The 57,671-nt window shown below is 72.0% G+C and carries 50 protein-coding genes and 1 riboswitch (2 of these 51 cut by a window edge); of the genes, 39 read left to right on the forward strand and 11 right to left on the reverse strand.

Annotated features, from left to right (window positions below):
* Positions 1–276, forward strand: partial view of a ribulose-phosphate 3-epimerase gene (rpe, locus tag DP939_RS10975; RefSeq protein ID WP_113980509.1) — the 3' portion only. Its footprint begins 387 nt before the window's first position; only the last 276 of its 663 coding nucleotides appear in the window; the start codon falls outside the window, past its left edge; it ends in the stop codon at positions 274–276.
* Here rpe and DP939_RS10980 read toward each other — a convergent pair.
* From DP939_RS10980 to DP939_RS11000, 5 genes are all read right to left on the reverse strand, one after another.
* Positions 273–1,253, reverse strand: a complete 981-nt coding sequence (locus DP939_RS10980) for an ABC transporter ATP-binding protein (protein ID WP_113980735.1) — start codon at positions 1,251–1,253, stop codon at positions 273–275. The genes rpe and DP939_RS10980 overlap by 4 nt on opposite strands.
* 47 nt (positions 1,254–1,300) lie before the next feature.
* Positions 1,301–2,323, reverse strand: coding sequence for an ABC transporter ATP-binding protein (locus tag DP939_RS10985; protein WP_113980510.1), 1,023 nt, complete (start codon positions 2,321–2,323; stop codon positions 1,301–1,303).
* A 10-nt stretch (positions 2,324–2,333) separates the two neighbouring features.
* The gene (locus DP939_RS10990) at positions 2,334–3,311 is read right to left on the reverse strand and encodes an ABC transporter permease (protein ID WP_113980511.1); all 978 of its coding nucleotides are present in this window, start codon (positions 3,309–3,311) and stop codon (positions 2,334–2,336) included.
* 165 nt (positions 3,312–3,476) lie between these two features.
* On the reverse strand, positions 3,477–5,255 hold the full coding sequence (locus DP939_RS10995; protein ID WP_113980512.1) for an ABC transporter substrate-binding protein: 1,779 nt from the start codon (positions 5,253–5,255) through the stop codon (positions 3,477–3,479).
* A 54-nt stretch (positions 5,256–5,309) separates the two neighbouring features.
* Entirely contained in the window at positions 5,310–6,317 is a 1,008-nt protein-coding gene (locus DP939_RS11000) for an ABC transporter permease (protein WP_318656276.1), read from the reverse strand.
* Positions 6,318–6,717: 400 nt separating this feature from the next.
* Positions 6,718–6,848: riboswitch (FMN riboswitch) on the forward strand.
* Positions 6,849–6,961: 113 nt separating this feature from the next.
* Here DP939_RS11000 and ribD point away from each other — a divergent pair.
* From ribD to DP939_RS11045, 9 genes are all read left to right on the forward strand, one after another.
* A complete protein-coding gene (gene ribD, locus DP939_RS11005; protein WP_225878162.1) occupies positions 6,962–8,050 on the forward strand; it encodes a bifunctional diaminohydroxyphosphoribosylaminopyrimidine deaminase/5-amino-6-(5-phosphoribosylamino)uracil reductase RibD in 1,089 nt (362 codons plus the stop codon).
* A 4-nt stretch (positions 8,051–8,054) separates the two neighbouring features.
* Entirely contained in the window at positions 8,055–8,663 is a 609-nt protein-coding gene (locus DP939_RS11010) for a riboflavin synthase (RefSeq protein WP_113980514.1), read from the forward strand.
* Positions 8,660–9,322 carry a nicotinamide mononucleotide transporter family protein gene (locus DP939_RS11015; RefSeq protein WP_113980515.1) on the forward strand — a complete coding sequence of 221 codons (663 nt, stop codon included), beginning with the start codon at positions 8,660–8,662 and terminating at the stop codon, positions 9,320–9,322. The genes DP939_RS11010 and DP939_RS11015 overlap by 4 nt, the downstream gene beginning before the upstream one ends.
* Positions 9,319–10,539, forward strand: coding sequence for a bifunctional 3,4-dihydroxy-2-butanone-4-phosphate synthase/GTP cyclohydrolase II (locus tag DP939_RS11020; RefSeq protein ID WP_113980516.1), 1,221 nt, complete (start codon positions 9,319–9,321; stop codon positions 10,537–10,539). The genes DP939_RS11015 and DP939_RS11020 overlap by 4 nt, the downstream gene beginning before the upstream one ends.
* Positions 10,536–11,006 (forward strand): 6,7-dimethyl-8-ribityllumazine synthase, encoded by a 471-nt coding sequence (gene ribH, locus DP939_RS11025; protein ID WP_113980517.1) that lies wholly within the window; start codon positions 10,536–10,538, stop codon positions 11,004–11,006. Before DP939_RS11020 ends, ribH begins: the two co-directional genes overlap by 4 nt.
* Before the next feature lie 109 nt (positions 11,007–11,115).
* Positions 11,116–11,586, forward strand: coding sequence for a PH domain-containing protein (locus DP939_RS11030; protein WP_113980518.1), 471 nt, complete (start codon positions 11,116–11,118; stop codon positions 11,584–11,586).
* Between the two features lie 553 nt (positions 11,587–12,139).
* On the forward strand, positions 12,140–13,030 hold the full coding sequence (locus DP939_RS11035; RefSeq protein WP_113980519.1) for an AAA family ATPase: 891 nt from the start codon (positions 12,140–12,142) through the stop codon (positions 13,028–13,030).
* A gap of 552 nt (positions 13,031–13,582) precedes the next feature.
* Positions 13,583–14,686, forward strand: a complete 1,104-nt coding sequence (locus DP939_RS11040) for a vWA domain-containing protein (protein ID WP_113980737.1) — start codon at positions 13,583–13,585, stop codon at positions 14,684–14,686.
* Positions 14,679–15,776: an XdhC family protein gene (locus tag DP939_RS11045; RefSeq protein ID WP_113980520.1), complete on the forward strand. Its 1,098-nt coding sequence runs from the start codon at positions 14,679–14,681 to the stop codon at positions 15,774–15,776. The genes DP939_RS11040 and DP939_RS11045 overlap by 8 nt, the downstream gene beginning before the upstream one ends.
* A 654-nt stretch (positions 15,777–16,430) precedes the next feature.
* On the opposite strand, the gene DP939_RS11050 is transcribed toward DP939_RS11045, so the two are convergent.
* Complete coding sequence (locus DP939_RS11050; protein ID WP_113980521.1) at positions 16,431–17,063, reverse strand: nucleotidyltransferase family protein; 633 nt, start codon at positions 17,061–17,063, stop codon at positions 16,431–16,433.
* Between the two features lie 65 nt (positions 17,064–17,128).
* Positions 17,129–18,049 (reverse strand): endonuclease/exonuclease/phosphatase family protein, encoded by a 921-nt coding sequence (locus DP939_RS11055; protein WP_225878163.1) that lies wholly within the window; start codon positions 18,047–18,049, stop codon positions 17,129–17,131.
* A gap of 136 nt (positions 18,050–18,185) precedes the next feature.
* Between DP939_RS11055 and DP939_RS11060 the strand changes: the two genes are divergently transcribed.
* From DP939_RS11060 to DP939_RS11090, 7 genes are all read left to right on the forward strand, one after another.
* Positions 18,186–19,226, forward strand: coding sequence for an LLM class F420-dependent oxidoreductase (locus tag DP939_RS11060; RefSeq protein ID WP_113980523.1), 1,041 nt, complete (start codon positions 18,186–18,188; stop codon positions 19,224–19,226).
* Between the two features lie 294 nt (positions 19,227–19,520).
* Positions 19,521–20,591, forward strand: a complete 1,071-nt coding sequence (locus DP939_RS11065) for a M24 family metallopeptidase (RefSeq protein ID WP_113980524.1) — start codon at positions 19,521–19,523, stop codon at positions 20,589–20,591.
* 35 nt (positions 20,592–20,626) lie between these two features.
* On the forward strand, positions 20,627–21,187 hold the full coding sequence (efp, locus tag DP939_RS11070; RefSeq protein ID WP_113980525.1) for an elongation factor P: 561 nt from the start codon (positions 20,627–20,629) through the stop codon (positions 21,185–21,187).
* A complete protein-coding gene (nusB, locus tag DP939_RS11075) occupies positions 21,187–21,597 on the forward strand; it encodes a transcription antitermination factor NusB (RefSeq protein WP_111170010.1) in 411 nt (136 codons plus the stop codon). Before efp ends, nusB begins: the two co-directional genes overlap by 1 nt.
* Before the next feature lie 77 nt (positions 21,598–21,674).
* Positions 21,675–22,436: a class I SAM-dependent methyltransferase gene (locus DP939_RS11080; protein WP_113980526.1), complete on the forward strand. Its 762-nt coding sequence runs from the start codon at positions 21,675–21,677 to the stop codon at positions 22,434–22,436.
* Between the two features lie 38 nt (positions 22,437–22,474).
* Positions 22,475–23,713, forward strand: coding sequence for a DNA polymerase IV (gene dinB, locus DP939_RS11085; protein WP_113980527.1), 1,239 nt, complete (start codon positions 22,475–22,477; stop codon positions 23,711–23,713).
* Positions 23,714–23,860: 147 nt separating this feature from the next.
* Complete coding sequence (locus DP939_RS11090) at positions 23,861–24,280, forward strand: DUF3040 domain-containing protein (protein ID WP_113980528.1); 420 nt, start codon at positions 23,861–23,863, stop codon at positions 24,278–24,280.
* A 156-nt stretch (positions 24,281–24,436) separates the two neighbouring features.
* Here the strand turns inward: DP939_RS11090 and DP939_RS11095 are convergent, their stop codons facing one another.
* From DP939_RS11095 to DP939_RS11105, 3 genes are all read right to left on the reverse strand, one after another.
* Entirely contained in the window at positions 24,437–26,860 is a 2,424-nt protein-coding gene (locus DP939_RS11095) for a transglutaminase TgpA family protein (protein WP_113980529.1), read from the reverse strand.
* 73 nt (positions 26,861–26,933) lie between these two features.
* The gene (locus DP939_RS11100) at positions 26,934–28,205 is read right to left on the reverse strand and encodes a DUF58 domain-containing protein (RefSeq protein ID WP_113980530.1); all 1,272 of its coding nucleotides are present in this window, start codon (positions 28,203–28,205) and stop codon (positions 26,934–26,936) included.
* Positions 28,202–29,206: an AAA family ATPase gene (locus DP939_RS11105; protein ID WP_113980531.1), complete on the reverse strand. Its 1,005-nt coding sequence runs from the start codon at positions 29,204–29,206 to the stop codon at positions 28,202–28,204. Before DP939_RS11105 ends, DP939_RS11100 begins: the two co-directional genes overlap by 4 nt.
* A gap of 440 nt (positions 29,207–29,646) precedes the next feature.
* Here DP939_RS11105 and mraZ point away from each other — a divergent pair, with 440 nt between their 5' ends.
* From mraZ to DP939_RS11200, 18 genes are all read left to right on the forward strand, one after another.
* Positions 29,647–30,078 carry a division/cell wall cluster transcriptional repressor MraZ gene (gene mraZ, locus DP939_RS11110; RefSeq protein WP_111170440.1) on the forward strand — a complete coding sequence of 144 codons (432 nt, stop codon included), beginning with the start codon at positions 29,647–29,649 and terminating at the stop codon, positions 30,076–30,078.
* A gap of 232 nt (positions 30,079–30,310) precedes the next feature.
* Positions 30,311–31,303, forward strand: coding sequence for a 16S rRNA (cytosine(1402)-N(4))-methyltransferase RsmH (gene rsmH, locus DP939_RS11115; protein ID WP_113980532.1), 993 nt, complete (start codon positions 30,311–30,313; stop codon positions 31,301–31,303).
* Positions 31,275–32,351 carry a hypothetical protein gene (locus tag DP939_RS45395; protein ID WP_147267952.1) on the forward strand — a complete coding sequence of 359 codons (1,077 nt, stop codon included), beginning with the start codon at positions 31,275–31,277 and terminating at the stop codon, positions 32,349–32,351. The genes rsmH and DP939_RS45395 overlap by 29 nt, the downstream gene beginning before the upstream one ends.
* Positions 32,352–32,884: 533 nt before the next feature.
* The gene (locus DP939_RS11125) at positions 32,885–34,615 is read left to right on the forward strand and encodes a peptidoglycan D,D-transpeptidase FtsI family protein (protein WP_113980534.1); all 1,731 of its coding nucleotides are present in this window, start codon (positions 32,885–32,887) and stop codon (positions 34,613–34,615) included.
* 37 nt (positions 34,616–34,652) lie between these two features.
* Complete coding sequence (locus DP939_RS11130) at positions 34,653–36,167, forward strand: UDP-N-acetylmuramoyl-L-alanyl-D-glutamate--2,6-diaminopimelate ligase (RefSeq protein WP_113980535.1); 1,515 nt, start codon at positions 34,653–34,655, stop codon at positions 36,165–36,167.
* A gap of 9 nt (positions 36,168–36,176) precedes the next feature.
* A complete protein-coding gene (locus tag DP939_RS11135) occupies positions 36,177–37,556 on the forward strand; it encodes a UDP-N-acetylmuramoyl-tripeptide--D-alanyl-D-alanine ligase (protein WP_113980536.1) in 1,380 nt (459 codons plus the stop codon).
* Positions 37,553–38,611, forward strand: a complete 1,059-nt coding sequence (mraY, locus tag DP939_RS11140) for a phospho-N-acetylmuramoyl-pentapeptide-transferase (RefSeq protein WP_113980537.1) — start codon at positions 37,553–37,555, stop codon at positions 38,609–38,611. The genes DP939_RS11135 and mraY overlap by 4 nt, the downstream gene beginning before the upstream one ends.
* Positions 38,593–39,987 carry a UDP-N-acetylmuramoyl-L-alanine--D-glutamate ligase gene (murD, locus tag DP939_RS11145; RefSeq protein ID WP_113980538.1) on the forward strand — a complete coding sequence of 465 codons (1,395 nt, stop codon included), beginning with the start codon at positions 38,593–38,595 and terminating at the stop codon, positions 39,985–39,987. Before mraY ends, murD begins: the two co-directional genes overlap by 19 nt.
* A 461-nt stretch (positions 39,988–40,448) precedes the next feature.
* Complete coding sequence (gene ftsW, locus DP939_RS11150) at positions 40,449–41,687, forward strand: putative lipid II flippase FtsW (RefSeq protein WP_225878184.1); 1,239 nt, start codon at positions 40,449–40,451, stop codon at positions 41,685–41,687.
* A gap of 15 nt (positions 41,688–41,702) precedes the next feature.
* Positions 41,703–42,797, forward strand: coding sequence for an undecaprenyldiphospho-muramoylpentapeptide beta-N-acetylglucosaminyltransferase (gene murG / locus DP939_RS11155; protein ID WP_113980539.1), 1,095 nt, complete (start codon positions 41,703–41,705; stop codon positions 42,795–42,797).
* 7 nt (positions 42,798–42,804) lie between these two features.
* Positions 42,805–44,214, forward strand: coding sequence for a UDP-N-acetylmuramate--L-alanine ligase (gene murC / locus DP939_RS11160; RefSeq protein ID WP_113980540.1), 1,410 nt, complete (start codon positions 42,805–42,807; stop codon positions 44,212–44,214).
* A 49-nt stretch (positions 44,215–44,263) separates the two neighbouring features.
* Positions 44,264–45,241, forward strand: coding sequence for a cell division protein FtsQ/DivIB (locus tag DP939_RS11165; RefSeq protein WP_225878164.1), 978 nt, complete (start codon positions 44,264–44,266; stop codon positions 45,239–45,241).
* A 264-nt stretch (positions 45,242–45,505) separates the two neighbouring features.
* Positions 45,506–46,969 carry a cell division protein FtsZ gene (gene ftsZ, locus DP939_RS11170; RefSeq protein ID WP_113980541.1) on the forward strand — a complete coding sequence of 488 codons (1,464 nt, stop codon included), beginning with the start codon at positions 45,506–45,508 and terminating at the stop codon, positions 46,967–46,969.
* A 99-nt stretch (positions 46,970–47,068) separates the two neighbouring features.
* The gene (locus DP939_RS11175; RefSeq protein WP_113980542.1) at positions 47,069–47,773 is read left to right on the forward strand and encodes a YggS family pyridoxal phosphate-dependent enzyme; all 705 of its coding nucleotides are present in this window, start codon (positions 47,069–47,071) and stop codon (positions 47,771–47,773) included.
* Between the two features lie 119 nt (positions 47,774–47,892).
* On the forward strand, positions 47,893–48,396 hold the full coding sequence (locus tag DP939_RS11180; RefSeq protein ID WP_113980543.1) for a cell division protein SepF: 504 nt from the start codon (positions 47,893–47,895) through the stop codon (positions 48,394–48,396).
* 94 nt (positions 48,397–48,490) lie between these two features.
* Positions 48,491–48,778: a YggT family protein gene (locus tag DP939_RS11185; RefSeq protein ID WP_113980544.1), complete on the forward strand. Its 288-nt coding sequence runs from the start codon at positions 48,491–48,493 to the stop codon at positions 48,776–48,778.
* A 49-nt stretch (positions 48,779–48,827) separates the two neighbouring features.
* On the forward strand, positions 48,828–49,700 hold the full coding sequence (locus DP939_RS11190; protein WP_113980545.1) for a DivIVA domain-containing protein: 873 nt from the start codon (positions 48,828–48,830) through the stop codon (positions 49,698–49,700).
* 1,648 nt (positions 49,701–51,348) lie between these two features.
* Positions 51,349–51,798 (forward strand): hypothetical protein, encoded by a 450-nt coding sequence (locus tag DP939_RS11200; RefSeq protein ID WP_113980547.1) that lies wholly within the window; start codon positions 51,349–51,351, stop codon positions 51,796–51,798.
* 56 nt (positions 51,799–51,854) lie between these two features.
* Here DP939_RS11200 and ileS read toward each other — a convergent pair whose 3' ends face one another.
* Entirely contained in the window at positions 51,855–55,025 is a 3,171-nt protein-coding gene (gene ileS, locus DP939_RS11205; RefSeq protein WP_113980548.1) for an isoleucine--tRNA ligase, read from the reverse strand.
* Between the two features lie 537 nt (positions 55,026–55,562).
* On the opposite strand from ileS, the gene DP939_RS11210 reads away from it, so the two are divergent.
* The 4 genes from DP939_RS11210 to DP939_RS46115 all read left to right on the forward strand — a co-directional run.
* On the forward strand, positions 55,563–55,970 hold the full coding sequence (locus tag DP939_RS11210; protein WP_113980549.1) for a TraR/DksA family transcriptional regulator: 408 nt from the start codon (positions 55,563–55,565) through the stop codon (positions 55,968–55,970).
* Positions 55,934–56,605 carry a signal peptidase II gene (lspA, locus tag DP939_RS11215; protein WP_225878165.1) on the forward strand — a complete coding sequence of 224 codons (672 nt, stop codon included), beginning with the start codon at positions 55,934–55,936 and terminating at the stop codon, positions 56,603–56,605. Before DP939_RS11210 ends, lspA begins: the two co-directional genes overlap by 37 nt.
* Complete coding sequence (locus DP939_RS11220; RefSeq protein ID WP_113980550.1) at positions 56,602–57,531, forward strand: RluA family pseudouridine synthase; 930 nt, start codon at positions 56,602–56,604, stop codon at positions 57,529–57,531. The genes lspA and DP939_RS11220 overlap by 4 nt, the downstream gene beginning before the upstream one ends.
* Before the next feature lie 67 nt (positions 57,532–57,598).
* Positions 57,599–57,671, forward strand: partial view of a hypothetical protein gene (locus tag DP939_RS46115; RefSeq protein ID WP_158578536.1) — the 5' portion only. It continues 77 nt past the right edge of the window; 73 of the gene's 150 nt are visible here — the first part of the coding sequence; the start codon lies at positions 57,599–57,601; its stop codon lies beyond the right edge, outside the window.

Raw genomic sequence — 57,671 nt, forward strand, 5'->3', positions numbered from 1 at the left:
GACATGCTGCTGCTGATGACGGTCGAGCCGGGTTTCGGCGGGCAGCGGTTCCTGGACGTCGTGCTGCCGAAGGTGCGCAGGGCGCGCGAGCTGATCACCGCGCATGGCGGCCAGGTGTGGCTGCAGGTGGACGGCGGCGTGGCCGCCGAGACCATCGAGCGCTGCGCGGAGGCGGGCGCCGACGTCTTCGTCGCGGGCAGCGCGGTGTACGGCGCGGACGACCCGGCCAGGGCCGTGGACGCGCTGCGGGCGCTGGCCGAGGGCGCCGCCGGCTAGCTCAGCGCGGGGTCGAGCACCACGTCGCCGCCCCGGACGCCGGGCGTCTCGGGGAAGTGGCAGGCGGTGAGGTGGTCCTCGCCGTTGCCGTCGAGGCGGACCAGCGGCGGCTCCTCGGCCGCGCACTTGTCCTGCGCCTTCCAGCAGCGGGTCCGGAAACGGCACCCGGACGGCGGGTCGATGGGCGAGGGCACGTCGCCCGCCAGGCGGATCCGCTCGCGGGCGGGCGCGGAAAGGCCCGCCTCGGGCACCGCCGACAGCAGCGCGTGGGTGTAGGGGTGGCGGGGCCGCTCGTACAGCGACTCGCGGTCCGCGATCTCGACGATTTTGCCGAGGTACATCACCGCGACCCGCTGGGAGAAGTGCCGCACCACCGCCAGGTCGTGCGCGATGAACAGGAACGCGATGCCGAGTTCCCGTTGCAGCCGCTGCAGCAGGTTGACCACCTGCGCCTGGATGGAGACGTCCAGCGCGGAGACCGGCTCGTCGGCGATGATCAGCTTGGGCTGCAGCGCGAGCGCGCGGGCCACCCCGATCCGCTGCCGCTGCCCGCCGGAGAACTCGTGCGGGAACCGGTTGTAGTGCTCGGGGTTGAGCCCGACGATCTCCAGCAGCTCGCGCACCCGCGCGTCCCGCCCGCCGGGCGGGTCGATCCCGTTGACCTCCATCGGCCCGCGGATGATGCCGCCCACGGTGTGGCGGGGGTTGAGCGACGAGTACGGGTCCTGGAAGATCATCTGGATCTCCGGCCGGATCGGCCGAAGCTCGCTCCTGGACGCGTGGCTGATGTCCCTGCCCTGGTAGCGGATGGTCCCCGAGGTGGGCTCCAGCAGCCGGGCGGCGAGCCGTCCGGTGGTGGACTTGCCGCACCCGGACTCCCCGACCAGGCCCAGGCTCTCCCCGGCGCGCACGGTCAGGTCCACGCCGTCCACCGCGTGGACGCTCGCGATCCGCCGCTTCACGATGAGCCCGCCCATGACCGGGAAGTGCTTGGTCAGGCCGGAGATCTCCAGCAGTGTGTCCGTCACAGGTGTTCCTTGACCTTTTCCAGGAAGATGTCACGCTTTTGCGCCGGGGTGAGGTAGCAGGCGTCGCCGTGCCCCCGGTGCGGGGACAGTTCGGGGCGCTCCTGCGCGCACAGCCCCGGACCCGCCAGCGCCGTGTAGTCGCAGCGAGGGTGGAACGGGCAGCCGGGCGGCACGTTGATCAGGCTGGGCGGGGTGCCGCGCACCGGCACGAGCGGGACGTCCACCGGCGCGGACAGCCGCGGCAGCGACGACAGCAGCCCCCAGGTGTAGGGGTGCCGCGGCGAGCCGAGCACTTCGCGTACCGTGCCCCGCTCCACGGCCCTGCCCGCGTACATCACCAGCACCTCGTGCGCGGCGGAGGTGACCACGCCGAGGTCGTGGGTGATCAGGATGATCGCGGTGCCCATCTGTTCTTGCAGGTCGTGCAGCAGGTCCAGGATCTGGGCCTGCACGGTGACGTCCAGCGCGGTGGTGGGCTCGTCGGCGATGAGCAGGTCGGGGTCGCAGACCAGGGCCATCGCGATCATGACCCGCTGCCGCATGCCGCCGGAGAACTGGTGCGGGTAGTCGTCCACCCGGCTCTGCGGCTGCGGGATGCCGACCCGTCCCAGCATCTCGATCGCCCGCTCCCGCGCCTTCGCCCGGCTCGCCCCGGTGTGCTTGCGGTAGGTCTCGCCGATCTGGCGGCCCACCGTGTGGTACGGCGAGAGCGAGGTCAGCGGGTCCTGGAAGATCATCGCGACCTTGTTGCCGCGCAGCCGTTCCAGCTCCCGGCGGCTCGCGCCGATCAGCTCCTGGCCGTCGAGCACGATCTCACCGCTGATGCCGGTGAACTCCGGGTCGTGCAGTCCGAGGATGGCCAGGTTGGTGACCGACTTGCCGGAGCCCGACTCGCCCACGATGCCGAGCGTGGTGCCCTTCTCGATGTCGAAGGACAGGCCGTTCACCGCGTGGACGACGCCGTCCTCGGTGGAGAAGTCGACGGTCAGGTCGCGGACCGACAGGAAAGGGGCAGTCAACGAGGGGCTCCTAGCTCAGCCGTACGCGGGGGTCGATGAACGCGTACGCGGCGTCCACGACGATGTTGAACAGCACGATGGCGGTCGCCGCCACCAGGATCACGCCGAGCAGCATCGGCAGGTCCTGGTTGATCACGGCCTTGATGGACAGCTCGCCGACGCCGTGCAGGCTGAACGTCTGCTCGGTGATGATCGCGCCGCCGAGCAGTACGCCGAGGTCCACGCCGAAGATCGTGACGACCGGGCCCATCGCGCCGCGCCAGGCGAAGCGCAGGAACACCGTCCGCGCCGACATGCCCTTGGCCCGCGCGGTGCGGACGTAGTCCTCGCCGAGCTGTTCCACCATCGACGACCGGGTCATCCTGGTGTAGTTGGCGGTGAAGATGATCGACAGCACCAGCCAGGGGAGCAGCAGCCCGTAGAACCACTGCAACGGGTTCTCGGTCAGCGGCGTGTAGGAGGGCCGCTCGATGATCTGGAGCTGGTCGACCAGTACCCAGGTGGCGAGCACGCCGACGAAGTAGATCTGCATGGACGCGCCGATCAGCGACGCCGAGCTGGCGATCTTGTCGGCCGGCCGGCCCTGCCGGGCCGCCGCGATCATGCCCATGCCGATGCCGAACAGCAGGAAGACCACGGCCGCGCCGATGGTGAGCGACAGCGTGGTCGGGAAGCGGTCCACCAGCGCCTGGAAGATCGGCTCCTGGTTGACGAAGGAGTATCCCAGGCAGGGCGCGTCACAGTGGCCGTAGGTGAAGTCCCGGCCGGTGAAGATGCCGACCAGCCAGTGCCAGTACTGCAGGAAGACCGGTTCGTCGATGCCCAGGTTGCGCCGCACGATCTCCAGCGTCTCTGGCGTGCAGAGCTTGCCGCAGGCGAAGGCGGCCGGGTCTCTGGGAATGGCGAAGAACAGGAAGAACGTGAGTGCGCTGATGATCAGCAGGATCACCGCGGCGCCGAGTATCCGGCGGACCAGGAAGCGGTACATGGATTCTCCGGTGGGCCCACGGCGGGCGGTGGTGGCCCGCCCGCCGGGGATGCGGGTTCACACGGCGGACCGGCCGGCCCGCCGCCCCGGGCGGTGGGCCCGGGCGCGGCCGGGACCGGCCGCCTCTGGGTCGCGCGGCGGGCTCGGCGCCCGCCGCGCGAGTGGTCACTGCTTGACGAAGACGTCGTTCGGGTGCTGCTCACCGGTGACCGGGTTGAACTTCACCCCGCCGAGGCCCGAGCCGTACAGGCCGAAGTAGGACTGGTAGAACTCGGGGATGATGGGCGCCTTCTCCATGATCATCTTGTCCAGGGCGGCCCACGCCTTGCCCGCTTCGGCCGGGTCGACGATCGCGTCGGCCTTGTCGATCGCCGCGTTGACCTCGGGGTCGTTGAAGTGGGAGTAGTTCGGCTGCTGATTGGCGATCTTGCGGCCGTCGTAGGTCAGCGTGATCGCCGTCGAGCCGGTCGGCCAGTCGGTCGCCCAGCCGGACCAGTACACGTCGTAGGGGTTGTCCAGCTTGCCGATCGCGTCGTAGTACGTGGCGGCGTTCAGCGGCTTGGTGACCACCTTGAACCCGGCCTTCTCCAGGCCCGTCTTGATCGCGACGGTGATCTTCTCCTGGGTGGGGGTCTGGTTGTAGGCGTACACGATCGTCGGGTTGGGCTGGCCCGCCTCGGCGAGCAGCTTCTTGGCCTTCTCCGGGTCGCCCTGCGGCTTGATCTGCTGGCCGTACAGGTCGAAGGGCTCGTGGCCGAGGACCGTCGGGCTGATGATCGTGCTGGCGAACTTGCCGATGCCCAGCTCGCCGCCCTGCAACTGGCGCACCTGCTGCATCGGGAACGCGCTGATCAGCGCCTGGCGGACCTTCACGTCCTTCACCCGGCTGTTGTTGATGTTGTAGAAGGTGGTGAACGGCGTCAGGCCCTGGACGGTCCGCTTCATCAGCTCGGAATCGCCGACGACCTGCTGGATCCGCTCGGTGGCGACCGGGTTGTGGAAGGTCAGCGTCTGCTTGTCCGCGCCGTTGTCGGCGATGAACCGGTCGGTGGACTGCAGCGACTGCACCCCGAACTCCATGTGCCACTTGTCCGGGTAGGCGTTCCGGATCGGGTCGGTGGCCGGGTCCCAGTGCTCGTTGCGCTCCAGGTCCATGGACTTGTCGGTGACGTGGCTGACGATCTTGTACGGCCCCGAGGAGAAGGGCATCTTGTCGTACTTCTGCTTGGTGTCGTGCTTCTTGGGCACGGCGCCGTAGCCGGTCATCGCCACGGTGAAGTTGAAGTCGGGGTGCGGGGAGTTCAGGTGGAAGACGATCGTCTTGTCGTCCGCCGCCTCGATGCTGTCCAGGTGCTCGCCGTCGTAGGGGCCCTTGTACTTCTTGCCCTCGGGCAGCAGCCACTCCTCCGCGTACGGCGGTCCCTCAGGGGTGAAGTCGGCGTAGATGCGCTCGAAGGAGTGCTTGATGTCCTCCGTGGTGATCGGCGAGCCGTCCTGCCACTTGATGTTGTCCTTGAGGGTGAACTTCCACGTCTTGCCGCCGTCCTCGGTGGTGCCGGCGTCGGTGGCCAGGTCGCCCACGAGCGTGAGGCTGCCGTCCGAGGCCAGCTTGTACTCGGTGAGCTGCCTGGTGAACAGCTTGGACGCGGTCATGTTGTAGTTCAGCCAGATGCGGGCCGGGTCGAGGTGGGAGAAGTCGTCACGGTCGATCATGTTGACCGTCCCGCCCTTGGCCGCGCCGGGCTCGGCCGCCGCGGGGCCCTTGGAGTCCTCCGCGGTGCCCACCTTGATCTTGCTGGCCGCCTGGGCGTCCTGCGTCCTGGTCGGCGCGGCGTTGCTGGTCTTCGGCCCGCCCCCGCCCCCCTGCGCGCACGCGGACAGGGCCAGCGCGCCCGCCACCAACGTCGCGACGGCGGTGACCGCCCGCTTGCGTGGATATCTCATCTCGTCCTTCCTTACCGGGAGGTCCTGTCGTTCAGGTCTGGTGGCGCCGGGGGGTCACCGGCGGGTCTTGGGGTCGAGCGCGTCCCGTACGGAGTCGCCGAGCAGGTTGAACGCCAGCACGAAGACCACCAGGGACACGCCGGGGAAGAGCAGGAAGGTGATGTCGTCGCGGTAGACCTCCGCGCCGCGCTGGATCAGCCGCCCCCAGTCCGGGGTGGGCTCGATGATGCCGACGCCGAGGAAGGACAGCCCCGCCTCCGCCGTCACGAACGCCGGGAGCAGCAGCGTGGACTGGATGATGATCGGCGTCCAGAGGTTGGGCAGCAGTTCCTTGAAGATGATCCGCGCGGGTGAGGCCCCGGTGACCCGCGCCGCCTCGACGAACTCCCGCTCGCGCAGGGACAGCACCTGGCCGCGCAGCAGGCGGGCGATCGTCGCCCAGCCGAAGAGGGTGAGCACGGTGATCAGCGAGACCGTGCGCAGCCAGACCGGCGTCTCCTCGCGCGGCGACACGAACAGCGACTCCACCACCGGCATGAAGGCGATGAAGAACAGCGTGGAGGGGAACGACAGCAGGATGTCGATGCCCCGGCCGATCAGGTAGTCGGTCTTGCCGCCCGCGTATCCGGCGACGAGGCCGACGACCACCCCGATCAGCGTGGTCAGCAGCGTGGCGGCGGCGGCGATCAGCAGAGAGGTCCTGATCCCGTAGACCAGCAGCATGAAGACGTCACGGCCGAGGCCCGGTTCCAGGCCGAACCAGAATTCGCCGCTCATTCCGCCGTTGGGCAGCAGCGGATAGCCGAATTCGTTGAGCAGGCCCTCGCGCTCCTGGCCGTACTGCGTGTACGGGTCGTTTCCGTATGCCATGGAGATGAGCGGGGCCGCCAGTGCCACCACGAAGAAGAACAGCACCACGAAAGCGGATATCACCCCGGTGCGGTCTCTGCGGAAACGCATCCAGGTGAGCCGGCCCGGTGAGCGTCCGGCGGTTCCGGCGTCCGGCGGGCGGCCGCCAGGGTCGGCGGATGCTTCCGGTAGGGCCGGGGCAGGCATGGTCATCGCTGTGAGGACTCCCCGAGTCACGTGCCGGGGACGGACCTCTCCGGCTATGAGGAACCCTTGCAAAACACTTTGCCGCAATCAATGGATTGTCACAGGATCAAGATATAAAGCGGGCTTTGTTGCGCAAAGTAAATAGGCTTGTTGTCGTTGGTACATTGACCTGGGGAGTGGTGCTGCGGCACAATATTGTAAGGTCGTAGAGCTTATTTCACGATTTTGTTACACGGTCATGACGCGGCACTGACAATGCGGTGCCACGCTGTCCCGCGCACGCGAGCGGCCGGGGGCGCGGTACCTCTGGAGGAAGATCACTTTGGGGCGCGCCCCGGGCCCTGTGCCGGTGGCACCCCATCCCAGGCGCGCGTTTTATCCCGGCATGGCACACTGAGAGGTGAGCAAGCGTGCTCCGGGGTCGGTGTAATTCCGAACCGGCGGTTACAGTCCGCGACCCGGCCGAAGCCATCGGCCGGTGGAGCCGGTGAAATTCCGGTACCGACGGTGAAAGTCCGGATGGGAGGCGGCACGCGGGTGGCGGCGCGCGACGAGCGCGTCCGCTACCGGACGGATGTGCTCGACGCATCCCGTCACACCCCCGGGGCCCGCCACGGCTCGGCAGCCGATGGCGAACAGGAGGGCCAGGGGTGGGCGACCTCACACACATGCGCCGCGCGATCGCGCTCGCCGCGGGCGGGCGCGGGACGACCAGTCCCAACCCGGTCGTGGGCTGCGTGATCCTCGACGCCGGCGGCCAGGTGGCGGGGGAGGGCTTCCACGCCCGCGCGGGCGGCCCGCACGCCGAGGTGGTCGCGCTGCGCCAGGCGGGCGAGCGCGCCCGGGGCGGCACCGCCTACGTCACCCTCGAACCCTGCGACCACACCGGCCGCACCGGTCCCTGTTCCCTCGCGCTGCTCGCCGCCGGAGTGCGGCGGGTCGTGGTGGCCGTGGCCGACCCCAACCCGGTCGCCGCGGGCGGGGCCGCCCGGCTGCGCGCGGCGGGCGTACCGGTGGAGACCGGCCTGCTGGCCGATGAGGCCGGGCGCGGCAACGCCGAATGGCTCACCTTCATGCGCCGCGGCCGTCCCCACGTGACCTGGAAGTTCGCCGCCACACTGGACGGCAGGTCGGCCGCGGCCGACGGCACCAGCCAGTGGATCACCTCCGCCGAGGCCCGCGCCGACGTGCACCTGCTGCGCGCGCGCAGCGACGCGATCGTCGCCGGCGTCGGCACCGTCCTGGCCGATGACCCCCGCCTCACCGCCCGCCCGCCGCTGGAGCGGGCCTCAGGGCCGCCGCTGCGGGTCGTGGTGGACACCCGCGGGCGCGTGCCTGCCGGCGCCAGGGTGCTGTCGGAGGAGGCCCCCACGCTGCTGGCCGTGGCCGAGGGCGTCACGCCGGGGCCGGTGGGGGCCGCCGAGGTCGTACGGCTGCCGCGCGCCCCCGAAACGGGGCTCGACCTGCGCGCCCTCCTGAGCGAACTCCACAAGAGAGACATTGTCGGCATCTTCCTGGAAGGCGGGCCGACCCTCGCGGGTTCCTTCATGAGGGAAGGACTGATCGACCGCGTGGTCGGCTACCTCGCGCCCGCGCTGCTGGGCGACGGGGCCGCCGCGCTCGGCCCCGCCGGGGTGCGGACGATCGGGCAGACCCACCGGCTGGAGTTCGAGGAAGTCGTCAGCGTCGGGCCGGACCTTCGGGTCACCGCCCGGCCGGCACCCAGTGAGGAGAACTGAGCGGATGTTCACCGGAATCGTGGAAGAGCTGGGCGAGGTGGTCGCCGTCGAACCGCGCGAGGGCGCGGCGCGGCTGTCGATCCGCGGCGCCACCGTGTCCGCCGACGCCGCCCATGGCGCGTCGATCTCGGTCAACGGCGTGTGCCTGACCGTCGCCGGGCTCGACGGCGACGTGTTCACCGCCGACGTGATGCCGGAGACGCTGCGGCGCAGCACGCTCGGCGGGCTCGGCGCGGGCGACCGGGTCAACCTGGAACGCGCGCTGCGCGCCGACGGCAGGCTCGGCGGCCACATCGTGCAGGGCCACGTGGACGGCACCGGGGTGGTGCTCTCCCGCGACCCCGGGACCGACTGGCACGACGTGCGCTTCTCCCTCGGCGACGACCTCGAACGCTATGTGGTCGAGAAGGGCTCCATCGCGATCGACGGCGTCAGCCTCACCGTCACCGCGGTCGCCCCCGGCGAGTTCGCCGTCGCGCTGATCCCCACGACCCTGCGGGAGACAACGCTCGGCCTGCGCGCGCCCGGCGAGCCGGTGAACCTGGAGGTCGACGTGATCGCCAAGTACGTCGAGCGGCTGACCGTCGCCCACCGCCCGAAGGCGCGGGCATGAGCGGCGGCACCACATGGGCGACCGCCGGCTTCGAACTGTTCGGCCAGCACGTCGTCTGGATCGACCTGGTGGGCAACATCGGCGCCCTGGCGACCGTCATGCTGGCCATCCGGCGCACCATCTGGACCTGGCCGGTCCAGCTCTTCGCCTCCTCGCTGCTGTTCGCGGCCTCGATCAGCGCCCACGTGACCGGCAACGCGCTCAAGCAGGCGCTGTTCGCGGCGCTGGCGGTGTACGGCTGGTGGAAGTGGTCGCGCGGCATCCGCGCCGAGCGCACGCTGCCGGTACGCCCCGGCACGATCGCCGAACGGGTGACCCTGATCGGCATCATGATCGCCGGTACCGGGGTGGTCGCGCTGGCCTTCCACCTAGTGAACCAGAATCTCTTCGAGATCTCCTGGAACCCGCTGCCGGACGCGTACATCTTCGTCGGCAGCGCGGTGGCCACGTTCGCCCAGGGACGGGCACTGATCGACTTCTGGTGGATATGGGTGCTCGTCGACCTGGTCGGCGTGCCGTTGGCCTTCGGCGCCGGACTGGTGGTCTCCGGTGTCGTGTACGGCGTGTTCCTCGTGCTCGTCGCCGTGGGCTTCGTGACCTGGACGCGTGAATACCGGTCCCGTACGGCGGCGCCGGTGGAGAAGGTGGTCAGCGCATGAGCGACATCAAGATGGATCCGGTGGAGCGGGCCGTGGCCGACATCCGCGACGGCAGGCCCGTCGTGGTCGTGGACGACGAGAACCGCGAGAACGAGGGCGACCTCATCTTCGCCGCCGCCAAGGCCACCCCCGAACTGGTCGCCTTCACCATCAGGCACGGCAGCGGCGTGATCTGCGTCCCGATGCGGGGCGTCGAGCTCGACCGCCTCGGGCTGCCGCTGATGGTCGGCGAGAACCGCGAGCGCATGCGCACGGCGTACACCGTCAGTGTGGACGCCCGCGACGGCGTGTCCACCGGCATCTCCGCCGCCGACCGGGCACGGACCATCCGCACGCTGTGCGACTCGGCGACCGAGCCGTACGAGCTGGTACGGCCCGGCCACATCTTCCCGCTGCGCTACGCCGAAGGCGGCGTACTGGCCCGGCGCGGCCACACCGAGGCCGCCGTGGACCTCGCGGTCCTGGCCGGGCTGCCGCCCGCGGGCGCGATCTGCGAGATCGTCAACGACGACGGCACCATGAAGCGGCTGCCCGCGCTGCGCGCGTTCGCCGACGAGCACGACCTGGCCCTCATCTCGATCGAGCAGCTGGCCGACCACCGCCGGCGTACCGAGCGGATGGTGACCCGCGTGGCCGAGACCGCGCTGCCCAACCGGCACGGCCAGTGGCGCGCGTACGGCTACGCCAGCACCCTCGACGGCGGCGAACACCTCGCGCTCGTCTACGGCGACCTCGCGGGCGGAGAGAACGTCCTGGTCCGCGCCCACTCCGAATGCCTCACCGGCGACGTCCTCGGCTCGCTGCGCTGCGACTGCGGCGTGCAGCTCGACGCGGCCATGGAGGCGATCGCCGCCGAGGGCCGCGGGGTCATCGTCTACCTGCGCGGGCACGAGGGCCGGGGGATCGGGCTGCTGGCCAAGCTCCGCGCCTACAGCCTCCAGGACGCGGGCAGCGACACCGTCTCGGCGAACCTGGAGCTCGGCCTGCCGGTGGACGCCAGGGAGTTCTCCAACGCCGCGCAGATGCTGGCCGACCTGGGCGTCAAGTCGGTCCGGCTGCTCACCAACAACCCGGCCAAGACCCGCGGGATGGACGGCTACGGCATCAAGGTCCTCGGCCGGGAGCCGATGGCGGCCGCCGTCACGCCGTTCAACCGCAAGTACCTGATGGCCAAGCGCGACCGTCTCGGCCACGACATCCCGCAGGAGATCTCATGAGTTCAGGCGGACGCCCGGACGCCCACACCGTACCGGCGGCGGGGCTGACGGTCGGGATCGTGGCCGCCCGCTGGCACGAGAAGATCACCGACCGGCTGGTGGAACGCGCCGTACAGGCCGCGGACGACTGCGGCGCGACCCCGACGGTGGTGCGGGTGGCGGGCACCCTGGAGATCCCCGTGGTCGTCCAGTCCCTCGCCCGCTCCCACGACGCCGTGGTCGCCCTCGGCGCGGTGATCCGCGGCGAGACCGCCCACTTCGAGTACGTCTGCGACTCCGTCACGGCAGGGCTGACCCGGATCTCCCTGGACGAGGAGACCCCGGTCGGCAACGGCGTCCTCACCTGCGACGACCTCGACCAGGCCACGGCCCGCTCCGGCCCGGAGGGCAAGGAGGACAAGGGGTACGAGGCGACGGTTGCGGCCCTGGAGACCGCGCTGACCCTTCGCGGGCTGCGAAGGGCCTGATCCACAGGACCGGGGGCGGGTGCGGTAGGTTGCGTTCCGTCTTCGCCGCCGTGCGGGCCCCTGCCCGCGTGGCGGCATCCGAGGGAACGACCCGATGAGAGCGCCGCCGATGCCAGAGATCGTCACTCCGCCCAGCCTGCCCGTCACCTGGCGGCCACGCCGAGGCAGGCTGGTGGCGTACGGCTTCGCGGCGGCGGCGGTGATCGGGGCGCTGATCCTGGCGATCGCGCTTCCCGAGCCGTTCGGCCTCGCCGACAAGCTCGCCATGGTCGGCCTCGGCTGCGTCTTCGCCGGCGTGCTGCACCTCCTCGGCCGCTGCCGGGTCGAGGCCGACGGCACGGGCATCACCCTGATCAACGCCCTGCGCACCCACCGCTACACCTGGCCCCAGGTCATCGACGTCACCCTGATCGACGGCGAGCCCTGGGCGAAGATCGACTTCGCCGACGGCTCCACGGTGGGCGCGATGGGCATCCAGGGTTCAGAAAAGGAACGCGCCCGCCGCCAGGTCGCCGAACTCACCGCCCTCATCCACCAGCACAGCGAAGCCGGCGAACCCCCACCCCCCACCACCCCCTGACGTACGTCCGAGCCTGGGGCCGCGCAGGCCCGTCACCCGGGCTTGCCCTCGGGCATAGCGGATGCCCCGGGACCTCCTTCGAGTCGGCCCGCACTTCCGCTTGGCCGGTTCTCCCGTGGTACCGCGCGTGAGCGGGAGCGCCGCCGTCCCCGGGATGGATGCCCCGGTACTGAATCACGGCCCCCCACTTCCGTGCCTGGGGCATCGCGCGCACATGCCCTCGGGCATCGCGGATGTCTCGGGACCTCCTTCGAGTCGGCTCGCGCCTCTGCCTGGCCGGTTCTCTCGTGGCACCGCGCGTGAGCGGGAGCGCCGCCGTCCCGGGGCGGCGGCGATCCCCGCGAGAGGGATGCCCCGGTACGGAATCACGGCCCCCCACTTCCGCCCATCAAAGGCTCTCCAGACGGGGAGGACGGCATCCGCCGCTTGGTACCGGGCCTTCTGGGGCGGGAGGTGGCGTTGTCCACAGGCGACCAGCCGTTCTGCGGCGGGGATGTCCACAGGTGCCGGCGCTTTGGGCGGTGCCTGTGGTGGGCGCGCGTAGCCTGATGTTGTGTTGCGCGCGACGACCACCGCCACCGGGGTCGAGTCCCCCGCCGGGCTCGCCCGGTTGCTCGACGCCCATGCCTATCTCGCCGACGACGGCCTGGCCACCGCCTGCTTCCTCGCCCTGCGGATGCGCCGGCCGCTGTTCCTGGAGGGCGAGGCCGGCGTCGGCAAGACCGAGCTGGCCAAGTGCCTGGCGGCGGTGCTCGGCGCGCCGCTGATCAGGCTCCAGTGCTACGAGGGCCTGGACGCCGCGCACGCCCTCTACGACTGGGACTTCGCGCGCCAGCTCCTCCACCTGAAGGCCGCGGAGGCCGCCGGGGCGGCCGACGCCGCCCGGCTGGAGGGCGAGCTCTACGACCGCCGCTTCCTGATCGCCAGGCCGCTGCTCGCCGCGCTGGAGACCCAGCCCAGCGTGCTGCTGGTCGACGAGATCGACCGCGGCGACGACGAGTTCGAGGCGTTCCTGCTGGAGACCCTGTCCGACTACGCCATTTCCGTGCCCGAGCTCGGCACGATCCGCGCGCAGACGCCCCCGGTCGTCGTGGTGACCTCCAACCGCACCCGCGAGGTCCACGACGCGCTGAAACGCCGCTGCATCTACCACTGGCTGGAGCACCCCTCCTTCGACCGCGAGGTCGCCATCCTGCTACGCCGCCTGCCCCACTGCGGCCAGAACCTGGCCGCCCAGGTCGCCACCGTGGCGGGGCGGTTGCGTTCGGCCGATCTGGTCAAACCCCCCGGCATCGCCGAAACCCTCGACTGGACAGAGGCCCTGCTCACCCTGGGCGCCCGCGACCTCGACCCCGACCTGGCCGCCGCCTCTCTCGGCGCACTGCTCAAACACCGTGAGGACCAGGCGTCCGTGCTGCGCGATGGGCTGCTGCGCCATGGATGAGATCCCTGGCCGCGTCGCTCAAGCCCCGAAGGGGTCGGGCGTCTGGGTGGTGGGAGGGGTGTTGGGCTCTGTCTGCGCTCTCCGGCTAGGTCGCTCAAGCACCGAGTGGACCATGGGTCCGATCTTCGGCTGCGTCGCTCAGTCCCCGAAGGGGCCGGGCATTCCTGTCGTGGGAGGGGTGTTGGGCCATGTGTGAGATCCCCGGCCATGTTGCTCAAGTGCCGAGTGGAGCAGGTGTCTGTGCTGCGCGATGGGCTGTTGCGCGATGGGTGGGATTTCCGACCGCGTTGCCCAGGCACCCGAAGGAGCGGGCATCGGTGTCGCGGTGTTGGGCTGCGTGTGAGATCCCCGGTCGTGTCACTCAAGTGCCGAGTGGAGCAGGTGTCTGTGCTGCGCGATGGGTTGTTGCGCCATGGGTGAGGTCTCCGGCTGCGTCGCTTGGGCACCGAAGGGACCTGGCGTCCGGCTGTCGGGCTATGGGTGCGGTTCCCGGTTGGGTCGCTCATGTACCGGGGGGACCGGGGGTACGTCTCGCAGGAGGGGGGCTGGGCCATGAGTGAGATCCCCAGCCGCGTCGTGGCCACGTTGACCGGCTTTGCTCGTACGCTGCGGGCCGCCGGGGTGTCCGCCGATCATGAGCGCACGCAGAACATGCTGCGGGCCGCCGCCGTGCTCGGGGTGGCCGAGCCCCATGGCGTCTACTGGGCGGGACGCCTCACCCTGTGCGCGTCACCCGACGATCTGCCCCGCTACGACAGGTGCTTCGCCGCCTACTTCGGCGGCCTGCGGCCCGTGGTGGCCCGGGTGGCACCGCCCGCCATGACCGTCACCCGGCACCTCACGGCCCTCGGCGGTGACCGGGGCGGCACCGATCCCCACGATCCCGGAGAGCCCCAGGCCGTCGCCGCCAGCGACGCCGAACGGCTCCGGCACCGCGACGTGGCCGCGCTGACCGCTGCCGAGCGGGCCGAGATCCACCGGATGCTCGCCCTGCTCACCGGGGAGCGCGAGCGGCGCAGGTCGCGCCGGTTCGCACCGGCCCAGCGCGGCGTACTCGACGAGCGGCGCACGATCCGGGAGGGCCTGCGCCGGGGCGGCGAGATCTCCCTGCTGCGCCGCCGGGCGCATCGCCATCGCCCGCGCGCGGTGGTCCTGTTGATCGACGTCAGCGGATCGATGTCCCCTTACGCCGACACCCTGCTGCGCTTCGCGCACGCCATGGTCAGATCCGAGCCGCGGACCACCGAGGTGTTCACCGTGGGCACCCGGCTGACCCGGCTCACCCCCGAGCTGCGCCACCGCGACCCCGGCCTGGCGATGGCCGCCGCCTCCGCCGCCATCCCCGACTGGAGCGGCGGCACCCGCCTGGGCGAGGAGCTGAAGGAGTTCCTGACCTCGCACCGGGCGCGGGGCGCAACCGTAGTGATCGCCTCCGACGGATGGGAACGCGGCGACGCGGCCCTGCTGGGCGCGCAGATGGCCCGGCTGTCCCGGCTGGCCCACCGGGTGATCTGGGTCAACCCGCACAAGGGGCACGAGGGATACGAGCCGCTGACCGCCGGGATGCGCGCCGCGCTGCCCTATCTCGATGATTTCGTGGCCGGTCACAGCCTGGCCGCTTTCCAGGACCTCGCAGGAAGGCTCGGACATGCGTGATGTGTTGTCGCAGATCATCAAATGGTGGTCGGCGGGGGAGAAGTTCGGCCTGGCGACCGTGGTCGGAACGTTCCGGAGCGCACCCCGGCCACCGGGCGCGGCGATGGCGGTGCTCGGCGGCGAGGCGGTCGGCAGTGTGTCCGGCGGCTGCGTCGAAGGGGCGGTCTACGAGCTGGCCCAGGAGGTCACGGCCACGGGGGAGCCAGTGCTGCAACGGTACGGCGTGTCCGACGACGAGGCGTTCTCGGTCGGGCTGACCTGCGGCGGCATCATCGACATCCTGGTCGAGCCGGTGTCTCGCGACACCTACCCGGAGCTGGGTGAGGTCGCCGCCTCGATCGCCGCCCGCGAGCCGGTCGCGGTCGCCACGGTGCTGTCCGGCCCCGGCCGGGCGGGGGCCCGGCGCGTCGTGTGGCCCGACCGGGCGTCGGGGTCGCTGGGCGCGCCCAGGCTGGACGCCGCCATCGACGACGACGCTCGCGGCATGCTGGCCCAGGGCCTCACCGGGATCCGCCGGTACGGCGCGCGCGGCGAGCGCAGGCTCGACGATCTGTCGGTGTTCGTCCAGTCCTTCGCCCCGCCGCCGAAGCTGCTCGTCTTCGGGGCCATCGACTTCGCGGCCGCCGTCGCACGGATCGGCAAATTCCTCGGCTACCACGTCGTGGTCTGCGACGCCCGGCCGGTCTTCGCCACCGAGAAGCGCTTCCCCGACGCCGATGAAGTGGTGGTGAAGTGGCCGCACGACTACCTCACTTCGGTCACGGTCGACGAACGCACGGTGATCTGCGTGCTCACCCACGATCCCAAGTTCGACGTGCCGCTGCTGGAGGTGGCGCTGCGCACTCGCGCGGGCTACGTCGGCGCGATGGGCAGCCGCCGCACCCACGACGACCGGATCGCCCGCCTGCGCGAGGCGGGCCTGACGGACGAGGAACTGGCCCGGCTGCGCTCCCCGATCGGCCTCGACCTCGGGGCCCGTACTCCTGAGGAGACCGCGGTCGCCATCGCCGCCGAACTGATCCAGTTGCGCTGGGGCGGTTCGGGAAGGCCGCTCACCGACACCACGGGGCGTATCCATGGTGAGATCTGAGCTTGGAAGCTGAACCTTCGGGTTGTCGGTGTCGCGTGACTGATGGGGAGGTCCGACGTGGGGGGCCTGGACGTTCGCCTGACCAAAGGTGCCGTCGGAGCCTGGCGGAACGGCTCGCCACCCTGGCCGGTACCACCCCGAGCAACCTGACGGGCCGGGCCGCCCCGAACGAGCGCGCATCGAATCGTCAGACCCGGCATCCGGCCCTGAGCGGAACGCGTCCGCTCTGGCCCGCAAGCTGCGGATGCCTCCTTGGGGCGGGGTCTCCTGGCGGAGTCACGATCCGTGCGGTATGGCAGGCGGGGCCGTGTTGGAGGGGCTCGTACTGGGTGGACGTCCGGTGGAGGTGGCTTGCCTGGGGGAGTCGCGGGCGGCGTGACATGGCAGGTGGGGCTGTCCTGGAAGGGGGCGTACTGAGTCGTCAGACCCGGTACTCGGCTTGGGCGGTATGCGGTCGGTCTGGCCCGCGAGCCTCATCTGGGGCGTCCGGGAACTGGGAGACGACGCGGCCGGGCTGAGCTGGGAGGGCGTCCCGGATCGTCAGACCGGCATTCACCGCGTGCGGTATGGCGCCCGGGGCGTCCTGGGCGAGTGGGTATTGAATCGTCAGGTTCGGCATTTGCGTTGAGCGGCGTGCACTCCTCGAAGCGGAGATCAGCCGGTGGAGTCGCGAACTGTCGTGGATTCCGTGGGAGTGGCGGCGGGGGTGTCGTCGCTGGTGAGGGTGGCGAGGTCGTGGGGGGTGTCGATGTCGGCGGGGTCGGCTACGTCGTCGCAGGGGACAGGGGTGACCAGGGTGGGGTTGGCGCGCAGGAAGTCGCGGGCGCCGATGTCGCCGATGGCCGACTCGGCGACCGCGGGGATGTGCTCGCGGGAGATGAGGACGGGGTTGCGGGGGCGTCCGGCGTAGGTGGCGACGGCGAGGCTCGCGCCCTCGTGGGCGGCCTCGATGAGGCGGGCCACCGCCTCCGGGCCGATGCGGGGCTGGTCGACCAGCATGACCACGACCCGTTCGGCCTCTGCCGGAAGCGCCGCCAGCCCGGCGCGCAGCGAGGAGCCCATCCCGGTACGCCAGGCCGCGTTGTGGACGACGACCGCCCCCCGGACCTGGACCAACGCGGCCCCCAGTACGACGATCACCGGATGGCAGCCGCCCTCCCGCAGCGTGCGCACGGCCCGATCGACCAGCCGTTCCCCCGCGAACTCGATCTCCGCCTTGGGCATGCCGAACCGCGCGCCCTCACCGGCGGCCAGCAACAACCCTGCGGTACCCGTCGAAATCCTCATCGCTCAAGTGTTCACCGCCTCTCCGGCCGTTTCCGACACCTTCAGGTCAAGAAAACACCCCGTACTTATCTCGCCACCGCCGGGGTGGGGGTGAGGCGGAGGGCGGCGTGGGCGGCGTGGTGGTCGCTGCCGGGGGCCGGATGGACGGCGGCGGTGGTGGCGGTGAGGCCGCGGTAGAGGATGTGGTCCGGGCGGGTGATGGGGAACTCGGCGGGCCAGGTGAAGCCGAAACCGGTGCCGGCCTCCAGGTGGGCGTCCGCCAGGGGCGGTACCAGGCCGGTGCGGTGCCGGTCGGTGGTGGCGGTGTTGAGGTCGCCCAGGAGGAGAAGACGTTCGCTCGGGTCGCCGTCCACCAGGCGTCTGGCCGCCGCGAGGGTCCGGTCCCGCCGTACGGTGTGGCCCGGCCGGGCCGAAGCCAGGTGCATCACGTACACCGTCACGTCGCCGCCCAGGGTCCTGACGACCGCGCGCAGCGCGCGGTCCCAGCCGAGGCCCACGTCGATGGGGCGGGCAGAGACGATCGGGGGGCGGCTCCACAGCCCGACCGTGCCCGCCGTGTAGGAGTGCGGGTGGGTGCGGCGAAGTTCGCGGGCCACCGTGCGCAGCGCCTGCCCGGTGACCTCCTGCAGGGCCAGCAGGTCGGTCCCGTCGGCCACCGCGCGTACGGCGCCGGCGGGCCGGGGATTGGCCGCGCCCACGTTGAGCGTGGTCGCGGAAAGGTCGCTGGGCCCGCCCGGCGGGTCGCGCAGCAGCGCGGGCCCGAACATCGCGCCCCACACGGCGGCCGGGACGAGCGAGGCGGCCATCGGCCGCCAGGAGCCGGTGCAGCAGGACGCCACCAGGAGCACCGGCACCCCGGCCCCGAGCCACGGCAGCAGGCTCTCCACCACCGGCATGACACCGCCGACGTCCGGTACCAGCCGGTGACCGCCGAGCAGCAGCGCCAGCAGGCCCGCCACCACGATGATCGTCCTCTTCAGCAGCACACCGTCCCCGTCCCCCCTCGCACGCCGGATGGGTAAGGCTAGGGGGAGCGTCTGGCTGTCGCCAGGCCGACACACGGCGGATACGCTGACACCTGACCGAATATGATTCTGTACTCCCGATGGAGGCTCCGTCCGCATGCGCATCGGTATGGCACTGGGATACGCGGGGGGATTCAAAGAGACGGTGGCCGAGCTGGTCGACCACGAAAAGGCCGGGCTCGACATCGTATTCGTCCCCGAGGCGTACACTTTCGACGCCGTCAGCCAGATGGGCTACATCGCGGCCGTGACCGAGCGGGTGCGGATCGCCTCCGGCATCCTGCCGATCTACTCCCGCACCCCGGCGTTGCTGGCGATGACCGCGGCCGGGATGGACTACGTCTCCGAGGGCCGGTTCGTGCTCGGCCTCGGGACGTCCGGGCCGCAGGTCATCGAGGGGTTCCACGGCGTGCCGTACACCGCCCCGGTCGGCCGCACCCGGGAGGTCATCGAGATCTGCCGCAAGGTGTGGCGGCGCGAGCGGCTGGAGTACGAGGGCAGGCACTACACCCTGCCGCTGCCCGAGGGCGCGGGCACCGGCCTCGGCAAGCCGCTCAAGCTGATCAACCACCCGGTGCGCGACCGCATCCCGGTCGTGGTGGCCGCGATCGGGCCGAAGAACGTGGCGCTGGCCGCCGAGCTGGCCGAGGGCTGGCAGCCGATCTTCTACCTGCCGGAGAGGGCCGGAGCCGTGTGGGACGGGCCACTCGCGGAGGGCCGGGCCCGCCGTGACCCCGAGCTGGGCCCCCTGGACGTGATCGCGCAGGCCCCGCTGGCCATCGGCGACGACGTGGCCGGGCTGCGGGAGTTCGTCCGGCCGGTGCTCGCGCTCTACATCGGCGGAATGGGCGCGCGCGGCCGCAACTTCTACAACGACCTGGCCCGCCGCTACGGGTACGAGCGGGAGGCCGAGCGCATCCAGGATCTCTACCTTGCGGGCAAGAAGGACGAGGCCGCCGCCCAGGTGCCCGCCGAGCTGCTGGAGAAGACCTGCCTGATCGGCCCGGAGGGGTTCGTCCGAGACAGGATCCAGGCGCTGCGGGAGTCGGGGGTGACCACGCTCAACGTCACGCCGCTCGCGGACACGCCGGGGGAGCGGGTGAAGCTGATCGAGCGGGTCAGAGCCCTGGCCTCCTGAGGCAGAGCCCGGAGGCAAGGCCCCCGCCCTGCGGGACAGGGCGGGGGCCGCTGCCGTGCATCAGGGCACGGGGCCCCACGGCGGGCCGCACCCGACAGGGAGGAGAGGCGAGTCCGGCCGCCGAGATGGACAACTTATCGCACAATCGGCTTGACTTTTAGTCATATCCGAAAGTCATGGAATTGATCGTTTTATGGCAGAGCTGTCTTTCTTGCGGGCTTCTGCCGTACGTATCGAGAGTCTTGCCCGGCGGGTCCTTGCCGTACGTTATGCCGCGTGCCGTACATTCGGCGCATGTCCGCCAACCACCACGAGCGCCGCAGGCGCCTGTCCGGGCTGCTGCCCCCCGCCGGCGTCGAGGCGATCCTGGTCACCAAGCCCGTCAACGTCCGCTACCTCACCGGCCTGGTCAGCAGCAACGCCGCGCTGCTGGTGACGGCCGCGGGCGGGGCGGCGCTGGCCACCGACCTGCGCTACTTCGAGGCGGCCCGGAAGATGTGCGCGGACATCGAGGTCATCGAGGGGCGCGACACCGCCGGTGTGCTCGCCAGGCGCGCAGGCCCGGTACGGCTGGCGGTCGAGGGCCACCACCTGCCGGTCGCCGAGTTCCGCAGGATCGCCCCGGAAGCGGAGGCCGGCGAGCCGCTGCCGCTCTCCGGGCTGGTGGAAGAAGTGCGCACGGTCAAGGACGAGGCCGAGATCGACCTGCTCCGCACCGCGTGCGCGATCACCGACCAGGCGCTGGCCGACGTGCTGGCGGCGATCAGGCCCGGGGTGACCGAGCGGGCGATCGCCCGCATGCTGCAGGGCCGGATGCTCGAACTCGGCGCGGAGAAGGCCGCCTTCGACACCATCGTGGCCGCGGGCCCGAACGGCGCGGTGCCGCACCACTCGCCCACCGACCGGCCGGTCGCCCCGGGCGATTTCGTCACGATGGACTTCGGCGCGCTGCACGCGGGCTACCACGCCGACATGACCAGGACCGTGATGGTCGGCCCGCCCGCCGACTGGCAGCGTGAGCTGTACGAACTCGTCCGCACCGCGCAACGCGCGGGCAGGGACGCGGTCAGGCCCGGGGCCACCGCCCACGACCTGGACGCCGCCGCCCGCGATCTGATCACCGAGGCCGGGCACGGCGAGCACTTCGGGCACGGTCTCGGGCACGGCATCGGCCTGGAGATCCACGAGGTTCCGTTTCTGGGCCCGGACAAGCCCGGTAGGATAGAGGATCGAGTTCCGATCACCGTTGAGCCGGGGGTCTACCTCCCCGGTAGGGGCGGGGTTCGCATCGAGGACACGCTCGTGACGCGCGTCGACCGACCGGAGCTCCTCACCCAGACGACCAGAGAGCTGCTGATCCTCTAAGGCGGGAGTGGCAGCCGTACGCAGGAGACAAGCGAGTGGCGACGACCAACGACCTCAAGAACGGCATCGTACTTCGGCTGGACGGCGGCGAGCTGTGGACGGTCGTCGAGTTCCAGCACGTCAAGCCCGGTAAGGGCGGCGCGTTCGTGCGCACCAAGCTCAAGCACGTCCTGTCCGGCAAAGTCGTCGACAAGACCTTCAACGCCGGGGTGAAGGTCGAGGTCGCCAACGTCGACAAGCGGGAGATGCAGTACTCCTACCCCGACGGTGACGACTTCGTGTTCATGGACACCGAGACCTACGACATGGTCAACGTCCCGCGCGCCACCGTCGGCTCCGCCGCCGACTACCTGCTGGAGAACACCCTGGCCACGGTGGCCTTCAACGACGGCGCGGCGCTCTACATCGAGCTGCCCGCCGCGGTCGAGCTGACCGTGTCGCACACCGAGCCGGGCCTGCAGGGCGACCGCTCCACCGGCGGTACCAAGCCCGCCACGCTGGAGACCGGCGCGGAGATCAAGGTCCCGCTGTTCATCACCACCGGAGAGAAGGTCAAGGTCGACACCCGCACCGGCGACTACCTCGGCCGCGCCTGATGACCGCACGGGGCAAGGCCCGCAGGCGAGCCCTGGACATCCTCTTCGAGGCGGAGCTGCGCGGCGAGGATCCGGGCAGGATCCTCGCCGAGCGGCTGGAGCGTGCCGAACCACCGGTCAACGAGTACACCGCCGCGCTCGTGGAGGGCGTGGTGCGCCACCTGCCCAGGATCGACGAGCTGATCTCGACCTACTCCGAGGGCTGGAGCCTGGACCGCATGCCCGCGGTGGACCGCAACGTGCTCCGCGGCGGCTCCTACGAGCTGCTGTGGATGCCCGACGTCCCGGAGGGCGTGGTGATCAGCGAGTGGGTGCACCTGGCCTCGGAGCTGTCCACCGACGAGTCCCCCCAGTTCATCAACGGCATTCTGGCCCGGTTCAAGGAGCTCAAGCCCAGCCTCAGCCTGTGAGGACCGGCCGCCCGGCGTAGGCTGGGGCGCGTGGGACGCCCTTGGACCTGAGGGCGCGGTCGAGGGAGGCTGGGACGTTGCGGACCGAAGGTGTGACCCGGCAGGCGGCCGTGCCTGCGGCGCGGACCGCCGTGCTGTGGGACGCGTTGCGGGCGGTGTTGGCCGAGCGGGCCTCCGCCACCGGGCGCGCACGGCTCGACATCATCGACGCCGGGGGCGGTACGGGCGGTTTCGCCGTGCCCCTGGCGGGGCTGGGGCACGCGGTCACCGTGGTGGACCCGAGCCCCGACTCGCTCGCCGCGCTGGAGCGGCGCGCGGCCGAGGCGGGTGTGGGCGTGCGCGCGTTGCAGGGCGATGCCGCCGACCTCGGCGACCTGCTTCCCGAGGGCGGCGCGGACCTGGTGCTGTGCCACAGCGTGCTCGAGTACGTCGATGACCCGGCGGGCGCGCTGCGGGCGGTGGCCCGCCTGCTGCGGCCGGGCGGCGTGGTGAGCCTGCTCGCCGCCAATCCGGTCGCCACGGCCGTCCACCGGGCGCTGAGCGGGCGGTTCGAGGAGGCCAGGCTGGTCCTCGGCGACGCCGAGGGGCGCTGGGGCGACCGCGACCCGACCCCGCGCCGGTTCACCGGCGAAGGGCTGGAGGCGCTGCTGGCCGCCACCGGCTTCGCGGTGGGCGAGGTGCACGGCGTGCGGATCTTCGCCGACCTGGTGCCGAGCCGGCTCGTGGACGGCGAGCCCGGCGCGGCGGAGGCCCTTGTCGCGCTGGAACGTGCCGCCGCGGCCCATCCGGTGCTGCGGGAGATCGCCACCCAGACGCACGTCCTGGCGACCCTCGGGTAGGCCGCCTGCTCGAACGCGCGTTCGCCTAGGATGGTGCCGTGTCCCGCAAACAGCAGGTCCCCAGGGTCATCACGACGGGGTCGGCCGACGACACCGGCTGCCCCATCCTGCATGTTGACATGGACGCGTTCTACGCGAGCGTCGAGCTGCTCGACCGGCCGGAGCTGGCCGGCACCCCGGTGATCATCGGCGCGGCCGGGGCGCGCGGCGTGGTGCTCAGCGCCACCTACGAGGCCAGGCGCTACGGCGTGCACTCCGCAATGCCGATGACCCGCGCGATGCGGCTGTGCCCGCAGGCCACGATCATCCCGCCCAGTCACGGAAAGTACTCGGCGGTGTCCCGCGGCGTGATGGAGATCTTCCACGCGGTGACGCCCCAGGTGGAGCCGATCGCCTCCGACGAGGCGTTCCTGGACGTCGGCGGCGCGCGGCGCAGGCTGGGTTCGCCCGCCCGGGTGGCCGCGCTGATCCGGACCCAGGTCGCCGAGCGCTTCGGCATCACCTGCTCGGTGGGCGTGGCCAGCAGCAAATTCGTAGCAAAACTGGCATCTCGCCAGTGCAAGCCGGACGGCCTGCTGGTGGTCCCCGCCGACGGGGTGGTGGAGTTCCTGCACCCGCTTCCGGTCGGGGCGCTGTGGGGGGTCGGCGACCGCACCGAGGAGGCCCTGCTGCGGCTGGGCATCAAGACGGTGGGCGATCTGGCCAGGGTGCCGGTGACCACGCTGCGCCGGGAGCTGGGCCACGCCGCGGGCGGCCACCTGGCCGCCCTGGCCTGGGGCCGCGACGAGCGGGAGGTGACCCCGCACGTCCCGGACAAGAGCATCGGCGCGGAGGAGACCTTCGCGGCCGACGTCGATGATCCGGAGACGATCCGCAGGGAGCTGCTGCGCCTGTCGGAGAAGGTCGCGGCGCGGCTGCGCGCGGGCGGTCACGTCGGCCGCACGGTCAGTGTCAAGCTCCGCCGCGCCGATTTCACCACCATCACGCGTTCGCGCACCCTGCGCGAGGCGACCGACGTCGCGCAGGAGATTTACGTCACAGCCTGCGAACTTTACGCCGCCGCGGACCTCGCGCGGGTGCGGCTGCGGCTGGTCGGAGTGCGAATGGAGAACCTCCTGAGGGCCGAGGCATCCGTGCGTCAGCTTACTCTTGGAGAACGAGAGTCCGGCTGGAGGGAGGCGGAACGCGCGATGGACAAGGCGGTCGCGAGGTTCGGCCCGGGGGCGGTGCGCCCGGCCTCGCTGGTGCGGCCAAAGTTTGATGGAATAGATCTATGACGTCACCTCCGGTTTGGTCTACGTTGGACGTTTTCTTTCGCCCGCGTCTACAGCCTCGTATTCTGGGGATAACCGACCGCGAGGTTCGGACACCCCGTGTCGTCCGTTGCCGTCTTCCCCGTCCTGGGGCCGTCCTTGGGAGGCGCCGTGCCGCTCTCTGAGCACGAGCAGCGCTTGCTCGACCAGATCGAGCAGGCCCTCTACGCCGAGGACCCGAAGTGGGCCAATACCGTACGAATCCGCGACCCCCGTAACCACTACAAGCGCCGCCTCGTGAAGGCCAGCATCGGCTTCCTTCTCGGCGTCGTCCTGCTGATGGTCGGCGTCGTGTCGCAGCTCATCCTGCTCGGTGTCGGCGGCTTCGTGGTCATGCTCCTGGCGTGTCTTTGGGGCTTGTCGAGCTGGAAGAAGATGAACGGGTTCGGTGACGGCTCGCCGTCACCGGCGCCGGGCCAGCCCGGCGCCGCACCTCCCGGCCGTCCGGCCGGTGGGCGGCGCGGCGGTCCGCGGCCCAGCTTCATGGAACGCATGGAGGAGCGCTGGCGGCGCCGCCACGACGAGCGCTGAGCGACCGCTCCGCGACGCCGTACGACCGGCCGGACCCCTCCTGCGTCTCTTCGTCCCCTTCGCCCACCGGCGCGGGGGAGCAGATCATGGCGAGAGAACGAACGTGGCCGCCCCCGCAGCGCGGGGGCGGCCACGTTTCGTGGGCGCCGTCGGTGCTCAGCCCGGCGTCTTGCGCACCCGCAGGCTCTCCAGCCGGTCGAACCCGTCCAGCAGCCGCCCGCCGACCAGGCGCAGCCGCCGCAGCATCGACGGCGGCAGCAGTACCGCCCTGATCCGCCGCCCGCGTGAGGCCGTGGCGGCCAGCGCGCGGCGCACCCGCCGCAGATCCTCGCCCATCGGCCGCTGGTCACCGGGCGACCTGGCGAACAGCATCCGCTCGGTCGCCGTGGCGATCCGCTCGATCGCCGCCGCGGCCAGCGGGTCGAAGCCGTGCTCGGCGGCCAGCCTGCGGCTCAGCGCCCGCGGCGTCTCACTGGCCCCCCGGCTCAGCCCGTAGTCGTACAGCGCGTCGTCGAACTCCGCCCACGCCGCCGACACCGGCGAGGACCGCCTGACCGTCCGCACGCCGACGGACGGCTGGGAACCGCCTCCCGGCCCTGGGTCGTCCGCGACGGGCCTTCCCACGACCCGCAGCCGCCGCCTGCGCACGAACACCCGCAGCGCCGCCGGGATCAGCACGATCAGCAGCAGCACCAGCGCGCCCGTGCCGATCCGGCCGCCCACGGACGTGGTCTCCTCCGGCGCGGCCGGGGTGATCGTGCCCTCCCGGTCGAGCAGCGCCGGGTTGCGCGGGCGTTCCGGCGTGCCGCTGGTCGTACCGGTCTCCTCGTCCTCGCCGCCGGCCGGGCCGGGGGAGGAGGTGGCCGGGCCGGGCTCGTCGGGCGGCGGCATGCTGTAGTCGGGCGCGCGCGCCGTGCCCTGTCCCGCCGTCCCCGAGGGGGTCGGCTCGAAGGGGAGCCAGCCCACGCCCTCGAAGTACAGCTCGGGCCAGGCATGCATATCGTGCGTGCCGACCTGCCAGCGCCCGCCGCCCAGCGGCGTGCCGCCGGTGTAGCCGACCGCCACCCGGGCCGGGACGCCCAGGGTGCGCGCCATCACGGCCATCGCCGCGGCGAACTGCTCGCAGTACCCCACCCTGCTGCTGGTCAGGAAGTCCAGCAGCGCGGAGTTGCTGTGGCCGCTCTTGGTGTTCACGCTGTAGGAGAAGTTCCCGTCGTCGGTGAACCACTCCTGCAGCCGGACGGCCTTCTCATAAGGGGTCTTCCGGTTCCTGGTGACGCGTTCGGCCTCCTGGCGCACCTGCGGCGGCAGCCCCCGCGGCAGCGCCAGATAGCGCGCGGCGACCTCCGGGACCGGCTCGCCCGACTCCTTCAGCCGGTCGGCGGTGGCCTTCGGCTCGCCGCTGATCACCTGGTAGCGCAGGCCCCGCGTGGAGTCGCGGGTGGAGAAGACCATGAGCGAGGTACGGTCGGCCCGCCAGTCGCCCTCCGCGGTCACCCGCAGCGGCGGGTACGGCAGCGGCAGGAACTCCACGTCCAGATCATCACTGATCTGGATGTCGGTCTTGACCTGCCGGTCCTGCGGGCTGGGGGTCAGCCCGGGCGGCGCGGGCAGCGGCCCGTTCTCCACCCGGTTCTCCGGGGTCCCCGACGGGTTGGACATGGTCCACACGTCGCTGTTGAACGTGTCCAGCGCGTACAGCCGCAGGTACCTCGGCACGTTGTCGTCATTGGCGTACGTGAGGACGGGCGTGTTCTCCGGCAGCGTGAGCTGCCCCTTCAGCCCCACGATCGGGTTGGGGATGCTGATCGTGTTGCCCTCGCCCCTGCCGTCGCCCGCGCCGACGCCGAAGGTGAACAGCGGGTTGGGTTCGAGCGTCGGCACCAGCGCGGGCACCAGCACGGCCAGCCCGATCGCCGTCACCCCGATCCGCTTGCCGGACAGCCGCAACTGCCCGCTGTCGCCCTCCCGCCTGGCGGCCGTGCCGCGCATCCGGCGGACCAGCACCGCCCGGCCCCAGTGGCCGATCCGCTCCCGGCCGTCGGCGAGCAGCAGCGCGGTGAACCCCAGCGCCGCCACGATGAACGCCGGCCAGGGGATCTGGTCGGTGACGATCTCGGCCGGCACCACGAACAGCGCGAGCAGCGGCAGCCCCGCGAGCGCGGCCCGGCGCAGCCGTACCGCCAGCAGGTCCACCGCGACGGCGATCAGCCCGATGCCCAGCGCGGTGAACAGCATGATCGACGGGTTGGCCGGGACCGGCGGGGCGTAGCGCTGGATGTCCTGGAAGCCGTCCTCGACCAGGCGGGCCAGGGCGATCACGGAGTCGCTGGTGGGCACCACCATGGCCCACGCCTCATCCCCGGCGAACGCGGCGGTCAGGTAGATCCACAGCCCGGCGAGCTGGGCGAGCGCCGACAGCCAGGCCGGTACGGCCAGCCGGGAGGCGATCACCCCCACCGCGCCGATCACCACGATCGCGCCGAGGGTGGTCCACAGCCAGGCCCCTCCGGAGAAGAGCTGGTACAACGTCGTGGCGACGGCCATCGTGGCCAGCGCCGCGGTGATCGGAAGTCTCATTCCCCACCTCCGCCGGCTGTGCTCATTCGCCACCTCCGCCGGCAGTTCTCATTGGCCCTTCCGGCGGCAGTTCTCATTGGCCACCTCCGGCGGCCGTGTTGCCTATCGGGGACCGCGCGGCCCGGCGGGCGGCCTCCGGCCATACCGACGCGATGGACGCGCCGGAGCGCAGCCGCGCGACCCGCCAGCCGTACCCGGCAAGGACGGCCCTGGCCTGCTCGTAGTCCTCGCTGGGCGGCGCGTCGGGATGCTCCCACACGGCCGTGTCGAGCACCACCGCCACACCGGTGACGCTGCCGTGCCGCAGCCGGGCCACGGCGGTGACCTCCTCGGCCCGCAGCGACCCGAGCACGGCCACGATCAGCCCGTCGCCGCCGCCCTGCCGCAGCGCGGTGATCCCGTACTCCAGCGAACGCGTCTGGCTCTGCCGTACCACCGCCAGCGTGTCCAGCAGACCGTGGCTCAGCCCCGTGTCGGTCAGGTGCTCCGCGCCCTGGTCGGTGACCAGGCGCAGGCCCAGGCCCTCCCGGGCCAGGTGGACGCCGATGGAGGCCGCGGCCGAGACGGCGACCTCGAACGACGAGCGCGGGCCCTCCCCCCGGTGGGCCATCCTGCGGGTGTCGAGCAGGAGCGCGCCGCGGCTCTGCCACTGCTGCTCCTCCCGCCGCACCATCAGCTCGCCGTGCCTGGCGGTGGAGCGCCAGTGGACGCGGCGCAGGTCGTCCCCCTGGCGGTACTCCCGCGGCGCCACGTCGTCATCGCCCGCCGCCGCCACGCTCCTGGTACGGCTGTCACCGCCGCCGGTCCACTCGCCGGAAAGACGTACATGCGGCAGCGGCACCACCTGCGGCGTCACCACCAGGGTGTCGCTGATGGTGAACCCGCGGGCCAGCTCGACCAGCCCGAACGGGTCGGTGATCCGCACCGAAAGCGGCCCGATCGGGAACTTGCCCCGCAGGTCGGAGCGGACCCGGTAGTCGATCTCGCGAATCCCCTGCGGCTCCACCCGGTCCAGCACGAACCTGGGCCGCGCGCCGAGCGCGTAGGGAACGGTGTCCTCCACCAGCAGCAACCCGGTCGGCAGCCGGGTGACGTTCTCCAGCCGCAGGGTGACCGTGGCCTCGACGCCGACCTCCGCGCGCTGCGGCTCCAGGCGGCGGGCGCAGCTCAGCCGGTAGCGGGTGCGCGCGACGACCATGGCGGCCAGCAGCGGCAGCGTGAGGATCAGGATGCCGATCCGCAGCAGGTCGTGTTCGCCGAGCAGCACGGCGCACAGCAGGGCGGCGATCCCGGAGGCGACGAACGACCGCCCGCGCGCGGTCAGCGCGCCGAGCCCCGCCTTCACCGCCTCGTTCCCACCCCGCCGGGCCCCCGGCCCGGTGCGTCGGGCACGGGCACGCGGCGTACCAGGTCGGCGACCACCTGCTCGGGATGGCGGCGCTGGCCCTGCGCCTCGACGCTGGGCAGCAGCCGATGGGCGAGCACCGGGATGGCGAGGTCCTGAAGGTCGTCGGGGATGACGTAGTCGCGGCCCGACAGCGCGGCGTGCGCCCGGCCTGCCCGCACGAGCTGCAGCGTCGAGCGGGGCGAGGCGCCGAGGCGCAGGTCCGGGGTCTGCCGGGTGGCGGTGACCAAGTCGATGGCGTACTTCTTGATCGGCGGGGAGACGAACACCGCCCGCACGGCCTCGATCAGCGCCCGCACCTCGGCGGTGGTGGCCACCGGCTCCAGCTTGTCCAGCGGCGAGGCCGCGCCGTGGACGTCCAGCATCTCCAGCTCCGCCGCAGGCTCGGGGTAGCCCATCGCGATCCTGGCGGTGAAGCGGTCCCGTTGCGCCTCGGGGAGGGGATAGGTGCCCTCCATCTCGATCGGGTTCTGGGTGGCGATCACCATGAACGGCGTGTCGAGCCGGTACGTGGCCCCGTCGACGGTCACCTGGTGCTCTTCCATGCACTCCAGCAGCGCGGACTGCGTCTTGGGGGAGGCGCGGTTGATCTCGTCGCCCACCACGATGTTCGCGAAGACCGGGCCCGGCTTGAACTCGAACTCGCGGGTCTGCTGGTTGTAGGCGCTCACCCCGGTGATGTCGCTGGGCAGCAGGTCCGGGGTGAACTGCACGCGGCGCACGGGACAGTCGATGGACCGGGCCAGCGCCTTGGCGAGCATCGTCTTGCCGACACCCGGCACGTCCTCGATGAGCAGGTGACCCTCGGCCAGCAGGACGGTCAATGTGAGCCGGACGACATCCGCCTTGCCCTCGATCACCGATTCGATCGCGTGCCGGATCCGGTGCGCTGTGGAGACCAGATCCTCGAGTTGATGTCCGACGTCATGGCTGACAGCCACCGGGCCTCCAGGATGGTGGTACGGCAAGCCCGCGCAGGCGCTTTTGCGGGGGCCTTGCGTTTCTTTTCCATTGTGTGTACAGACACTACGTTGCCGGGGGTTGCGGGGCGACTTTTAGCCGATTTACCGGCGAATGCCGCTATAGCCCGGCCGCTATACGGGCGCCCGTGCTCCACGGCGCTCCACCACTGCACCCCACCCGCCACGTATTCGGGGCGCTGTAGGTATTCCGGCGCCGGCACGCCGCGCCGACACGCGGGGGCGCCGCTCCGCGCCCCCACCGGTACTCCACCGCCCTGACCTGCACAAACGTCACGAAAATGGCGGCGACACACGGCGACGATTAGTTGACGGTGGAGAGAAGTGGAGTAAGGTGGTGCGCAGTGGAGGGCAGGTGCTCTCGTGACCGAGCACTCCACTAGGCACGGGAGGTGGAGCCGATGTTCCTCGGCACACACCAACCGCGCCTGGACGACAAGGGACGGCTGTTCCTGCCGGCGAAGTACCGTGAGGAGCTGGCGGAGGGTCTGGTGATCACCAAAGGCCAGGAGCGCTGCCTCTACGTTTTTCCCGTAGAGGAGTTCGAGCGCATCACCGAGGCTCTGCGCACCGCGCCGGTGACCGCCAAGGCGGTCCGCGACTACAGCCGTGTCCTCTTCGCGAGTGCGTCCGACGAGGTCCCTGACAAGCAGGGGCGGATCACGATCCCGCAAGCCCTTCGCCAGTATGCCGGGCTCACCCGTGACTGTGTGGTGATCGGGGCCAACACGCGGCTGGAGATCTGGGACGCGCGTGCCTGGGAGACCTACCTGTCCGACCAGGAGCAGGCGTTCGCCGATCTGTCGGAGGAGGTGCTGCCAGGGATTTTGTGACAACGGTCGAATCGTCGGTGTAACAAGTCGTTCGGCGAGGTCTCCACCCGCACCCACTGGACCACCAGCTGATGCACCTTCCCCGGTGTCAGGTGGCGGTCACCCAGACGGTTGCGGATGGGGACCTGGCCGGACGGCCGGGTGGGGGCCCGAGAGAGAACGGGATGGCCGATGGTTCGGCGAAGCCGCGAAACATCCGCGAGTACGAGCGGCGGGAGGGGGTGGAAAGAGCATGCGAGCGACTGATGACAACGGTCTTCGCGCGGGCGGCCATGTGCCGGTGATGCTCGCGCGCGTGCTCGACCTCCTCGCGCCCGCGCTGGACCGGCCGGACTCGGTGCTGGTCGATGCCAACCTCGGGCTCGGCGGGCACGCGGAGGCGCTGCTCGCGGCCCACCCCACGCTCCGGCTGATCGGGATCGACCGCGATCCGGTGGCCGTCGAGCGCTCCGCCGTACGGCTGGCCCCCTTCGGCCTGCGCGCCACGCTGGTGCGCGCGGTCTCCAGCGACCTGCCCGCCGTGCTCGCGGCGGCCCGGGCGCCGCGCGTGGACGCCGCGTTGTTCGATCTCGGCGTGTCCTCGCCGCAGCTCGACGAGCCGGAACGAGGATTCGCCTACTCTTACGACGCGCCGCTCGACATGCGGATGGACCGCGAACAGGAGCTCACGGCGGCGGAGGTGGTCAACACCTATCCGGCGAAGGAGCTGACCCGCGTGCTGCGCGACTACGGCGAGGAGCGGTTCGCCGCGCGCATCGCCCGGCTGATCTGCGAGGAGCGGGCCAGGGAGCCCATCGACTCGACCAGGCGGCTGGCCGACATCGTGCGCACCGCGATCCCCGCCGCGACCCGGCGCACCGGGGGCAACCCCGCGAAGAGGACTTTCCAGGCGTTGCGCATCGAGGTGAACGAGGAGCTGTCCGCCCTGGAGACGGCGCTCCCCGCCGCCCTCGACGCGCTCACCCTGGGCGGGCGGGTCGTCGTGCTCGCCTACCACTCCCTTGAGGACCGGCTGGCCAAGCAGGTCCTCGCGGCGCGAACCAAGGAGACGGGCCCACCCGGCCTGCCGGTGCCGCTGCCCGCGCACCAGCCGAGGTTCCGCCTGGTGACGAGGGGAGCCGAACTCCCCGACGAGGAGGAGGTCACGCGCAACCCGCGCGCGGCCTCGGCCCGCCTGCGGGCCGCAGAGAGGATCCGTGAGCCTGTTGACGAAGACCGAGCGTGAGCTCCCGCGTGGAGTCCGCTCCCGCACGCCCCGTCAGCCCCGCGCCACCACGGCACGGGTGGCCCCGCCGCGCCCGAAGGCCCCCCGGCCGAACCAGCGGCGCCCGGAAGAGATCCCGGAAAACGGCTCCCCGGCCACCGGTGCTCCCGACCGGACCGCTCCAGGCAAGGAGACCTCAGGCCGGACCGCTTCCGGCAGGAGCGCTCCGGGCAAGCGCGCTCCCGACCGGGTGACCCCGGGCAAGGGCGCCTCCGGCCGGTCCGGCGCGGGCAAGGGCACTTCCGAGCGGTCCGCCACGGGCAAGGGCGCGTCCGGCCGGATCGCCCCGGCCAAGGCCGCCCCCGGCCGGTCCGGCGCGGGCAAGGGTGCTCCCGGTCGCTCCGCCCCGGAAAGAGGCGTTCCCGGCCGCGCCGGCTCGGGCAAGGCCGCTCCCGGCCGGTCCAATCCGGAAAGAGGCGCTCCTGGGGCGAACGGCTCGGGCCGTAGTGCCGCCGGCCGGGTCGTTCCGGACAGGGGCGCATCGGGTCGCCCCGCTCCGGGCAAGGCCGGGCCTGACGGGTCCGCCCCGGGCAAGGCCGCCGCTGAGGGGGTCGGCCTGGGCAACGGTGTGCTGGGCAAGGCCGGTCCGGTACGCGATCTGCTGAGCGGGGGCGCTCCGTCGAAGAGCGCGTGGCGTACGGGCGAGACGCGGCGGCTGCCGCGCCCGGCCCGGGCCGCGACCGCCGCTCCGGCCCGCCGCGGCCGCGCGCCGCGCGCGCCGTTCGTGCTGCTGCTGGTCGGCCTGCTGTGCGGTGGCCTGGTCACCCTGCTGCTGCTCAACACCGTCCTGGCCCAGGACTCCTTCGAGGCCGACGAGCTTCGCCACGGCGTCGCCCGCATCCAGCGGGAGGCCGAGCGGCAGAAGCTCGACAACGCCCGGCAGGACACCGCCGAGGCGCTGGCGGAGCGGGCCGGGAAGCTCGGCGCGCGGCCCGACCCCTCGGCCAGGGTGATCGAGATCGGCAAGGGCGCTCCCGTGGGCGCCGAGACGGGGGACGCGGGCAGGTGAGAAACGGCGGTGGCCGGGGTTCGGGACCCGGCCGCGGCGGATCCGGCGCCGGAGCCTCTGGGGGCCCCGGCGCCGGTCGTCGTGTGCCCGGTGGCCCGCGCAGGCCCGGCGGTACCGGACCACCACCGGGAGACGGCCACCAGGCCCCGCCCCCCCGGCGAGCGGGCGACGACCCACCCCGCCAGGACCGCCGCCCCGGCGACGGCCCCCCGCGCCCCGGCAAGCCCACCGGCGACGGCACGCCACGTTCCGGAAAGGGGAACGGCGAGGCCACGACCCGTTCCGGCCGGGCCAACGGTGATGGTCCGGCGCGTCCCGGCAGGGCGAACGGTGATGGCGGGGCACGTTCTACCCGGGTGAGCGGCGATGGTCCGGTACGTCCTGGCAGGGCGAGCGGCGACGGGCCGCCGCGTCCGGGGCGGGGGAATGGTGAGGGTCCGCCGTGGGCCGGGCGGCTGCGCGGGCCGGGTCCGCATGACCCGCAGCGACCGCCGCGCCCCCGCAGGCCGCCGCGTCCGCCGAAGCCCCCCACGATGCTGCGCCTGGGCAACCCGCGCAGGCGGATCGGCATCGGCCTGATCGGGATGACCTTCGTGCTGTCCATCCTGTCCGGGCGGCTGGTGCAGCTCCAGGGCCTGGACTCCAAGGTCTACGAGGCCAGGGCCGCCGAGCAGCGCGTGCAGCCCGAGACGCTGCCCGCCAGGCGCGGCCCCATCACCGACATCAACGGCCACGAGCTGGCCGTCACCGCCGAGGCGCGGGAGGTGTCGGTGGACCCCTCCAGGGTGACCCCCGCCCAGCGCACCAACCTCGCCGCCATGCTCGCCACCGAGCTGCGCAAGCCGCAGCCTGAGGTCGCCGCCAAGCTGGCCCGCACCCAGACGCGCTACCAGCTCATCGCCAAGGACGTCGATCCGGTGGTCGCCCAGCGCATCGTGGACCGCGGCTACAACGGCGTCAGCATCAAGTCCCAGTACCGCCGCCTCTACCCGGGCGACGACCTGGCCGGCAGCCTGATCGGCTTCGTCGGCTTCGAGGGGCGCGGCCTGGTCGGCCTGGAGCGGATCCACGACAAGGTGCTCGCCGGGCGGGACGGCCTGCAGAGCATCGAGATGGGCAGGGACCGCCAGCGCATCCCGATGACCCGGGACACCCGCAAGGCCCCGGTGCCCGGCAGAGAGGTCCGCCTGACGATCGACCGCGACATCCAGTGGGCCGCCCAGAAGGCCATCGCCGAGCAGGTCAGGGCCACCGGCGCGCGCAGCGGCAGCGTGATCGTGATGGACGTCCGCAACGGCCACGTCCTGGGCATGGCCAACGCCCCCGAGCTCGACCTCAACAACTGGCAGAAGACCCCCCAGGAGGCGTGGATCAACCGCGCCGTGGCCGAGGTGTTCGAGCCCGGCAGCACCGGCAAGGTGATCACGGCCGCGGCGGCCCTTGAGGCCGGGGCGGTGCGCCCGGAGTCGGTCTTCGACGTACGTGACTCCATCCGCTGCGCCGACCGCGTGCTGCACGACTCCCACCCACACCAGCCGGAGAAGCTGACCTTCTCCGGGATCGTGGCCACCTCCAGCAACGTCGGCACGATCATGGCCGCGCAGAAGATCGGGAACCAGGCGCTGCACAAGAAGCTCCTCGACTTCGGGTTCGGCGTCAAGCCGGGCAGCGGCCTGCCGGGCGAGGAGGCCGGGCTGCTGCCGGGCTGGCAGAAGTGGTCGGGCAGCCAGGGCTGCACGATCGCCTACGGACAGGGCGTGTCGGTCACCGCGCTGCAGATGGCCAGCGTCTACCAGACCATCGCCAACGGCGGCGTGCGGATCACGCCGCAGATCGTGGCCGGGATCGCGGATGAGGACGGCAAGATCGTACCGGCCGAGCCGGGTGAGCGTACCCGGGTGATCGGTTCGCGCGCCGCCAAGGACATCGCGCTCATGCTGGAGGCGGCGGTGAGCGAGGAGGGCACCGGCAAGCTGGCGGCCATCCCCGGCTACCGTGTGGCCGGCAAGACCGGCACCGCGATGCGCTATGACGCGAAGTGTCAGGGCTACTGTGGTTACACGGCGACGTTCGCGGGGTTCACCCCGGCGGACGAGCCGAGGATCGTCGCCCTCTCGGTGATCCAGGACCCTCGCAAGGGGCACTACGGCGGCGAGATCGCCGCGCCCGTCTTCAAGGACGTCATGACCTTCGCGTTAAAGAGCAGGAAGATTCCACCTACCGGTACTACTCCGCCATCGGTGCGGATACGCGCCGATGGGTGACGAGTGACGGTACGCTCTCGCCGTGCGTCCCCCGTCTATGCGTCCGACGACGAGTCCGCCGCGCCCGCTGTCCGGGCTCGCGGCGCTGCTCGGCGTGCCCAGTGAAGGCCCGCGCGCCGCGGTCACCGGCATCACCCACGACTCGCGCCAGGTACGGCGCGGCGATCTCTACGCGGCCCTGCCGGGGGCGAACTTCCACGGCTCCCGCTTCGCCGCCGAGGCGCTGGCGTCCGGGGCCGCCGCCGTACTGACCGACCCCGCGGGCCGGGACACCGCGGCGGCCACCGGCCTGCCGGTGCTCGTGGTGCCCGACCCGCGCGCGGTGCTGGGCAAGGTCGCCGCCTGGGTGTACGGCGATCCGGCCGCCGCCGTGACCGTCCTCGGGGTGACCGGCACCAGCGGCAAGTCCACCAGCACGTTCCTGCTGGAGGCGGGGCTGCGCGCGGCCGGGCACAGCGCCGGGCTGATCGGCGGCGTGGAGATCCACGTGGCCGGCCGGAGCTTCCCCGCGCAGCTCACCACGCCGGAGGCGAGCGACGTGCACGGCCTCCTCGCGCTGATGCGCGAGGAGGGCGTCACCGCCGCCGCCATGGAGGTCTCCAGTCACGCCCTGGCCCTGGACCGGGTGGACGGCGTGCGCTACGACGTGGCCGTGTTCACCAACCTCTCCCAGGACCACCTCGACTTCCACCGCGACCTCGACGACTACTTCGCCACCAAGGCGAGGCTGTTCACGCCGGAGTTCAGCCGCGTCGGGGTGGTCAACCTCGACGACGCCCACGGCCGCGAGCTGCTGGGCATGGCCAAGATCCCGATGACCTCGTTCTCCGCGGCGGGGTCGGCGCGGGCCGAGTGGCGGGCGCAGGACGTCCGCTGCGGCGGCGACGGCAGCACCTTCCGGGTGGTGGGCCCGGGCGGGGTGGAGGCGGACGTCACGGTGTCGCTGCCCGGCCCCTTCAACGTGTCCAACACCCTGGGCGCGATCGTCGCCCTGGTGGAGGCCGGAGTGCCGATGCAGGCCGCGGTCCACGGCGTGGGCTCGCTGCGCGGCGTACCGGGCCGCATGGAGCGGGTCGAGACCGGCGGCGACTACGAGGTGATCGTCGACTACTCCCACAAACCGGGCGCGGTGGAGTCGGTGCTGCGGTCGCTGCGCGAGGTCACCGCGGGCACGCTCATCGTGGTGCTCGGCTGCGGCGGCGACCGCGACCAGGGCAAGCGCCCGCTGATGGGGGAGGCCGCCGCCCGGCTGGCCGACGTGGTCGTTCTCACGAGCGACAACCCGCGCTCCGAAGACCCTCTGGTCATCCTGGACGCCATGCTCGAAGGGGTGCTGGACGTCCCGCCCCGGGAACGCGCGCATGTGATCATGGAACCGGACCGCGCCGCGGCCATCGGCCTCGCGGTGCGACGGGCCGGGCCCGGCGATGTCGTCCTGATCGCCGGCAAGGGTCACGAGCAGGGGCAGTACATCGCCGGCGAGGTGATCCCCTTCGACGACCGGCAGGTGGCCGCGCAGGCCGTCCGCCGCCGGGAAACATATGGAGAGTAGGGAAGAAGCATGATCCCGATGCCGCTGGCGAGGGTCGCCGAGATAACCTCGGGGGCGCTCACGGGCATTGCCGATCCCCGCGCGGTCGTGCGCGGGCCCGTGGTGGTCGACTCGCGGGCCGCCGAGCCGGGATCTCTGTTCGTCGCCCTCAAGGGCGCTCGCGTGGACGGGCACGACTTCGCCGAGGAGGCGCACCGCGCCGGGGCCGTCGCGGTGCTCGCCGCCCGGCCCACCGAGGCCCCCACGGTGATCGTCGGCGACGTGCTCGCCGCCCTGGCCGCCCTCGCCGCCGAGGTGTGCGCCGAACTCCCCGGGCCCACCGTGCTCGGCGTGACCGGCTCCGCCGGCAAGACCACCACCAAGGACCTGCTGGCCGGGCTCACCTCCCTGATCGGCCCCACCGTCTCCCCGGCCGGCTCCCACAACAACGAGATCGGCCACCCGCTCACCGTGCTGCGGGCCGACGCCGCGACGAGGTTCATGGTGCTGGAGCTGAGCGCCCGCAACGTCGGGCACATCGCCGCCCTGGCCCGCATCGCGCCGCCGCAGATCGGCGTGGTGCTCAACGTCGGCACCGCCCACCTCGGCGTGTTCGGCAGCAGGGAGGCGATCGCCAAGGCCAAGGGCGAACTGGTCGAGGCGCTGCCGGGCAAGGGCGGCGTCGCGGTGCTGAACGCCGACGACCCGCACGTACGCGCGATGGCCGACCGCCGCCCCGCCCGGGTGACGCTGTTCGGCCGCACGCCGGAGGCCGCCGTACGGGCCGAGGACCTCTCGCTCGACGACCGCGGCCGGGCCCGCTTCACCCTGTGCACGCCCTCCGGCGACGCGCCGGTCGCGCTGCGCCTGTACGGCGAGCACATGGTCTACAACGCGCTGGCCGCCGCCGCCGCGGCCTACGAACTGGGCCTCCCGGTCGCCACCATCGCCAGGCAGCTTTCCGAGTCGGTGCCGCGCAGCCCGTGGCGGATGGAGGTCACCGACCGGCCGGACGGCGTCACCGTGATCAACGACGCGTACAACGCCAACCCCGACTCCATGCGCGCGGCCTTCGTCACCCTCGGCGAACTCGGGCGGCAGCGGCGCAGGTTCGCGGTGATCGCACCGATGCTGGAACTCGGCGAAGAGGGCCGGCTGCTCAACGAGCAGGCCGGCCGGATGGCCGCGGGCGCCGGCCTCGCCGGGCTGATCGTGGTGGGCGGCGAGGAGGCCCGCTCGATCGTGGCCGGCGCGGCGGGCGCGCCGGTGCTGCACGTGCCCGACCCCCCGGCGGCGGCACAGGCGCTGCTGCCCAGACTGGCTCCAGGAGACGTCGTGCTGATCAAGGGATCGCGGGCCACCGGGCTGGAACGCGTGGCCGAGCTGCTGCTCGGGGGTGCCGCCCAGTGAGGGACATCCTTGTCGCCGCCGCGGTGGCGCTGCTGCTCTCGATGATCGGTACACCGGTCGCGATGCGCGTGTTCTCCCGGCGTGGATACGGCCAGAACATCCGGGAGGAGGGCCCGTCCGGCCACTACGACAAGCGCGGCACGCCCACCATGGGCGGCACCGTGATCGTGATCGCCGCGCTGCTCGGGTACGCCGCCTCGCACGCCGCCACGCTCACCACCCCCACCATCTCCGGCGGGCTGGTGCTGTTCTTGATGACCGGGCTGGCCGCGGTGGGCTTCCTGGACGACTTCATCAAGATCTACAAGCAGCGCAGCCTGGGCCTGCGCAGCGGCGCCAAGGCGTTCGGCCAGCTCATCGTGGGCGCGGTGTTCGCCGTCCTGGTGGTCCGCTTCCCCAACGCCTACGACATCACCCCCGCCACCACCCGCCTTTCCTTCCTGCGAGACTTCGGCCCCTCGATCAGCCTGATCCCCTTCATCATCTGGGTGCTGATCATGATCGTCGGCTTCTCCAACGCGGTGAACCTCACCGACGGCCTGGACGGCCTGGCCTCCGGCGCGACCGGGGTGGTGCTCGCCTCCTACGTGCTGATCGGCAACTGGCAGCTCCGCAACAGTTGCGTGAACCAGCTCGGCCCGAACTGCTACTGGGTGCGCGATCCGCTCGACCTGGCGGTGGTGGCCGCGGCGGTGCTAGGGGCCTTGGTGGGCTTCCTGTGGTGGAACGCCCCACCCGCCAAGATCTTCATGGGCGACACCGGCTCGCTGGCGCTGGGCGGCGTGATCGCCGGGCTGGCCGTCACCACCCGCACCCAGCTCCTGCTGATCATCCTGGCCGGGATGTGCGTCATCATCACCCTGTCGGTGATCATCCAGGTCGGGTTCTTCAAGATGACCAGAAGACGCGTCTTCCGGATGGCGCCGCTGCAGCACCACTTCGAGCTGGCGGGCTGGGCGGAGACCACCATCGTGGTCCGGTTCTGGCTGATCGCGGGGCTGTGCGCGGCGGCCGGGCTCGGCCTGTTCTACGTCGAATGGATGCCCAAGTCATGATCACTGTGGCCGGTCTCGGCGTGTCGGGTCAGGCCGCGGCGCGGGCGCTGGCCGGGCGCGGCGAGCGCGTCGTGGTCCTTGAGGCCAAGGACGGCGAACGGCAGCGCGCGGCGGCGGCCGAGCTGGCCGGGCTGGGCGTGGAGGTGCGGTTCGGGCCGGACGCGAAGCCGCCCGCGGACACCACGCTGCTGGTCACCTCGCCCGGCTGGCCGCCGTCCCACCCGCTGCTGACCGCCGCGGCCGAGGCGGGCGTTGCGGTCATCGGCGAGGTGGAGCTGGCCTGGCGGCTGCGGCCCGCGGGGGCCGCGCCCTGGCTCGCGCTCACCGGCACCGACGGCAAGACCACCGTGGTCCGCATGCTGGCGGCCATGCTGACCGCCGCCGGGCACAAGGCGCTCGCGGTGGGCAACATCGGCACGCCCATCGTGGAGGCGGTCTCGGGGCCGGGCGACGTGCTCGCGGTCGAGCTGTCCAGCTTCCAGTTGCACTGGTCGAACAGCCTGGCCCCGCACACGGCGGCGGTGCTCAACGTCGCGCCCGACCACCTGGACTGGCACGGCTCGCTGGACGAGTACGCCAGGGTCAAGGGCAAGGTGTTCGAGCGCGCGGGCACGGTGGTCTACAACGCCGACGACGAGATCGCCACGCGCCTGGCGGAGCCGTACGCGGGGGCGGTGGGCTTCACCCTGCGGGTGCCGCGCCCGGGGCAGCTCGGCGTCGTCGAGGACCTGCTGGTGGACCGCGCCTTCGTGGCCGACCCCGCGGACAACGCCGAAGAGCTGGCGGAGCTGTCCGACGTACGGCCGTTCGCGCCGCACAACGTGGCCAACGCCCTCGCCGCCGCCGCCCTGGCCCGCTCCTACGGCGTGCCGGTCGCGGCCGTACGGCAGGGACTGGCCGACTTCGTGCCCGACCCGCACCGGATGGAGTTCGTGGCCACGGTCGGCGAAGTGAGCTACGTCAACGACTCCAAGGCCACCAACGCGCACGCCGCCGGGGCCTCCCTGGCGGCCTACCCGTCGATCGTGTGGGTGGCGGGCGGCCTGCTGAAGGGGGCCGACGTCGACGACCTCGTACGCCGGGCCGCGCCCCGGCTGCGCGCCGCCGTCCTATTGGGCGCGGACCGTGAGCGAATTCGGACGGCACTGGCGCGACACGCGGCGAATGTCCCCGTGGTGGAGGTGCCCGGGCAAGACACTGGGGTGATGGACCGCGTCGTCACCGAGGCCGCGGGGCTCGCCGCCCCCGGCGACACCGTACTGCTCGCCCCCGCCGGAGCCTCCCAGGACATCTTCGACAACTACGGGGCCCGGGGGGAGGCGTTCGCCCGGGCCGTCCACCGCCTGGCGGCCGACCCCGCCGGAGCCCAGGAGTGACCCCCCGCCCCCTCTCCCATCCAGCGCGCCCCGCTTTTTTCAGTCACCCGGCGTACGGCAGGGTTTCGGGCCGGCCGGTTCTCCGGCGCGGAGGCGAGCGGGCCGCCCACGCCTCGCGGGGCGGGCTTTCGCGCCCGGAGGGCCGACGCCTCATGGCGGGTCCGTACAGGGCCGGATGCGGGCGCGGCGGGGCGGGAGCGCGCGATGCCTGAGCCGGACGCCGTTACCGGCGCGTCGCGGCGGGGCCGTGCGATGCCGAGGGCGCGTGCCCGGACGGGTGTCCCGCGGTGGGGCCGCGCGGTGCCGGAGGCGAAGGCGGAGGACTCGTGGCGGGGGAGGTGGGGGAGATGACGACGGACACGGGGACCGGGGCCGCTGAGCCGGTGGCGCGGAAGAACGCGGCCGGTGCGGCGCGGGGTCCGCGTGGCGGGTGGGATCGTCGCGGGTTGTTCCGTGAGCGGATGGGCGCGCTGCTCGAACTGCTGGACCGGCCGCTCACCTCCTACTACCTGGTGCTGGGCTGTAGCGCGCTGCTGCTCGCGCTGGGCCTGATGATGGTGCTCTCCGCCTCCAGCATCGAGGCGCTGCAGGAGACCGGCAGCCCGTTCTCCTGGTTCCTGCGGCAGTCGTTCTCCGCGACGCTGGGCGTACCGATCATGTGGATCTGCTCCCGCCTGCCGCAACGGTTTTTCCGGCTGGCCGGATATCCCCTGATGGTGCTCTCTGTGATCGGCCTGATCCTGGTGATCCTGGTCGGCGAGTCCCAGCAGGGCGCGCAGCGGTGGATCGACCTCGGTCCCATCTACCTGCAGCCGTCGGAGCCCGCCAAGCTCGGCCTGGCCCTGTGGGGGGCCGACCTGCTGGCCCGTAAGGCCAGGGCGGGCCGGATCGAGTGGCGGCAGCTCCTGATCCCGCTGATGCCCGGCACGGCCATCCTGGCCGTGATGGTCATGCTCGGCCGCGACCTCGGCACCACCCTGGTGCTGATGCTGATCTTCCTGTCGCTGCTGTGGGTGGTCGGAGCCCCGGTCCGGATCTTCGGCGTGATCCTCCTGGGGGCCGTGCTGGCGGCGGTCATCATGATCACCGTCGAGCCGTACCGGATGGCCCGTGTCACGGCATATCTGCGTCCGTGGGAGGATGCTCAGGGCGCGGGCTACCAGGCGGTCCAAGGGCAGATCGCGATGGGCTCCGGAGGGTGGTTCGGGCTCGGGCTGGGCAGCAGCCGGCAGAAATGGAGCTGGCTGCCGCATTCCGAAAGCGACTTCATCTTCGCCATCCTCGGTGAGGAACTCGGACTGGCGGGCACACTTGCCGTCGTGACGCTTTTCGGCCTGCTCGGTTATGCCGGTCTCCGGGTGGCCTCCAGGGTGAACGACCCGTTCATCCGGCTCGCCTCGGCCGCCACAGTGGCCTGGGTCGCCGGTCAGGCCATCGTGAACATCGGCGCGGTGATCGGTGTCCTGCCCATCACCGGCATCCCGTTGCCGCTGGTGTCCTATGGTGGTTCGGCCCTGTTGCCCACACTCGCCGCGCTTGGCATGTTGTTGTCATTCGCCAGGCGGGAGCCAGGCGCCCGCGAGGCTCTGGCCGCGCGTGGCCCCGGACCGGTGGCGAGAGCCCTAAGCTGGCTTGGCCTGGGCGGTCCGAAGGCGCGCAGTCGCCGTGCGGGCCGTACAGGGCGGTCATTCGATAGGTGAAGTGAAAGGACCGACATGAGGGTGGTCCTCGCGGGCGGCGGGACGGCCGGGCACATCGAGCCGGCGCTCGCCCTTGCCGACGCGTTGCGCCGGCTGGCCCCGGACACCGGAATCACCTGCTTGGGCACCGAGCGCGGCCTGGAGACCCGCCTGGTCCCGGAGCGGGGGTATGAGCTGCAGCTCATACCGGCGGTGCCGCTGCCGCGCGCGCTCACGCCGCAGCTCCTCACCGTCCCCGGGCGGCTGGCCGGCGCGATCAACGCAGCGGCCGGGGTGCTCGACCGGGTTCAGGCCGACGTCGTGGTCGGGTTCGGCGGTTACGTCGCCACCCCCGGCTACCTCGCCGCCCGCCGCAGGGGCGTGCCGATCGTGGTGCACGAGGCCAACCCACGCCCCGGCCTGGCCAACCGGCTCGGCGCGCGGCTGACCGAGCACGTCTACACCGGACATCCGGAAACGGCCCTCACTCACGCCCAATACCTCGGGATCCCCCTCAGGCACGACATCTCCCACCTGGACCGCCTGTCCATGGGGGACAAGGCCCGCTCGTGGTTCGGCCTGGAGGCCGACCTGCCGACGCTGCTGGTCTTCGGCGGCTCCCAGGGGGCCCGCTCGCTCAACCAGGCCGCGCTCGCCGCGAGCGACACCCTGCGCCGCTCGGGCGTCCAGGTGCTGCACGTGCTCGGCCCGAGGAACACCATCGAGCACGAGCCGCCGCCCGGCGATCCCCAGTACGTCGTGCTGCCCTACATCGACCGGATGGAGCTGGCCTACGCCGCCGCCGACTTCGCGCTGTGCCGCAGCGGCGCGATGACCTGCGCCGAGCTGACCGCGGTCGGCCTGCCCGCCGCCTACGTGCCGCTGCCGCACGGGAACGGCGAGCAGCGCACCAACGCCGCCCCGATCGTGGCCGCGGGCGGCGGCCTCATGGTCGACGACGCCGACCTCGACCCCGAGTGGATCGCCCACCACCTGCTGCCGATCCTGTCCGACCCCGAGCGGGTCGCGATGATGTCCGAGGCGTCCGCCAGGCTCGGCCGCAGAGACGCCGACGAGGTCATGGCCCACCGGGTGCTGCAGATCGCCGCCACCCGGCGAGAAGGGCGGTGACCCGCGGATGAGCCTGGTCAAACTCGTCGAGCCGGTCGCCGCCGGCGACCTCGGCAGGGTCCACTTCATCGGCATCGGCGGCGCCGGAATGTCCGGCATCGCGCGCATCCTGCTCAAGCGCGGCGTCCGGGTGAGCGGCAGCGACACACGTACCTCCCCCCTGGTCACCGAGCTGCGCGAGCTGGGCGCGACGGTCCACATCGGCCACGCCGCCTCCCACATCAAGAACATCGACACCGTGGTGGTCTCCACCGCGATCCGCGACTCCAACCCCGAGCTGGGGGAGGCGCTGCGCCAGGGGCTGCGGGTCATCCCGCGGGCCGCGGCGCTGGCCGCCGTCATGGCGGGCCGTACCGGCGTGGCGGTCGCGGGCACTCACGGCAAGACCACCACCACCTCCATGCTCACCGTGGCCCTCCAGAAGTGCGGCGCCGACCCCTCCTACTGTGTGGGCGGGCAGCTCGTCACCACCGGGCTGGGCGCCGACGAGGGCGCGGGCGAGGTCTTCGTGGCCGAGGCCGACGAGAGCGACGGGTCGTTCCTGATGCTGGCCCCGGGCATCGCCGTGGTCACCAACGTCGAGGCCGACCACCTGGACAACTACGGCGACCCCGACGCCGTGTACGACAGCTTCGCCCGCTTCGTGGAGCGGGTCGGCTCCTCGCTGATCGTCTGCGCCGACGACCCGGGCTCGGCCGCGCTGATCCCCCAGGCCCGCGAGCGCGGCCTGCGCGTCCGCACCTACGGTGAGGCCGAAGACGCCGACCTGCGCATCCGCGCGGTCCGCCCGGACGGCTTCGGCGTCGCCTTCGAGGTCGAGGGCCACGGCCCGGTACGCCTGTCGGTGCCCGGCGCGCACAACGCCCTCAACGCCACCGCCGTCATCGCGGTCGCGGTGGAGCTCGGCCTGCCCTTCGACGAGATCCGCGACGGCCTGGCGGCCTTCACCGGGGCCAAGCGGCGCTTCGAGTCCAAGGGCGAGGCGGGCGGTGTCGCGGTCTTCGACAGTTACGCCCACCACCCGACCGAGCTGGCCGCCGACCTGCGCGCCGCACGCGACGTGGTCGCCGGGTTCTCGGCGGGCCAGGGCCGGGTGATCGCGGTCTTCCAGCCGCACCTGTACTCGCGGACCAGGTTCTTCGCCGACGAGTTCGGCGTGGCGCTCGCCCTGGCCGACGAGGCCATCGTGATGGACGTCTACGGCGCCAGGGAAGATCCCGAGCCCGGCGTCTCCGGCGCCCTGGTCGCGGGCAAGGTGCCGCTGCCGGCCGGGCAGGTCGCCTACGTGACCGACCGCGCCGACGTACCGGCGCTGGTCGCCGCCAAAGCACGCGCCGGTGACCTCGTCTTGACCATGGGCGCGGGTGATGTCACCGAGCTGGGCCCTATGATCGTCGCGGAGCTTTCGAGCCGCTGATCCTCCCCCTTTTCCATGCACGCCTATCGGAGGGACACCGCACGACCGCATGGCCACGCGAAGGGGACCGCACACCGCGCCGCCGTACCACCGGGCGCGGGTCGTCTGTCATGAAAGACGCCGGGGCCGGGACGTGCCCCGCCTTCCGGCCCCCTGGCACGGGGCGGGAGCGGCAGAAGTCCTGATCATGGCCGCCTCCGGGCGGGGCGGCGGCGAACCGGGGACCACCGGGGCCGCCGATGCCGCCGGGACGGCCGATCGGGCGGGCGAGGTGGACGACGCCCCTGGACCGCCGGAACCCCCCGGGCCTCCCGCGCCGCCGCCCGCGGGCGGCGAGGACGCCGGGGCGGCCAGGGGCCGCTGGACCGGCTGGCGGGTGGTGCTGGTGCTCGTGCTGTTCGCGGCGGTGGTCGGCTGCGCGACCTGGATCGTGTTCTTCTCCAGCGTGCTGGGCCTGCGGGAGATCAAGGTTGTGGGAAATCTCACCGTGCCGTCCGAGCAGATCCAGCGGGCCGCGGGCGTCCCGGACGGTCACCCGCTGGCGACCGTCGATCTCGGCGGCGTGCAGGCGCGGGTCCTCGGCATCCGGCAGATCGAGTCGGCCGCCGTGGAGCGCACCTGGCCGGGGACGCTCCGGATCGCGATCGTGGAGCGCCGCCCTGTGGCGGTGGTCCCGGTGGCGGGCAAGGCGGCGCTGGTGGACAAGTACGGCGTGGTGACCGAGGTCCGGTCCGTGGGATCGCCGAGGCTGCCGCTGCTCCGGGTGAACCGTCCCGGTCCCGACGACCCGGCGACCAGGGCGGCCCTCGCGGTGATCGTCTCACTGCCCGCGGCGCTCGCGCCCAAGGTCGCCGAGGTACGGGCCACGGGCCCCGAAGCCGTGTCCCTGCGCCTGGGGGACGGCAGGACGGTGGTGTGGGGCGGCGCGGACCGCGCCCGGCAGAAGGCGCGTATCCTCATGACCTTGCTCAAGAAGCCCGCGGACAGCTACGACGTCAGCTCGCCCGAGGTCGTGACCGTGGAATGAGATCGTCAGGCCCGCCGCGACGGGCCGCCGGGGGTGCCGCGCGAAAAGGACACGCCGCGACACGCCGGGCGCGCTTGCGGCGCGGTTAGTTGACCCGCGTAGAGCGTAACTCCTACTGTCCGTATCAATCCTCAGGTTGACATAAATCTAAATCTCAACTTGAGGGTGAGGGTTTGGGAATCGCGGGCACGGCATCGCCGTACCGCACGAACACCGTAAGTCACCGGAAACATCGCAAGTCAACGAGCGGAAAGGCCCCTCGTCGTGGCAGCACCGCAGAACTACCTCGCGGTCATCAAGGTCGTCGGCATCGGCGGCGGCGGCGTCAACGCCGTCAACCGAATGATCGAGGAGGGACTCAAGGGCGTCGAGTTCATCGCCATCAACACCGACGCCCAGGCGCTGCTGATGAGTGACGCCGACGTCAAACTCGATGTCGGCAGAGAACTCACGCGCGGCCTTGGCGCGGGCGCCAACCCGGAGGTGGGCCGCAAGGCGGCCGAAGACCACCGGGAGGAGATCGAAGAGGTCCTCAAGGGCGCGGACATGGTGTTCGTGACCGCCGGGGAGGGCGGCGGCACCGGCACCGGCGGCGCGCCCGTGGTGGCCAGCATCGCCCGGTCCCTGGGGGCGCTCACCATAGGAGTCGTCACCCGGCCGTTCAGCTTCGAGGGACGGCGGCGCGCCTCCCAGGCCGAGGCCGGAATAGAGACACTGCGCGACGAGGTCGACACCCTCATCGTGATCCCCAACGACCGGCTGCTGTCGATCTCCGACCGGCAGGTGAGCGTCCTGGACGCCTTCAAGGCGGCCGACCAGGTGCTGCTGTCCGGTGTGCAGGGCATAACGGATCTCATCACCACCCCCGGTCTGATCAACCTCGACTTCGCCGACGTGAAGTCGGTCATGTCCGGCGCGGGCTCCGCGCTGATGGGCATCGGACACGCCAGGGGCGACGACCGCTCGGTCGCCGCCGCCGAGATGGCCGTCTCCAGCCCCCTCCTGGAGGCCAGCATCGACGGCGCGCACGGGGTGCTGCTGTCCATCGCGGGCGGCTCCGACCTCGGCCTGTTCGAGATCAACGAGGCCGCCCAGCTCGTCTCCAACGCGGCGGCCCCCGAAGCCAACATCATCTTCGGCACGGTCATCGACGACGCCCTCGGCGACGAGGTGCGGGTCACGGTGATCGCGGCCGGGTTCGACGAGCCGGCCAGGGAGAGCCCGGCACCTGTCGCCCACCAGCCCACGGCCCGGCCGCAGCCCGCGCGGCCCGCCGCGCCGGCCTCTCCGGGGCCGGTCCGCTCATCGCCGGGTACGCCGAGCGTCAAGGCGGACCACCGTACGGAGTCCGCCCGCTCCGACCCTCCACCCAGGTCAGAGGCGCCGCACAGACCCGAGCCGCGCCACGAGACCCCGCGCTATGAGACGCCGCGCGAGCCGCAGCGCCAGGAGATGCCCCGGCCCGAGCCGCGCATCGAGCCGCGCCCGCAGCCCCGGCCCGAACCGCGCCCCGAGCCGCCCGCGCCGGTGCGCCCGCTGGCCGGCGCCACCTCGCCGGAGGCGCCCGCCGACGAACCGCCCGGCCTCTCGCTGGCCAGGCCCGTCGCCGAGCCCGCCACCTCGCCCGCCCCGCCCACGCCGATCAGCTCCCGGATGCCGGACCAGCCCCGGCCCCGGGTCGTCTTCGAGGAGGAAGAGGAACTCGACGTTCCCGACTTCCTGAAGTGATCCTTCTCACCCTCGGCCCGATGCGGGGCGGGAAAGGGGGAGGGGGGACGATGGTGCCGCTGAGTGAATGCCAACGTGACGACTGGTGGGCGGCGAGAAGTGAGCGGGACGACACGGCGCGAGGAGATCGCGGCGGGGCTTGAGGCGGTAGAGGCGCGCATCGCGGCGGCGTGCCGTGCGGCGGGCAGGGACCGGGCGGAGGTCTCGCTGGTCGCCGTGACCAAGACCTACCCCGCCTCCGATGTGCGGATTCTCGCCGGACTCGGGGTCCGTGACGTCGCCGAGAACCGCGCCCAGGAGGCGGCGGGCAAGGCGGAAGAATGCGCTGATCTTCCGCTGACCTGGCATTTCGTCGGGCAGTTGCAGACCAACAAGGTCCGTCTGGTGGTCGGCCATGCCGCGGTCGTGCACTCGGTGGACCGCCCGCGGCTGGTCGGTGCGTTGAGCACAGAGGCCGTGCGGGCCGGGCGGGAGGTCGGCTGCCTGGTACAGGTGGCGCTGGACGACGATCCGACACGCGGTGGCGCGAGGCCCGCCGACGTGCTCGCGGTGGCCGACGCGGTGGCGGCGGCCGAGGGGCTGGCGCTGCGCGGGGTGATGGCGGTCGCGCCGCTGGGGGAGGAGCCCGCCAAGGCGTTCGCCCGGCTGCGCGAGATCGCGGGGGCGGTACGCGCCGGGCACCCGGCCGCCACCGTCATCTCCGCGGGGATGAGCGGCGACCTGGACGAGGCGATCGCAAACGGCGCGACACACCTGCGGATCGGTACGGCGTTGCTCGGTCGCCGGAAGCCCTTCGTCAGGTAATGTCCACTCAAGTGGGCCTTGACGTCCACGCTCCAGGAGAGGTCGATCAGCGGTCAGCTCCAAAAGGGGGTACGGCTGCCGTCACGGACCCGCAAGTGCTGACGGAGGAAGACGTAGCGATGGCCGGCGCGATGCGCAAGATGGCGGTCTACCTCGGCCTCGTGGAGGACGACCGCTACGAGAGGTACGACCAATACTCCGAGGACGACTACGACGAGTACGACGAGTCGAGGCGTCCCGCGGAAGAGCGCGAGCCCGCGGTCCACGAGCGCGACGAGGAGACCGATCCCGGCCTGCCCGCCCCCCGGCCCGCGACGGCCGTGATGGAGCGCCGGACGACCGACCTGGCCAGGATCACCACCCTGCACCCGCGCACGTACAACGAGGCGCGCACGATCGGCGAGCACTTCCGTGACGGCACGCCGGTCATCATGAACCTTACGGAGATGGTCGACAGCGATGCCAAGCGTCTTGTCGATTTCGCGGCAGGTCTCGTCTTTGGGCTACATGGGAGCATCGAACGTGTTACCAACAAGGTGTTCCTGTTGTCCCCAGCCAATGTCGAGGTGACTGCCGAGGACAAGGCCCGAATCGCGGAACGCGGGTTCTTCAACCAGAGTTAGAGTTCCACTATGGACGTGACCGACCGGCCCATTGGCCCCCGGCGTGAGCGGGGATGGGGATGGCGGGGTACCGGGATGGAGGCAGGGCGACACTGTGGGGATCGTTAGTGAGATCTTGGTCGTTGTCCTGTCGATCTATCTGGTGCTCCTCATCGGCAGAATGATCTTCGAGACGGTGCAGGCGTTCGCCCGGCAGTGGCGTCCGACCGGCGCGGTATTGGTGCTGGCAGAGGCCACATACACGGTGACCGACCCACCTCTCAAGTTCCTCCGCCGTTTCATTCCGCCCCTCCGGTTGGGTACGGTGGCCTTTGACCTAAGCTTCACAGTGCTCTTCATTGTGGTCTTGGTCTTGATCCAGATCGTGTCCGCGCTTCGTTGACGGGTACCGTCCCTCCGGACAGACTCCCAAGCGCGCCAAGGAGACCGAAATGCCGCTGACGCCCGCCGATGTGCGGAACAAGCAGTTCAGTACGACCCGGCTGCGGCCGGGCTACGACGAGGAAGAGGTTGACGCCTTCCTCGACGAAGTGGAGGCCGAGCTCGACCGCCTGATCCAGGAGAACGAGGAGCTGCGCGCCAAGCTCGCCGAGTGCCTGCGTGGCAAGGTCCCCGGCGGAATGGGCGTCGGCATGACCCCCGCCCCGGTGGCGGAGCCCAAGCCGGAGATGATGGCGCCGCAGCCCGAGCCGATGAAGGCGCCCGAGCCGCCGCCGCAGCAACAGCCGCAGCAGCAGCCGGTCCCCGTCGGCATGGGCATGCCGCCCGCCGAGGACAACATGGACACCGCGGCCCGCGTGCTCGCCCTCGCCCAGCAGACGGCCGACCAGGCCATCGCGGACGCCCGCCGGGAGGCGGACGAGACCGTGACCAGGGCCCGCCGCGAGGCCGACGACATCCTCGGCAAGGCCAGGCGCCAGGCCGAGCAGGTCATCGGCGACGCCCGTGCCCGCGCCGAGACGCTGGAGCGCGACGCCCAGGAGCGCCACCGCCAGGCCATGGGTTCGCTCGTCCAGACGCGTGACGAGCTGGAGCGCAAGGTCGAGGAGCTGCGCAGCTTCGAGCGCGAGTACCGCAGCCGCCTGAAGCTGTATCTGGAGGACCAGCTGTCCAAGCTGGACATCGCCGGTGACGGCAGTGGCGCGTTCCCGATCGTCGGCGGGCAGATGCCGGCGAGCCCCGCGATGTCGCGTGCGCCGGGTCAGCAGTCGCTGCAGGGCGGACCTGGCTCGTTCGGCCCCGAGGCCGGGCAGCACCAGGGCGCCTTCCAGACGGCGGACGGCCCGCACAACGACCGCAGGTAGGCTTCCGGGTCACGTCACTCTCCCCGACCCGTAAGCCGGGAGTCACTCTGTGATCTTCGTAAGTGCTGGACTCGTACTAGCCGCGATCGTGCTGCTGATCGCGGGCATCGTGCTGGCCGAGCCGTCCCTTGTGATGTGGTCGATCGTGGTCAGCGTGCTGTCCGCGGTCTTCCTGCTGATCGGGGTGCTGCTCCGCAGGCACGCCCTGTTCCCCCGCGGGGGGCCGGCGAAGGCGACGATGCCTCCGCCCGCGCCCCTTCAGGCCGGCCCCTACCAGGCCGGTCCGATGGCGTCGCCGATGATGGCGGCTCCACCGCCGCAGGCCGTCCAGCACATGGCCACGATGCCTTCTCAGCCCCGTGCCCACCATCCGATGGCCGCGGGGGCCTCCCCGGTGGCCCCCAGGCGCGCGGGCGGCATCTCGCCGGACGCGATCGTGCTGGTGATACCCGGGCGCAGGCGCTACCACGTGGCGGGCTGCAGGCAACTCGCCGGCCGCGACCATGAGGAGCTGACTTACGAGGAGGCCCGGGAGGAGGGTTTCTCACCCTGCACCACCTGCCTTCCCGACGCCGCCCTCGGCGGAGTCCAGGCACCCCCCACTCCCGAGCCCGCGTCCTCTCCCGCCGAGGGGACCACGCAGACCACACAGACCCTTCAGACCATTCACCCCGAGCCGACCACCAACCCGGTCCGCGTCGCACGCCCCGCCTCGGGCGCCGACGGCCCGGATCGCCCCGGCGCCGTACCCATCGGCCGCGTGACCCCCGAGCCCGCCGGGCCCCCGCCCGCCGAGCCCGCCGGCCGAGAGGCGCCCCCCGCGCGCCCCTCCGCCTCCACCGCCACCCCGGCAGAGTCGCCTTCCGCCACCCCGGCCGATTCCGCCGCCCCGCCGTCCACGCCGGGTTCCCCCGCGCCGGACGCCCCCACGGGCCCCAAGCCCGCCCCATCTGCTTCCGCAGCCGCCTCGCGCCCCGCGCCTGGTTCTCCTACCGGTTCGCCGTCCGTGTCGCCTTCTTCCGCGCCTGCGGCTTCTCCCGCCTCCGCCGGTGGCCCTGGTTCGCGGCCCGCGCCGGACTCTTCTGCGTCGGACACGCCCGCGGCTTCCAAGCCCGCCTCGCCTGCCTCTGGTCCCGTCGCCTCGCGCCCCGCGCCTGGTTCTCCTACCGGTTCGCCGTCCGTGTCGCCTTCTTCCGCGCCTGCGGCTTCTCCCGCCTCCGCCGGTGGCCCTGGTTCGCGGCCCGCGCCGGACTCTTCTGCGTCGGACACGCCCGCGGCTTCCAAGCCCGCCTCGCCCGCCTCTGGTCCCGCCGTCTCGCGGCCCGCGCCGGACGCCCCCACGGGTCCCAGGCCCGCTTCGCCTGCTTCCACGGCCGCGTCGGACACGCCCGCGGCTTCTAAGTCCGCCTCGCCTGCCTCTGGTCCCGCTGCCTCGCGGCCCGGGCCTGGTTCTTCTACCGGTTCGCCGTCCGCGGCTTCTCCCGCCTCGGCCGGTGGCGCTGGTACGCGGCCTGCGCCGGATGCCGGGGGGCCGCCGCGTGGGCCCGGACGTCCTGCCCAGGAGCCGCCGTCCCGCTCCTCCGCGCCGCAGGATTCCGGCCCGCGTGATCGGCCCGAGGGCGAGAGCGCCCGGGGTGGTGGGTCGGGGGTGGCCGGTACGCCCGTGTCCTGGTTCGGCTCGCCGGCGGAGGGGCCCGCGTCCGGCCAGAAGAGCGCGGGGGACACCCGGGAGGAGAAGGCCGCCGCCGGTGGCAGCGCCACGCCCGGGCAGAAGCCCGCCAAGGCGCCGGATGACGCTCCCCGGGACAAGGACACCCCGGGTGATGTGCCCGCGCCCACGGTCGGGGGCGAGCCACGGGTGTTCGCCGATGACGCCACCCGGGTGGTGGTGACCGTGGACGAGGAGAACTCCGACCCCGGCCACCGTCCCTCGCCCACTGCGCGGAGCGTCAAGGTCGTCTCCGGCACCGGGCGTTTCCACACCACCAACTGCCCCCTCGTGCGCGCCGCCGCCGCCGACTCCGTCGAGACGATGCCCAGGGCCAAGGCCGAGGCCGCCGGACTCACCCACTGCTTGGTCTGCATAACGAGCGACTGAACGCACGGAAGGGGGTGTGCGCGCCCGCCGGGCGCGCACACCCCCTTCCGCGTGTTCTAGCCTCCGACGCGGCGGAGCTGGAAGCTCAGCCCCAGGTCCGCGTCGCTGTGCGTGGGCAGCCCCGGTTCGGTGCCCTCGGTGAACGCCCCGGCCAGCACCTCATCGCCCACCGTGGCCGCGTGGGTGCGCATGGCCTGCGCCACGTCGGGCGAGCCGGCCGTCCACCACAGCTCGATCCGGTCGGTGATGGAGAGACCGGAGGACTTGCGGGCCTCCTGGATGAGGCGCACCGCCTCGCGGGCCAGCCCGGCCAGCCGCAGTTCGTCGGTGATGGCCAGGTCCAGCGCCACGGTCTCGCCGGTGCCGGTCTCGATCGCGCCGGTCTCGACCGCCCAGCCGGACCGCGGCTGCTCGGTGACGATCACGTCGTCGGGCCCGAGCTCCACCTCGCCGATCTCCTCCACCTGGACCGTCGCCGTCCCGCCCCCGCGCAGCGCGCCCGCCAGCGCGACCGGGTCGGCCGCCGTGACGGCCGCGGCGACGAGCTTGGTACGCCCGCCGTACCGCTTGCCCAGGGCGCGGAAGTTCGGCTTGACGGTGAAGGACACCAGGTCGGCGGAGAAGCCCGACAGATCCTCCAGCTTCAGGACGTTCAGCTCGTCGGCGATCAGCGCCCGCAGCTCGCCGGGCAGGCTCGACCACCCGGGCGCGCCCACAAGGGCCCGTCCGAGCGGCTGACGCGTCTTCACGCCGGAGGAGGCCCGCGCCGAGCGGCCCAGCTCCACCAGCCGCCGTACGAGCGCCATACGCTCGCTCAGGGCCGGGTCGAGCAGGCTCTCCTCCACCTCCGGCCAGGTGGTCAGGTGGACCGAGGAGGGGGCCTCCGGAGCGCGCAGCACCTCCCACACGTGGTCGGTCAGGAACGGCGTGATCGGCGCCATCAGCCGGGTCACCGTCTCCAGGCACTCGTACAGCGTGGCGAAGGCCGCCTGCTCGCCCGCCCAGAACCGGCGGCGCGAGCGCCGGACGTACCAGTTGGACAGGTCGTCCAGGAAGGCGGCCAGCCTGCGCCCGGCGCGGGCCGTGTCGTAGCTCTCCATGGAGGCGGTGACCTCGGCGACCGTGCGGTGCAGCTCGGCCAGCGCCCAGCGGTCCAGCAGCGAGCGCCGCTCCGGCGGCGGCGCGGACGCGAGCGCGGCCGGCGACCACCCCTCGGCGTTGGCGTAGAGCACGAAGAACGACGCCGTGTTCCAGTAGGTCAGCAGGACCTTGCGGACGATCTCCTCCAGCGCCGCGTGCCCGACCCGGCGCGCCGCCCACGGCGAGCCCGAGCAGGCCATGAACCAGCGCAGGGCGTCGGCGCCGTGCTGGTCCATCAGCGGGATGGGCTCCAGCACGTTGCCCAGGTGCTTGCTCATCTTGCGGCCGTCCTCGGCCAGGATCAGCCCGAGGCACAGCACGTTCTCGTAGGAGGAACGGCCGAAGACCAGCGTGCCGACCGCCATCAGCGAGTAGAACCACCCCCGCGTCTGGTCGGTCGCCTCACAGATGAACTGCGCCGGGTAGGCGCGCTCGAACGCCTCCTTGTTCAGGTGCGGCGCGCCCCACTGGGCGAACGGCATCGAACCGGAGTCGTACCAGGCGTCGATCACGTCGGGCACCCGGCGCGCCTCGGCCCCGCAGGTGGGGCAGTCGAAGGTCACGTCGTCCACGTAGGGGCGGTGCGGGTCGAGCGCGGACAGGTCGCGCCCGGCGTGCCTGCCCAGCTCGGCCAGCGATCCGACGCAGGTCACGTGCGACTCGTCGGCGGTGCACACCCACAGCGGCAGCGGCGTGCCCCAGTAGCGCGAGCGCGACAGCGCCCAGTCGACGTTGTTGCGCAGCCACTCGCCGAACCGGCCCCACTTGATCGTCTCGGGGTACCAGGCGGTCTTCTCGTTCTCCGCGAGCAACTGCTCCTTGATCGCGGTCGTGCGGATGTACCAGGACGGCAGCGCGTAGTACAGCAGCGGCGTGTGGCAGCGCCAGCAGTGCGGGTAGCTGTGCTCGAAGTGCCCGCCGCGGAACAGCAGGCCGCGTGCGCGCAGGTCCGCGGTGAGCGCCTCGTCGGCGTCCTTGAAGAACTCGCCGCCGACCATCGGCACGTCGGCCAGGAACCGCCCGTCGGGCCCGATCGGGTTGACCACCGGCAGGCCGTACCGCTTGCAGATGGTCAGGTCGTCCGCGCCGAAGGCGGGGGCCTGGTGGACCAGGCCGGTGCCGTCCTCGACGGTGACGTAGTCGGCCAGTACGACGTAGTGCGCGCCGGGGATGTCCACCAGCTCGAACGGCCGGGCGTAGGTCGTGTGCTCAAGGTCGGCGCCGGAGAAGGTGGCGACCACTTCGGCGTCCTCTCCGAGCACGGACGCGGCCAGCGGCTCGGCCACGACCAGCGTCTCGTCCCGGCCCGCCGGGCGCGCGGCCACGTAGGTGACGTCGGGCCGCACCGCGACGGCGGTGTTGGACACCAGCGTCCACGGCGTGGTCGTCCAGATCAGCAGGTCGGCGCCCAGCTCGGCCAGCGGCCCGGAGGTCGCGGGCAGCCGTACGTACACCGAAGGGCTGGTCACCGTCTCGTACCCGCCGGGCTGGCCCAGCTCGTGGTCGGACAGGCCGGTGCCGCAGCGCGGGCAGTACGGCGTGATGCGGAAGTCGCGGAACAGCAGGTCCTTGTCCCAGATGGTCTTCAGCGACCACCAGACGGACTCGATGTAGGAGGAGTCCATCGTGCGGTACGCCTGGGAGGTGTCCACCCAGAAGCCCATCCGCTCGGTCATCGTCTCGAAGGCGTCCACGTGCCGCAGCACCGACTCGCGGCAGCGGTCGTTGAACTCGGCGATGCCGTACGCCTCGATCTCGGGCTTGCCGGACAGGCCCAGCTCCCGCTCCACGGCGACCTCGACGGGCAGGCCGTGGCAGTCCCAGCCGGCCTTGCGCGGCACGCTGTAGCCGCGCATCGACCGGTAGCGGGGGAAGACGTCCTTGAAGACGCGGGCCTCGACGTGGTGGACGCCCGGGCGGCCGTTGGCGGTGGGCGGGCCCTCGTAGAAGACCCACGCCGGGCCGGTCGCGGTCTGCTCGACCGAGCGCTCGAAGACCTTGCCGTCCCGCCAGCGGTCCAGGATCTCGTGCTCCAGGGCGGGCAGATCCACCTGGGCGGGCAGTGAACGGAAATAGTGTGCTGACATCGGGATGGGGCCTCCACGCGGTGACGGGCCGTCGATCATGCTTGCCTCGCGTGGAGGGACGAAGCGCCGGGCTCCGCGGTACCACCCTCCTTGGCCCCCGATGGGCGGGGACCCTCTCGTCATGCCCGCTGCCGGTTCTACTGGACCCGCGCGGCGGGCCGTTCTTCCGGCGGCTCGGGGGTGATCTTCGATCCGGCTCTCGCCCCGGACTCACACCGTCTCCGGGTCGCTCGTGCGAGGGATGCTCGGACCTACTCGTCCCCGTCAGCGCCTTGCAGGGCGGGTGCAGGTCGCTCTTACTGCACCGCTAAAACGATAACGCACCAGGGGAGTGCGCCGCTTCCCGGTTTGCACGTGCGGCCCTCTCGGCTGTGTCAAGGCAGGCGTAGAGGCGTGGCGTATTGGGAAGGACGTGGCGGATCGGGGTGGGATGCTACGGGAGAGGCGAATGTCCTGGCGGGTCAGTTGCCGTTCTGTTATCTCCGGACCTAGGCTTCCCCGCACCCGTTCGAGTCACTTGATCGGTTAGGAGGGCGTATGAGCGCAACCGCGCGCGCAGGTAAGAGCACCGCCGTGAACGGAGAGGGTGCCTGGACCGAGGTGGAGCTCGCGGAGGTACGCGACAACCTGTCCCGCGAGATGGAGGAGCTTCGCGTCGTCATCACGCGGTCGGAGTCGGAGATAGCCTCGGGGGACATCACCGAGGGCGCCGGGGACGACCAGGCGGACGCCGGGGCCAAGACGTATGAGCGGGAACGTGAGATCGCCCTTACCCTGAACTCGCGCGACCTGCTCGCGCAGAACGAGCGGGCGATCGCAAGGATCGACGCGGGGACCTACGGAGAGTGCGAATCGTGCCACAAGCCGATCGGGAAGGAACGGCTGCGGGCGTTCCCGAGGGCGACGCTGTGCGTGGCCTGCAAACAGAAGGAGGAACGCCGCTGACCGACGACCGGAACGACCCGGGCCGGAACGGCGAGTCCGCCCCTCCCGGCACCCCCCGCCCCCCCGATCCCCCCTCTCCGGCCCCTTCCGCCGCCCCGGCCGGGCGGCGCAGGGTGGGACTGCTGGCCGGGCTCGCCGCCGTGATCTACGTCCTCGACCTGGTCACCAAGGTCCTCGTGGTGACGTATCTGGAGGGCAAGGACCCGGTCGTGCTGATCCCGGACGTCCTGCTGTTCCGGGTGATCCGCAACTCGGGGGCCGCCTTCAGCATCGGCACCGGGCTCACCCTGGTGCTCACCCTGATCGCCACCGGCGTGGTGATCGCCATCCTGCGCACCGCGCGCAACCTCCGCAGCCTGCCCTGGGCGATCACCCTCGGCCTGCTCCTCGGCGGCGCGTTCGGCAACCTGACCGACCGCGTCTTCCGTGCGCCCGCCCCGTTGCAGGGGCACGTCGTGGACTTCGTCCAGGTCTTCCCCGCGACCGGGTTCCCGATCTTCAACGTGGCCGACTCCTCGATCGTCTGCGGCGGCGTGCTGGCCGTACTGCTGGCCTGGCGCGGCTACCAGATCGACGGCTCCCGCCAGGTGGACACCGGCAAGGGCGCGAGCGGTGAAGCGAGCGGCGGCGAATGAGCGAGCAGCGCAGCCTCCCCGTCCCCGACGGCCTCGCGGGCGAACGCCTCGACGCCGCCATCTCCCGGCTGTTCGGCCTCTCCCGCACCCGGGCCGCCGAGATGATCGGCGCGGGCGACGTGCTCGTGGACGGCACGGCGGCGGCCAAGTCCGACCGCGTCCACGCCGGCGCCTGGCTCGACGTCACGCTGCCCCCGCCGCCGACCGCCCCGGTCCCGGTGGCCGAGCCCGTGCCGGGGATGCGCGTCCTGCACGAGGACGACGACATCGTGGTCGTGGACAAGCCGATCGGCGTCGCCGCGCACCCGACCGTCGGCTGGAACGGCCCGACCGTGCTCGGTGGCCTGCTCGGGTCCGGCCACCGGGTGGCCACCAGCGGCGCGGCCGAACGTCAGGGCATCGTGCACCGGCTCGACGCCAACACCTCGGGCGTGATGGTCGTGGCCAAGAGCGAAGGGGCCTATTCCTGGCTCAAGCGGGCGTTCAAGGAACGTACCGTCGAAAAGCGCTACCACGCCCTCGTCCAGGGCCACCCCGACCCGCTGCGCGGCACCGTGGACGCCCCCATCGACCGCCACCCGTCGGGCGACGGCCGGTTCGCCGTGGTCGCCGGCGGCAAGCCGTCGGTCACCCATTACGACACCGTCGAGGCGTTCCGGGCGGCCTCCCTGCTCGACATCAGGCTGGAGACCGGGCGCACCCACCAGATCCGCGTGCACATGGCGGCCCTGCGGCATCCCTGCGTGGGCGACCTGCTGTACGGGGCCGATCCCACGCTCGCGGCCCGGCTGGGGGTGACCCGCCAGTGGCTGCACGCGGTGTCCCTCGCCTTCGAGCACCCGGCCACGGGGGAGTGGGTCCAGTTCACCAGCGACTACCCGGCCGACCTCGACACGGCCCTGAACGCCGTCCGCGGCGAGTCCTGAACATCCGCGGGCACCTCGAATCCTCTCGGCAGCAGGCCCTACGGCTCCGGTCACCGGGCGGGCCGGCGTGACCATCGCCGGCACGAGCGACGCGGCGGTCAGCGTGTTCGACGGCGAGACCTGCGGGGGCACGCGGCTCG

Origin of the sequence: Spongiactinospora rosea (genome assembly GCF_003315795.1) — a bacterium.
In the GTDB taxonomy this organism is placed as follows: Bacteria; Actinomycetota; Actinomycetes; order Streptosporangiales; family Streptosporangiaceae; genus Spongiactinospora; species Spongiactinospora rosea.

Excerpts from the sequence above, each read along its gene's own strand:
- DP939_RS11220 (WP_113980550.1), top strand. The coding sequence starts at position 56,602 with ATGAGCGAGCAGCGCAGCCTCCCCGTCCCCGACGGCCTCGCGGGCGAA.
- DP939_RS10995 (WP_113980512.1), bottom strand. The coding sequence starts at position 5,255 with ATGAGATATCCACGCAAGCGGGCGGTCACCGCCGTCGCGACGTTGGTG.
- DP939_RS11045 (WP_113980520.1), top strand. The coding sequence starts at position 14,679 with ATGCGTGATGTGTTGTCGCAGATCATCAAATGGTGGTCGGCGGGGGAG.
- DP939_RS11050 (WP_113980521.1), bottom strand. The coding sequence starts at position 17,063 with ATGAGGATTTCGACGGGTACCGCAGGGTTGTTGCTGGCCGCCGGTGAG.
- mraZ (WP_111170440.1), top strand. The coding sequence starts at position 29,647 with ATGTTCCTCGGCACACACCAACCGCGCCTGGACGACAAGGGACGGCTG.
- DP939_RS11000 (WP_318656276.1), bottom strand. The coding sequence starts at position 6,317 with ATGACCATGCCTGCCCCGGCCCTACCGGAAGCATCCGCCGACCCTGGC.
- DP939_RS11095 (WP_113980529.1), bottom strand. The coding sequence starts at position 26,860 with ATGAGACTTCCGATCACCGCGGCGCTGGCCACGATGGCCGTCGCCACG.
- DP939_RS10980 (WP_113980735.1), bottom strand. The coding sequence starts at position 1,253 with ATGGGCGGGCTCATCGTGAAGCGGCGGATCGCGAGCGTCCACGCGGTG.
- DP939_RS11210 (WP_113980549.1), top strand. The coding sequence starts at position 55,563 with ATGAGCGCAACCGCGCGCGCAGGTAAGAGCACCGCCGTGAACGGAGAG.
- ribH (WP_113980517.1), top strand. The coding sequence starts at position 10,536 with ATGAGTTCAGGCGGACGCCCGGACGCCCACACCGTACCGGCGGCGGGG.
- DP939_RS11040 (WP_113980737.1), top strand. The coding sequence starts at position 13,583 with ATGAGTGAGATCCCCAGCCGCGTCGTGGCCACGTTGACCGGCTTTGCT.
- DP939_RS11165 (WP_225878164.1), top strand. The coding sequence starts at position 44,264 with ATGGCCACGCGAAGGGGACCGCACACCGCGCCGCCGTACCACCGGGCG.
- nusB (WP_111170010.1), top strand. The coding sequence starts at position 21,187 with ATGACCGCACGGGGCAAGGCCCGCAGGCGAGCCCTGGACATCCTCTTC.
- rsmH (WP_113980532.1), top strand. The coding sequence starts at position 30,311 with ATGCGAGCGACTGATGACAACGGTCTTCGCGCGGGCGGCCATGTGCCG.
- murG (WP_113980539.1), top strand. The coding sequence starts at position 41,703 with ATGAGGGTGGTCCTCGCGGGCGGCGGGACGGCCGGGCACATCGAGCCG.
- DP939_RS11030 (WP_113980518.1), top strand. The coding sequence starts at position 11,116 with ATGCCAGAGATCGTCACTCCGCCCAGCCTGCCCGTCACCTGGCGGCCA.
- murC (WP_113980540.1), top strand. The coding sequence starts at position 42,805 with ATGAGCCTGGTCAAACTCGTCGAGCCGGTCGCCGCCGGCGACCTCGGC.
- DP939_RS11125 (WP_113980534.1), top strand. The coding sequence starts at position 32,885 with ATGCTGCGCCTGGGCAACCCGCGCAGGCGGATCGGCATCGGCCTGATC.
- ileS (WP_113980548.1), bottom strand. The coding sequence starts at position 55,025 with ATGTCAGCACACTATTTCCGTTCACTGCCCGCCCAGGTGGATCTGCCC.
- DP939_RS11135 (WP_113980536.1), top strand. The coding sequence starts at position 36,177 with ATGATCCCGATGCCGCTGGCGAGGGTCGCCGAGATAACCTCGGGGGCG.
- DP939_RS11130 (WP_113980535.1), top strand. The coding sequence starts at position 34,653 with ATGCGTCCGACGACGAGTCCGCCGCGCCCGCTGTCCGGGCTCGCGGCG.
- DP939_RS11010 (WP_113980514.1), top strand. The coding sequence starts at position 8,055 with ATGTTCACCGGAATCGTGGAAGAGCTGGGCGAGGTGGTCGCCGTCGAA.
- DP939_RS11190 (WP_113980545.1), top strand. The coding sequence starts at position 48,828 with ATGCCGCTGACGCCCGCCGATGTGCGGAACAAGCAGTTCAGTACGACC.
- DP939_RS11020 (WP_113980516.1), top strand. The coding sequence starts at position 9,319 with ATGAGCGACATCAAGATGGATCCGGTGGAGCGGGCCGTGGCCGACATC.
- ftsW (WP_225878184.1), top strand. The coding sequence starts at position 40,449 with ATGGGCGCGCTGCTCGAACTGCTGGACCGGCCGCTCACCTCCTACTAC.
- DP939_RS11015 (WP_113980515.1), top strand. The coding sequence starts at position 8,660 with ATGAGCGGCGGCACCACATGGGCGACCGCCGGCTTCGAACTGTTCGGC.
- DP939_RS11065 (WP_113980524.1), top strand. The coding sequence starts at position 19,521 with ATGTCCGCCAACCACCACGAGCGCCGCAGGCGCCTGTCCGGGCTGCTG.
- DP939_RS11060 (WP_113980523.1), top strand. The coding sequence starts at position 18,186 with ATGCGCATCGGTATGGCACTGGGATACGCGGGGGGATTCAAAGAGACG.
- murD (WP_113980538.1), top strand. The coding sequence starts at position 38,593 with ATGGATGCCCAAGTCATGATCACTGTGGCCGGTCTCGGCGTGTCGGGT.
- DP939_RS11180 (WP_113980543.1), top strand. The coding sequence starts at position 47,893 with ATGGCCGGCGCGATGCGCAAGATGGCGGTCTACCTCGGCCTCGTGGAG.
- DP939_RS10990 (WP_113980511.1), bottom strand. The coding sequence starts at position 3,311 with ATGTACCGCTTCCTGGTCCGCCGGATACTCGGCGCCGCGGTGATCCTG.